This window comes from Kineosporia mesophila, from assembly GCF_021129235.1.
Lineage (GTDB): Bacteria > Actinomycetota > Actinomycetes > Actinomycetales > Kineosporiaceae > Kineosporia > Kineosporia mesophila.
Genome location: NZ_JAJOMA010000026.1, coordinates 1 through 56,744, shown reverse-complemented (window position 1 = coordinate 56,744; position 56,744 = coordinate 1). Strand labels below are relative to the sequence as shown.

The following is a 56,744-nucleotide window of genomic DNA, read 5'->3' as shown; positions in this document are numbered from 1 at the left end:
CGTACCCCCGGCAGGACCACGGCGTTGCTGCCGATCCAGACCTTGTCCTCGAGCACGATCGGCTCGGAGAAGCGCCGGAAATCGACGCGCAGGTCGGGGTGAACGGGATGGCCGGTGGTGGTCAGCGTGACGCCGGGGGCGATCATCACCCCGTTGCCGATCCGGATCTCCACGTCATCCACGAAGGTCAGGTTGACGTTGCCGAAGAAGTCGTCGCCGATGTGCACGTTGCTGCCGAACCCGGCGTGGAAGGGTGACAGCAGCACCGTGCGGGCGCCGACCGAGCCCAGGATCTGCTCGAGCAGGGTGCGACGCCGATCCGTGTCGCTCGGCCGGGTCTGGTTGTAGTCGAAGATGAGGTCGGCCCGGCGCTGCGGTGCGAGGAACGCGGCCTCCGACTCGGTGTAGAGGGATCCCTGCCGGATGCGCGCGAGCACCGCCGCATCGTGCTCACTCATCGCTGGGTTCACATGACCAGCCTAGACCGAGGTGATGTCAAGGAAGCCGGGGTCCGGTGGCCGCGTCGTGAAAACTGCATCCTGGAAATCGCACTCGGCGAAGGGCCACCCAGGATCGATGGTTCCGGGATGCTCCGGCGCCCCACTTCTTCCGCTGAACGGAATTCCTCACAGGACATCACCAGGTGGCTGGGGCAAGCTGGGCCCGGCACTGACGCCACCATCGGGAGGACAGCGATGACCCTGGAGTTCACCCAGCGAGCGACCGGCGGGGACTCGCCGTTCGCCCTGCCCGGCAGCCCGGTTCCGTACTTCCTCGAGGCCGGTGAGGGCGAGCGCGCCCACCTCTTCGACCAGTTGTTCACGGTGCTGCTGTCGGGTGACGAGACCGAGGGCCAGTTCGGGGTGTTCACCATGGAGGCGCCCCGGGGTGAGGCCATTCCCGTGCACTCCCACGCGGATGTCCACGAGATCTTCTACGTGCTCGACGGAAAGGTCCGCGTCATCATCGAGGATCTGGACGGCACGCGGCACGACAAGGTTCTGGCCACCGGTGATTTCGGGTACGTGCCGGCCGGGCGCAAGCATTCCTTCCGGGTCGAGTCGCACCGGGCCCGCACCCTCGGGGTGAACACGGGCGGTTTCGAGCGGTTCTTCGCGGCCGCCGGCGAGCGCACCGAAGCGCGCATGCCCCCGGTGGTTCCGTTGATCCCGTCCCGGGAGCAGCTAGGAGCCGCGGCGCAGGAGTTCCGGAACGAGTTCCACCACGGTGTCCACCTCCATGACTGAGGCGACCCCGGTGGGGCGAGGTGATCGTCCCTCATTGATGCGCCCTCACCGCCATGGTGACGTGCGGTTCTGGCGGGCCGTGGAGTACGCGACGGTGCCGGGGTTCCGGCCGCTGCTGCTGGACGTTTACCGCCCCGACACCCGTGCGGCCGTGCCCGCGGTGATCTTCGTGCACGGTGGCGGCTGGCACGTGGGCAGCCGGTCGTCGGTCGGCCCGACCTTCGCCGACTGGCTGCCGTCACCGCTGGAACAATTGGCGGGCAAGGGTTTTGCGGTGGTCTCGGTCGACTACCGGCTGACCGGGGAGGCGCGTTTCCCGGCGCAGCTCGACGATGTCACGACTGCTCTGGCCTGGTTGCGCGATCGTACGGACGAACTGGGCATCGATCCGCAGCGGATTGCGGTGTGGGGTGAGTCGGCGGGCGGGCACCTGGCCGCACTGCTGGGGCTCACCGCCGAGGGAGTTGCCGCGGTGGTCAGCTGGTACGGCCCCTCCGACCTGTCGGAGTTTCCCTCCGACGCGGCCGAACTGGGAATCTCCGTCGCCGATCCGTCGGCCCCGGACTCCCGCGAGGCCCTCCTGCTGGGCGGCAGGGCCACCGAGGTGCCCGAGCTGGCGGCTCAGGCATCCCCGGTGGCACGGGTGCATGAGAATGCCCCGCCGTTCCTGCTGATCCACGGCACCGCAGACCGTTTCGTGCCGCACCGGCAGTCACAGCGACTGGCCGAGGCGTTAGAGGCCAAGCGTGTGGACGTCCGTCTGCGTCTGCTCGCGGGCGCGGATCACCTGTGGCTGGGTTCACCGGAAACTGCGCGCACCGCTTTTGATCTCACCGTCGAGTTCCTGCGTGAGCGGCTTGCCTGACCCGCCTGGTCCAGTTCAGCCGTTGCGCTGGTGGGGCGGCAGGAGCGCGCTCACCCCGGTGTAGAAGTGCCCGATCTGGTCGACCACAGCTTCCAGTGCGTCCAGGTCCATCGGCTTGGTGACGTACGCGTTGGCGTGCCGTTGGTAACTGGCCAGCACGTCGCTCTCGGCATCGGAGGTCGTGAACACCACAACCGGGATCGCCCGGAACCTCTCGTCACCCTTGATCGCGGCCAGAGCCTCACGTCCGTCGAGGCGGGGCATGTTCAGGTCGAGCAGGATGAGATCGGGACGGTCGGCATCCGGGCCGCCGCGGTGCAGGAAGTCCAGAGCCTCCTGACCGTCACCGACGACATGGAGCACCGGCGGACGCTGACTGCGTTCCAGTGCTTCGGTGACCATCAGAACGTCACCGGGATCATCCTCGACCAGCAACACGACCGGGAGCCTTGGATTCATCGTCAACACACGCCCTTACTACGGGACTGCATCGATAGCTCTCTGCAGGTCATCATCGTCGTCATCGACGCTCGCGAATCTCTGCACGAACGTCGGGAAATCATCACACACCACAACACCACCGCGCGCCTACTCCGCCCGGCGACGGCGATATGTCCGCGTCTTGTGCCGATTGCCGCACACCTCCATCGAGCACCAGCGGCCGCCGCCACTGCGTGAGGTGTCGTAGAAGGCCCAGCGACAGTCGGACGAGGCGCACAGTTTCAGACGGCTCCAGCCTCCCGAGGCCACGGCCACCGCGACGGCCTCGATCATCACGTCGAGACCAGCGACGCCACTGTTCGCGACGAGGCGCAACCCTCCGCTCGCATCGGGGGCCATCCGCACCGGAAAATCGTTCAGGGCCGTCGAGATGTCACCGGTGAGCGCCTCCCGCAGGCCGGCCCGCAACGCGAGGGCCGTGGTCAGACCGGGCTCACCCAGTTCCAAGGCCGGGAGGTCGTGAGCCTCCAGCCAGACCGCGAGCGCCTCGACCGAGGTGAGTTCGTCGGTGGCGACGTGGTTCTCCCCGTGCCGGCTGAAGGTTCTCTCGTCCAGCGTGTTGACGAACTGCTCGACCACTACCAGATTCACGACACCAGCTTAAGGCCACAGAGGTGTTGATTGTCTGCAACACCAGCTTTACGGTTAAGCGGTGTCGATGACGAAGAAGACCCCGACCGACGTCCGTCCTGTGCTCGAGGTGAGTTCCGCGGATCTCGACGACCTGCGAGCGCGCCTGCGCAAGACCCGGTGGGCCGAACCCCTCCCGGTGGCTGCCTGGGAGGCGGGCACCGACGTCGACGAGGTGCGGCGCCTGGTGGAGTACTGGGCCGACGGTTACGACTGGCGCCGGCACGAGGCCGCCATCAACGAGCTGCCGCACCGGTTCGCCGACATCGACGGCACCCCCGTGCACTACCTGCGGTTCGACGCCGAGCGGGAGGGCACGCTGCCGCTCGTGCTCACCAACGGCTGGCCGAGCTCGTTCTTCGAGATGGTCGAGCTGGCCCAACGCCTTTCGTCGCCCTCCCGGTTCGGCGGCCAGGGCCAGGACGCCTTCACGGTGATCGTGCCGTCGCTACCCGGCTTCATCTTCTCGCCTCAGCGCCTGGGCGACAGCCTGCCCACACACGAGCTGTGGCACCGGCTCATGCATGACGAGCTGGGTTTCGAGCGGTACGGCGCGCACGGCGGTGACCTCGGCGCGGGGGTCACCGGCCGGCTCGGTCAGGCCCATCCCGAGGCCGTGGTCGGCATTCACCTGCTGAGCGTCGACTCCACTCCCCGCGACAACCTCACCCCCGAAGAGCAGGCCTACCTGGAGGCGATCGCGACCTGGCACGCGCAGGAGGGCGCCTACAACCACCAGCAGAGCACCCGCCCGCTCACCCTGGCCCAGGGGCTGGGCGACTCCCCCTCCGGCCTGCTCGCCTGGATCCTGGAGAAGTACCGGGCCTGGAGTGACTGCGGGGGTGACGTCTCCAGCCGGTTCAGCGACGACTTCCTCCTCACCCAGGCGTCGCTGTACTGGTTCACCGACACGATCTCGACCTCGTTCCGGCCCTACTACGAGAGCGGTCAGGCTTCCGGTTCCTCTCCCCTGCGCGTCGAGGTTCCCACTGCGGTGGCGGTTTTCCCGGGCGATCTCGGTGCCCCGCCGCCGCGCAGCTGGGTGGAGCGCACCTACCACCTGACCCGTTACACGGTCATGCCGCGCGGCGGTCACTTCGCTCCCTACGAAGAGCCGGCCCTGCTTGCGGACGACCTGACTGACTTTTTCGGGTCGGTGAAAGAATGATGGTGGAGCGCCTTGGGAATCTTGGGGGTAGGGCCTCCCTCGACGACCTGCACGACCGTCTCCGCCGCTACCACCGCGTCCCCCCGGTGGCCTCCGAAGGCGAGTTCGGCGTCCCCTCGTCGTTGCTGGATGCCCTGATCGCTCACTGGCGCGACGACTTCGACTGGGCCGCGCAGGCTCGACGGATCGCGGCCTACCCGTGGGAGCAGACCGAGCACGCGTCCGTGCCCGTTCGGGCCATCATCTCCCGGGCCGACGCCTCCCAGACCGACGCCGACGCCGACGCCGGTGTCGTCCTGCTCCTGCACGGCTGGCCGGACTCGGTCCTGCGGTTCGAGCGACTCTTCCCGCACCTGGACGACGTCACCTACGTGGCCCCGGCGCTGCCCGGCTTCCCGTTCGCGGCCCCAGCGGCGCCGGACGGGGTGCCGGGCGGACTGTCAGCGGTCGCGATGGCTGACGCAATGGCCGTGGCCATGCGGGAATTCGGGTTCGAGCGCTACGTGATCTCGGCCGGCGACGTGGGCTGCGACGTGGCCGAGGCCCTGGCGGCGTGCCATCCCGAAGTCGTCACCGCCCTCCACCTCACCGACGTCTCGCAGTTCCATTTCCTGGTCGATCCACCCGCAGACCTTGACGAGGAGGAGCGTGCCTACGTCGCCCGCGGTCATCGATGGCAGGCGGCCGAGGGTGGCTACATGCACGAGCAGTCGACCCGGCCGAACACGCTCGCGGTGGGGCTCGGTGACTCCCCCGCCGGGCTGGCCGCGTGGATCGTAGAGAAGCTGGACCGCTGGAGCGACGGCCCGTTCACCGACGTCTTCAGCTACGACGAGGCGCTGACCTGGGTGAGTGCCTACTGGCTGACCGACTCCATCGGCACGTCGTTCACGCCGTATGCCACCGGCGGCACCATGGACTGGCCCCGCATCGAGATCCCCACGGTCTTCACGGTCTTCGCCCACGACCTGGTCAACGCCCCGCGACAGTTCGCCGAGCGCTACTTCGACGTGGCCGCGTGGCGGGAGTACGACCACGGCGGCCACTTCGCCGCCTGGGAGCGCCCGGACGAGTACTTGTGGGGACTACGCACCGCCCTGGAAGCACAGCGCCCCACCTAATTCGGCCAAGTACCCGTGGAGACAACGCACCACCTTCAATCCACATCGCCCCACCTGATTCGACCGAGCACCCCGTGAAGACAACGCACCACCTTCAATCCACATCGCCCCACCTGATTCGACCGAGCACCCCGTGAAGACAACGCACCTCCTTCAATCCACATCGCCCCACACGATCCGGCCGAGGTCTACGGAATTCCGGCGGGCTCAGTAGTCGGGCCCCAGGAAGGCCTCCTCCACCTGCTGCAGCTCGTTCTCGCCGAGGTGCGGCTGGACCCAGTTGCGTAGTTCCAGGTGCAGGATGAACGTCGCCGGCACCGCCGCGTCGTACTTCTCGACGTAATAAGCCAAGTCACGGGGCCAGACCCAGGCGCCGTCGGTGACCAGTTCCAGCGGGGCGACGGCCCGGGCGGTGTGGTCGAGCACGTCGTCGACCAGGGCCGCCGTCGCCGCGAGGACGACGTTCCCCTCCAGGTACCGTAGGAGCTTCGCGGTGTCCTGATCCGTGTCGCGCTCCACGGCCTCGCGCAGGCTCTCGCCGTTCGGGTCGCCGTGCGGAAGTTCCCGGAAGAACCCGGCTCTGCTGATGTTCATCGTGATGCTCCCGGCCGGAAGGGGATCCATCGTCCGGACGTCGCCAGCGGCGAAGGCCCGACCACCAGCCGACCCGAACGGAAGGCGAAGACCGTGCCGGAGGGTGCCAGCACCTCGACACCGAGCTTGTCAGCCAGGTTCTGCGCCGTGGCCGCCCCCACCCCGCCGACCGCACCCGAGACCAGCCGGACCGGACCGCCGCCGTAGTTCGCGTCGTTGAGGATCAGCCGGGCCAACGCGCGGTGACTGAACCCGAGCCCCGTGGACATGCCCTGGATGATCACGTCGTGGTAGCCGTGTTCGGGCACGGCCCGGGCCGCGAGCTCGGAGAAGTCCTCGGCCTTGGCCAGGAAGTCCGAGACCCCGCCCAGGTCGAAGGCGTGAAGATAGTCCTCGGCCGTCAGGCGCACCGCCCGGTTCTGCACGGCGCCACCAAAGTTCACCGGGACGAACGTCAGCGTGAGTTCGGCGCCGTCGGTGAGCAGCGCCCCCGGCGTCACCCGGGACAGATACGCCCGCACCGCCGACCGCGGGTCACGCACGAAGGTGGCAGCACCGCGCCCGTGCGAGGCCAGGTACGGTGCGGCCCCGGACACCCCGAACGCCTGCCCGAGCGACCCGGCCGACAGACCGGCCAGCGCGATCAGCCCACCGACCACCATCAGCTGCCGCCACACCGTCAGCCCGGACCACCAGACCCCAGGATTCGGCGGCCCTTCGCCGACCGGACCGGACGGCCACCCTCCGGCCAGCCACGCCCCGGCCAGAAGAATCATCAGCACCGCCGCAGCACTCACCCGCCAGCCGGGAACGGCCCGTGACCCACCGGGACCGGCCTGGGTGGTGAACGCCTCCCGCCGCGCGTGACGCACCATCTCCGCCGCGGCCCGGCCCCGCACCAGCCGGGTCAGCCGGGACTCCCCCGTCGCACCGGCGTGCGCGGCCAGGATCACCACCCGATCCCGCGACGCATAGGCCACCAGCGCACAGGTGGCGACCACGAGCGTGCGCCAGGCCTCCGCAACCGCCCGGCCCGACGCCCCCAGAACCTCGCCCCCCGAACTCCGCGCTGCGCCACCCTTCCGGGAAGCAGCCCGGGACGCCCGACGCCCTCCGCTGTGCGCCTTGGCGTCATCGCGCTCGGCGGCATTGTCTTGAGCACCGCTCCGCCGGGGATCGGCGTCATCCTCCGCGGTGTCTTCACCTACGGGGTCCGGCGGCCCCTCAATGACCAGGCGGGACGACCACGCGTGGGTCCACCAGACGGCCAGCCAGGGCACCGGCAGGATGGTCAGGTCGCCGCGCCGGGCATCGACGGCCAGCAGGTGCCGGGCGTCGACCAGTAGCGCGAGCACCAGCACCGCGGCCAGCAGCGCCACCGACGGAACCCTCTCGTGCAGAGGCAGGGCCTCGACCACCTGCCGACCCCACCGCAGCGGGAGCGGAACCGACGCCGTCGCGCCGGACGGATCGTCCACCGTGCGACCGGACACCGCCAGCCACCCCACCAGAACCGGCGCGGCGAGCGCGAAACCGCGCAGCACCACCGCACCCGCACCGGAGCTGACCGCGGCCCGGCGCCATACCACGATCGCCAGCCCGACCGTGGCCGTGATGATCGCGGTGGACACGAACTGCGTTCCCGGGCTGTCCGACCCGGACACCTCGTGCGCCATCTCCCGCACCGCCTGGAACGCCAGCCCGGCGGTGAAACCCAGGAGCAGCCAGTCGGTCACCGAGAACTGCCGCGCCCGCCGGGGAACCACGAACGCCAGCGCGGCCACGGGCGCCAGCTTCAGTGATTCCTCCGCCAGACCGATCGTCGAGGGAGCCGGGCCGTCCGGGAACAGCACGAGCAGCGCCACCACGGCCACCAGCGACCAGAGCAGGGCGAGCGCGTACATCCGCGCGGCCGTGGTCCACCGCATCGTGCGGGTGACAGCGATCAGGAACCCGACGATGAACAACCCGTAGACCTTCGCAAAACCCTGCACCGGCGAACGCATCTCCGGCCACAGCAACGCCACCAGCACAACCCCCGCCAGAGCCGTCCAGAGTGCCGCAGCCCGCGAGATCCGCAGCCGTCGGACCAGTTCCGGGCGCTCGGCGATGCCGGCCGGCATCCATCCTGAAGGACGCCACCCCCGGCCACCGCCCTCCGTCTCTCCCTGATCAACAGACCGGTCGGGAACTTCCCCCGACGTGGTCCGATCGTCCTGTGCCGTTTGTGTTGCCATCGCCCGTGTCGCCGTTGCCTCTGTCGCCGATAGCCGTGCTGCCGATGCCCTGGCCAGCGCCGCCTCTGTCTCTGCCGGGGTCATCGCTGCGAGCGCCCAACCACCTGGGCCATCCCCGCCCGCACCACCGTTGCCCGGGCCACCTTCACCAGCGCCGCCCGGGCCGCGTCCGTCGCAGACGGCGCTGTCCTTATTCGAATCATCGCCGCCGGTGCCACTGCAGCCAGTGCTACCGCCTGCGTCGTCGCTGCTCGTGTCGCCATCCTGGTCCCTGTCCTGCTCATGCCCCCGGCGCCCGCCCGGGTATGCCAGGGTATGCCGGATTCGGCCCGCCCAGTCCTCGGTGCTGGCGATGCCGATCCGTGGCTCTGCCGGACGCGGCGTTCTTTTCCCTGATGACGCGCACCTTTCGCGATGTGGTCGACGCCGCCCGAATCCGGTGGGCCGGACAGCGATGCTTGACCGAACCGCGTTATGGGCGTGCTGCCGGAGCGACATATCCCCGTTAACAGCGCGTAGTCGCCGCTCCCCGAGCCCTCGTCCAGCAGTGCCACGACCCATCGCCCCCTCCCCGAATCGGCGATACGCGAGAACTATATCAACGAACCGCCACCGTGCTACGGTTCACGTATCAACGAATCCCCACGAAGCTATCGCGGATACGCCAGGTGTGGTGCGCAGCTTCCCACGCCTCCGCAGATCTCAGGAGGACCCACCATGAGCAGCACGATCCTCATCACCGGCGCGGGTTCCGGTTTCGGCGCGCTGACCGCCCGAGCCCTGGCCGACGCCGGCCACACCGTCTACGCAGCCATGCGGAACACCACCACGCGCAACGCCGAGCGGGTCGCCGATGCCCGGGCCTACGCCATCGAGCACAACGCCGATCTCCGCACGGTCGAGCTCGACGTCCTCTCGCAGGAATCGGCAGACGCCGCGATCGCCACCGTCCTGTCCGAGACCGGGCGGCTCGACGTGATCATTCACAACGCCGGCCACATGGTCACCGGCCCCACCGAGGCGTTCACCCCCGACGAGATGATCGCGGTCTACGACACCAACGTGCTGGGCACCCAGCGCGTCAACCGGGCCGCATTGCCCCACCTGCGTTCCCAGCGAAAGGGCCTGGTGCTGTGGGTGGGTTCGACCTCCACCCGGGGCGGAACGCCCCCCTACCTGGCCCCGTACTTCGCGGCCAAGGCCGCGATGGATGCCCTGGCCGTCTCCTACGCCGCCGAACTGGCCCGCTTCAACATCGAGACGTCGATCGTCGTCCCGGGTGCCTTCACCAGAGGCACCAACCATTTCGCCACGGGTGGCCAACCCGCCGACCAGAGCGTCATCCCCGCCTACGAAGAGCATTACTCCGGCCTGATGGACCAGGTCGCCCTGCGCCTGGCCGACCTGGCCCCGGCCGACGCCGACGTCTCCCAGGTCGCCGCCGCCATCGTCGAGGTGGTCGCGACCGACCACGGCGAGCGCCCGTTCCGCGTCCACGTCGACCCCTCGAACGACGGCTCCGAGACCGTCAGCGTTCTTGCCGACCACATCCGCGCGCAGTTCCTCACCCGCATCGGCCTCGAGGATCTGCTCCACCCCACCACCTGATCCCCCTCGCCCCGCCGAAAGCACCGGTGCGATGAGAGCCCCAGGCCCTCAGCCCGCACCGGAGCTGCCCGGCCGGTCAGCAACCCCGGCCGGGCATCTCCGCTCAGATCATCCAGGCCTCAGATCAGTTCGCCCGGGATTTATCTCGGTTCATCCTGACCTCGACCTCGCCCAAGCACTCCCAGGCTCAGTTCCCACGAACCCGGGTTCAGCTCGCCTGGACCTCGGCGCAGCTCGTCCAGACCGGGGCACGGCACGCCCAAGCCTCGGTCCAGGCCGCCCCGCCCTTCGGCTCAGTTCGTCCAGACCTCGGCGCGGTCGATACTGATCGTCGTCCCGGCGGAGGCGGCGTTCTTGTCCCCGGTCACGCGCACCTTGACGGTGTGGGTGCCGCTGCCCAGCTTCGGTGAGAGGTAGTTCATCCACTCGCCGACCCGGATCCGGTTGGACGGGTAGAAGTCGACACGCTTCTCGGCCTGACCGTCGATGCTGATGGCGGCGATGCCGTTGCCGACGTCCCGTACCGACAGCAGGGCCAGCTGGGTACCGGTGAAGGTGAACGTCGCGGTGGCCCCGGCGGCGCCGCTCCAGTGGTCGTCGCCCCAGAAACACTGGGCGGCGCAAGCCGTTCCGGTACTCCAGGTACCGCTGTAGGTGAGTGATCCGACGCCGCTGGATCGTCCGTCGTCGTTGATCCACCCGGTCGACGGGCCCGGGTCACCGGCGGGCAGCTCCTGGGAGGCGCCGATGGCCAGTGGTTCACCGAGGTTCGGGCTGCCGTCGCTGTTCCAGCCGATCCGCTGGATCCGGCTGGTGCGGTCGGAGTAGGTGTTCACGCTGGTGGTCTTGGCCAGGTAGACGATCCAGTCCTGGGTGCCGTCGGGGCTGGTGAAGAAGCTGTGGTGCCCCGGGCTGAACACGCCGCGGGCGTCCGAGCGGGAGAACACGGCACCGTCGTGCTGCTGCCAGTTGGACGTCACCAGCGGGTCGGCGGTGGCGGCGATGCTCGTCATCCACAGCTTGTAGTCCGGCTTTCCGGTGTCGCAGACCGAGTACGTCATCCAGGTGCGACCGTTGCGGTAGAGGAAGGCCGGGCCCTCCCGCACCTCGGCGCAGTCACCGCCGGCGTTGATGGCGACGGCGTTGCCCGAGACCGTCCACGGGTTCGACAGCGGGGCGATGTTGATGCCGTTGTGCTGGTACTGGTTCGTGCCGCTCCAGGACAGGTACAGCTTGCCGTTGTGCTTCATCAGCGACGGGTCGATGGCGAACACGTCCCGGTTCGGCGGCGTCAGCTTCGCCTTGAAGTGGTAAGAGCCCGCCGGGTCGTTGGCGTCGGACTCCAGCACGTACAGCCGGTGGTTCTCGTCCACCCCGTCGTCGGCCGTGTAGTAGAGGTACCAGCGGTCGCCCACCTGGTGGAACTCCGGCGCCCAGACATCCTTGTTGCGGGAGGTGTTGCTGTCCCGCCACACCTCGATCGGCGTGGCCCGCAGCAGCCCGGCCGCACTCGGGGCCCGGCGGATCTTGATCGAGTCGCCCTCGGTCATGGCCAGGTAGTAGTTGCCGCTGAAATACGTCATGAACGGGTCGGGCCCGGTACCCACCGGGTTCCGGAACGTGCCCCCGGCCGCGCGGGCCGGCGAGGTCGAGGTCAGCGAGGTGAACACGACGAAGGACAACAGCAGACCGAGAACGGCGGTGGCCCCGAGGAGCAACCTCCGCCGGGGCCGGGACGTGAACAGGAGCACAGGGATCTCCATCGAAAGGGCGCAGAGGCCGGACAGCGAATCAGGGCGATGCTCGACCCGGTCGTGTTATGGCCGCGCTGCCGCAGCGACATGGCACCGTTAACAGCGGTCAGAGGCCCTTTTCCTCGACGACAAGGAGATGCCGTGGGCAATAAGTCCCATTGACCGTGCCTGAGCGCGGCGACCAGACTCGGCCGGCGGGCCGAGGTCCGGCTTCTCGACCCGAGATGTTCCCTGACATCGAAGGAGATGCCCATGATCCGCCCGTCCAAGATCCAGAATCGTCGGCGCAGAGGCCTTCTCGTGGTGGGTACCGCCGCGGCCGTCCTGGCCGGCGCCGGGGTGGTGCAGGCCCAGGCGGCGGAAGAAGCGGATGTGCTGCTGTCGTACCGGAAACCCGCGACCGCCTCCACGTTCCAGGACGACGGCGCCTGCTCGTCCTGCACCGCCGACAAGGTCACCGACCAGGACGTGACCACGCGCTGGGCGACGAGTTCCACCGAGGGCTGGGTGGATCCGGGCTGGGTCACCATCGACCTGGGTGCGAGCGCCACGGTCCATCGCGTCGTGCTCCAGTGGGACGCCGCGTACGCCACCGATTATCAGCTCCAGATCTCGGACGACGCGCAGAACTGGAACCCGATCTACTCGGCCACCTCCGGCCCGGGACACCGGGAAGACCTGACCGGCCTGGACGGTACGGGCCGTTACCTGCGGATGTACGGCACCGCCCGGTCCAACGGGTACGGCTACTCCCTGTGGGACTTCCAGGTCTACGGAACCGGCGGCGACCCCGTGACCCCACCACAACCCGTTGCCGACATCGACCTTCCGGCCACCGACCTGGTGTTCTCCGACGAGTTCGACGGCCCGGCCGGAACCACTCCCGATCCCGCCAGGTGGAGGGCCGACCCGGGCACCGGGCAGAACGGCGAGCAGCAGTACTACACGGACAACAAGAACGCGACCACGGACGGCGCCGGCAACCTGGCCATCGAGGCCCGGGAGGAGACCCCGCCCGAATGCGCCGGTTGCCGGTACACCTCGGGCCGGATCAACACCCTGAACACGTTCACCTTCACCTACGGCCGGGCCGAGGCCCGGATCAAGGTGTCCGGGACGCAGGGACTGTGGCCGGCGTTCTGGATGCTGGGGGCGAACTTCCCGGAGGTCGGCTGGCCCCGCTCGGGTGAGATCGACGTGATGGAACACGTCGGCAAGGTGCCGGACGCGACCTACTCCACGTTGCACGCGCCGGCCTACTACGGAGGCGGCGGGTACGGGCAGCCGTACACCCTGGCCGGCAGCGACTTCGCCGACGACTTCCACGTGTACGCGGTCGACTGGGACGCCACGAAGATGACCTTCTCCGTCGACGGTCACGAATTCTTCACCGCGGACAAGGAAACCGTCGAGAAGACGCGCGGCCCCTGGGTCTACGACCACCCGTTCTACCTGATCCTGAACAACGCCGTGGGCGGCGACTGGCCCGGCGCTCCCGACAGCACCACCCGTCTCCCGCAGCGGATGCTCGTCGATTACGTCCGGGTGTACCAGTAAATCGAGTGTCCGTCGGCGAACCCGTCAGCAGCAGGGGACGACCGGGTCAGATCGGTCGGCACGGTGCCCGGACCGGAGTGGTTGCGTTGTGTACACCTGGTACATCCGGTACCGGATGTACCAGGTGTACACACTCGAGGCGAGGCGCCGGCGGTCTCACCCGGCCGGTCTCCTCAGTCCCTGACAACCGCCGGGCGGGCGGACTCGTCGACGTGGAGGGAGAAGACGTCGGGCCGGGCGTAGTGGCCGATGCTGTCGAAATCAAAGCGGGAACGGGCAATGTCGTCCAGGTCCAGCGCGGCGGTGAGGATGCCCTCGCCGTCGCGCAGGGGCCCGGCCAGGACCTCGCCGAGTGGGGAGACGATCACCGAGCCCCCACCGATCAGGACGGTGGCCGGTGCCTCGCCCGGGATCGGGTGGAGATCGGCCGGCAGGTCGTCGCGGCGCCGGTACTGGGCGGCGCTGAGCACGAAGCAGCGGCCCTCCAGCGCCACGTGCCGCATCGTGGCCTGCCAGACCTCACGGTCGTCGACGGTCGGTGCACACCACAGGTCGACGCCCTTGGCGTACATCGCCGTGCGGAAGAGCGGCATGTAGTTCTCCCAGCAGATGGCCGCCCCCAGACGAGCCGTGCCGGTGTCCACGACCGGCATGGTGGACCCGTCGCCCTGGCCCCACAGATAGCGCTCGGCCGCGGTGGGCATGAGTTTCCGGTGCAGGCCCAGATATCCGCCGGGGCCGAGGAACAGCGCGACGCAGTACAGCGTGCCGCCCCGGCGCTCGACCGCACCGACCACGGCGTGGCATCCGAGGTCGCGGGTGAGGTCCGCGAGCGCCTCGACCTCCGGGCCGGGAACCTCGATGGCGGACGCGTGGTAGCGGCGGAACAGGTCGCGGCCGGCCGGGGTCCGGCTGCCGACCGTGATGCCGAAGTCCAGCCCCTTGAGATAGCCACCGAGGAACGCTTCCGGAAGCACGACCACGTCGGCACCGCGGCCGGTCACGGCCTCGCGGATGAGGTCCTGGGCCCGGGCCAGCGCGCCCGGGGTGTCGAAGAGGGGTGCGGACGCCTGAACCACGGCGGCGGTCACGAAAGGGCGGTCTGCTGCGGGAAGAGAAGCCATCCGGTGAAGGGTAGAACGGCTCAGCCGAGACGCCCCTGGCCCCAGGCCTGCTAGCTAGTTCGTGGATCTCGCCGCGCTCCATGGCCCCAGCAGCGCCGATTTCACCGCCGGGACATCGGTTCCGGGAACGGTGCGCAGGTCGACGGTCAGCCGGGCCGCGTCCGGCACCAGGTCGGTCTGCTGTCCTCCGGGGATCGTGCCCGGATTGGTCGTGGGTTCGCCCAGCCGGGGATGGCCAGGCCCCAGCGGGTCCTCGCCCAGCGCGACTGCCGCCCGCACCAGGTCGCCGATCGCGTTGACCCCAAGGTCGGGCCGGGAGCCGCTCGGAGGCGGATCTACCCGATGACGCCGTCGACGTCGTGTGGGGTCCTGATGATGTGGTGGCGGCCTGGAGACCGGGAATCCCCCGAACTCAGGACCGATACTCAACGGCTGAGCCGGTGGGTGACAAAGGTCTGTCTCCCACCGGCTCAGTGCTGTGTCCCACCAAGGCGACGTTCTGTCGCCCAGGCATTAGACGGGCTGGATGTTCTCGGCCTGCGGGCCCTTCTGGCCCTGCGTGACGTCGAAGCTGACCTTCTGCCCTTCCTGGAGCTCACGGAAGCCCTGGGCAGCGATGTTGGAGTAGTGCGCGAAAACGTCCGCGCCCCCACCGTCCTGCTCGATGAAGCCGAAGCCCTTCTCGGCGTTGAACCATTTGACGGTTCCGGTTGCCATACGTCCTCCAAGGGACTCAGTGCCGTCCGCCGCGCGGTGCGGCGGGCGTCCAGAAGCCCAGCCGGAGCTCTCAGACTCGGGCCTCCGGCGGAGTAAGAGTAGAGGAACAGATGTCCTCTCCGCCCCAGCGGTCGGGCGAACGCCGGGATCGGCCTCGTTAACTACTCGCGAGGATCGTATGTTCTGTCGACAAAGCGGGCAGGTCGAGACGTTGTCCGGGCTAAAGTTCGTGACCACGGCGCCGAAAACCGCGGACTCGCTCAGATCGCCGGGCCGGGCGAATATTCGCCGGATCCGCTCGCCCACCCCCGCCGACCACCCCGATTCCCCGCAGGACCTCCTGGGCTGGGCCAATCCGCCCGATGACCTCGCAATTCTTCCCCAAGAACATATTTCGGCGCCTCGCCGGACCACGCCACCCCGGAGGCGCACGCCTCCGGAGGGGCCGCCCCGACCGTTCGGCGCCGGCGCCGCGACACGGGCGCGGACCTGTCCGCAACGAGCTGAATGCCGGACTGCACCCCACCGGCACTGCACCCGCATCGTCCTCTGCCGGAGTGTGTCCAGAGCCTCACACCGTTCGGGACGGCGAATCCCGGAGAAACTGCCTAAATATTGAATAACGCCCGTAAAGTCACGCCCGCAACTCAATCCTTCGAGCCAATCTGACGTCTAAATTTGATTCACTCAAATCTGGAGACTATGTTCATGACACGCCGCCGGCCGCCTCGCGCGAAGCCTGCGGGCAGAGACCGACTCGGGAAGAAGGGTGCCCCGATGGACGACCACGACCTCATCGACACCAGCGAGATGTATCTCAAAGCCGTCCTCGAGCTCGAGGAGGAGGGCGTTGTGCCGTTGCGCGCCCGGCTGGTGGAGCGCTTCGCCCAGTCCGGCCCCACGGTCAGCCAGACCGTCGACCGCCTGCGCCGTGACCAGCTGCTCGACCTGGGCAGCGACCGGCAGATCGTCCTGACCGACGCCGGGCGTACGTCGGCGAGCAGCATCATGCGCAAGCACCGGCTCACCGAGGTCTTCCTGCACCAGGTGGTCGGGCTGGAGTGGCCGCTGCTGCACGTCGAGGCCTGCCGCTGGGAACACGTCGTGAGCGACCACACCGAAGACCTCATCGACCGCCTCCTCGGCCATCCTCGCCACTCGCCCTACGGCAACCCCATCACGCGGGAGAACAGCCCGGCCCCGGACATCACGGTCGAGAACCTCACCCGCCGGGCCACGCGGCCGGACGACGGGACGCCCGCCTGGATCGCCTGGATCGGCGAGCCCCTCCAGGCCGACCCGGCTGCTCTCGGCGAGCTGCTCGAGCAGGGCCTGATCCCCGGCACCGCCGTCACCGTGATCGGGCAGCGCCCCTCGGCCGTCACCCTGGTGAACGGCGGCACCCACGACGTCGGGCTCTCCGACCACCTGGCCAAGCACGTCTTCGTCTCGACCACCGCCCCGGACCTGGACGGCACCCCGCCGGCCCGCATCCCCGGCGGCCAGGAGGCACTGGCAGCCCTGGCCCGGTGACCCGACCCCCGTAGCTACAGGTAGCTCAGTCCCCTTCCGCGGTCCGCCGGCCGCGGAAGGCGATCATGTTCGTCCGGTTCCCGCACCGCACGCTGCAGAAGCGCTTGGAGCCGTTGCGCGACAGGTCCAGCAGCAGACCCGTGCAGTCGGTTGCCGCGCAGACCCGCAGCCGGCCCGTCTCGTCCGTGCGGATCACGTCCACGAACGCCAGCGCCGCCTCCACCCGCATGCGCTGAGGCAGCGGGGTGCCGGACGTGGTGCCGTGCAGGTGCCAGTCCGACGCCCCGTGCCGGGCCAGCTGCGGCAGCACCTCGGCCTCCCGCAGCATCCGGTTCACCTCGACCACGGCGGCGTCCCGGTCCAGGCTCCAGACCCGCCGCAGCAGGTCCCGGGTCTGCCGGACACCGCGCAGTTCTTCCTCGTCGTGGTCGATCCGCCCGGTGTAGGGGTAGCGGGCCAGGAGAGCTGCGAGAGCCTCGACGGTGGCGATCTCGTCGTCGCCACTGCGCGACGCGCCGGGATCGGTGTTGCCCAGGTCGACGATGAACTCGAGCGACTCCTGCGTGTCAGGGGCAAAATGCAAGTTGACTCCTTACAAGTGAACGACCTACCGTCATGGGCATAGAGCTATTAGATCCTGACAGTAGAGCGGTCGCTCCAGCCAAGGAGAAACATGCAGCTCTCGTCGACGTCCACCGGCCTGTCCGCCGCCCTGATCGCGGCCGCCTCCTTCGGGACCTCCGGCACCCTGGTGAAACCGCTACTGACAGAAGGCTGGTCGCCGACCGCCGCGGTGGCGGCCCGGGCTCTGGTCGGCGGGGCGCTGCTCCTGCCGATCGCCCTGACGATGCTGCGCGGCCGGTGGCACATCCTCTGGCCGGCCCGATGGCGGGTACTGACCATGGGAGTGGCCGGTGTGGCCTGCACCCAGCTCGCCTACTTCGCGGCGATCCAGACCATCCCGGTCTCGACCGCGCTCCTCATCGAGTTCCTGGCGCCCCTGCTGCTAGTCGGTCTCGCCTGGGCCCGCACCCGCCGGACGCCCCGCCCGACCGTGCTGCTCGGCTCGGCGCTGGCCCTGGCGGGCCTGACCCTCGTGATCGGCCCCGGCGCCCTCCAGCCCGTCGATCCGGTGGGTCTGGCCTTCGCTCTCGCCGCCGCCATCGGGTGCGCCGTCTACTTCCTCGTCGCCGCCCGCAGCGGTGACGGGCTGCCCCCGGTGGCGCTGGCGGCGTCCGGTCTCCTGACCGGAGGCCTGGTGCTCGCCCTGGTGGGCGCCGGCGGTCTGCTCCCGTTCACGGCCACGTTCGGGAGCCTGCCGATGTTCGGCACCCAGGCCCCCTGGTGGGTTCCGCTCGTCCTGCTCGCCCTTCTCAGCACGGCCGTCGCCTACGCGGCGGGCATCACGGCCTCCGAGGCGCTCGGGTCCCGGCTCGCATCGTTCGTCGGCCTGCTGGAGGTGGCCTTCGCCGCACTCTTCGCCTGGATCCTGCTCGGAGAGGCGCTCACCGGAGTCCAGATGGCCGGTGGCGCCTTGATTCTCGCCGGTATTGCCGCGGTCCGGGCCGAGCCTTCCGCAGAACCGGCCGAGGAGCCCGTGCCCTACCGCGTCCCTTGAGACGTCTCCCGAGATCAGCGGCGGGGGCCGGCCCGCCGCACCGCGTCGGTGACGATGCGCTCGGCGACATCACTCAGTTTCAGGTGCTCGGCCTGGCTGATCCGGCGCAACCGGGCGAAGGCCTCCTGCGCCGTGCCGCCGCTACGGCCCCGGATCAGGCCGATGGCCTGGTCGATGATCGCCCTGCTGGTCAGCGCCCTCTGCAACTGGGCGGCCAGACGCTGCGCCGCCGCCAGGACCTGTGCGTTGTGGACGGAAACGGCCGCCGGCGAGGCGAACTCCTCCCCGAGATCGCTGGCGTGCTGGCCGAAGACGTGTTTCTCCCGGGCGTACACATTGATCGCCCCGACCAGCCGGTCCGGCAGAAGCAGGGGGATGGACAAGGCGCTGTGCACGCCCAGCCGGCCGACCCGGGGGCCGAACCGGGGCCACATCTTCTCCCCGCCCAGCGACCCGGATCGCACCGCTCGCCGCTCCCGGGCCGCGGTGATGCACGGCCCCTCGTCGAGGGTCCCGTACTGGATCTCATCGATCTGCGCCACGAAGGGGGCGCTACTGGCCAGCGCCTGCACCCGGTGCCGATCCGGCGTCATCTCGAGCAGCGCCACCCCGGCGCCGTCGGCGCCCGGGACGGCCCGGACGGCAAAGGTCGCAACCCGGCCGAGAAGTTCGTCCAGGCCGAGAATCCCCGTCACCAGCCCCGCCAGATCGTGCAGGCTGCTCTGGAGATCGGCCTGGTCGGAAGCCTCCTGCTCGGCGCTGGGCCCGGTGCCTGTGGAGGTTTCCGATGCCGTCCCGGATCTGCTCATGTTCGTGGTCCTTCGTCGAGAGGTCTCGCTCGGGCCGAACCAGATACCGGTCTGGGAACCGGCTGCCGCAGGGAGACGTACCCACCCCGTCTCCCGACCATATCCTCCGACAACCGCGACCGGGCGGGTAACGAGGCAAGGGCTCCGAATACCGGCCAGGAGGAATTTTTCGGACGCCGATTCGGGTTCATTTCGGGCACCGCCTTGCGTGCGACGCGGTCCGCCCCCGCGACGGACCTGCAAGATCTTTTCCTGATGCGGAGTCGGAGATCCACCGTTACGGTCGGGACATCCGCAGAACGGCGGACCTCCCTCCAGCGAAAGGCCCCAACATCATGACGTTCATCTGGGCCATCATTGCCGGCCTCATCGTCGGTGTGATCGCGCGAATCGTTCTGCCGGGCCGGCAGAGCATTCCCATCTGGCTGACCATCCTGCTCGGCATCGTCGGCGCCATCGTCGGTAACGTTGCCGCCACCGCCCTGGGCGTGGACGACACCAACGGCATCGACTGGATTCGCCACGTCCTGCAGGTCGCTGTCGCGGCCGTGCTGATCGCCGCCGTCACGCCGTACTACTCGCGTCGTTCCGTCCGACGGTAACGGTCGGAAGCGAACCAGCGAAAAGCGAGCCGAAAAGGGCCGGACGACGTCGTCCGGCCCTTTTCCTTGCCCGGTGGCTGTTCTCAGCGCAGTTCCAGGGTGCAGCACTTGGCGCTGCCCCCGCTCTTGATCAGCTCGGACATGTCGACGCCGATCGGGTTGAACCCGCGGGCCCCGTACTGCTTCATGAGATCCGTGGCCCGGGAGGACATCACCACGTTCAGCCCGTCGGACATCGCGTTCAGGCCGAAGGCGACCGCGTCGTCCTCACTCGCCCGGATCGCACCGGCGAACAACTGCTCGATGATCCCCGCGCTGGCCTGCGTGAAGGCGCCCGGGTAGTAGGCCACCGTGCGCTCGTCGAGCACCGCGAGCGCGGTGTCCAGGTGGTAGAAGCGCGGGTCGGCCAGCTCCAGCGGGATGACCGGTAGCCCGAAGAACGCCCGCAGCTCGTCGTGGGCGGCCAGCGATGTGCGAGAACCCACGGCCGCCAGCATGTACCGGCCGACGGTGAGCACGTCTCCCTCCCCCTCGTTCTGCTCCGTGGCGATCGCGGCGGGCGAGTATCCGGCGTCCTGGAACCACCGCAGGTACTCCGCGCTCTCCGGCTGGCGCTGGGGATGGGTGAAACGGGCGACCAGGGCCCGGCCGTCGTGCACGACCGCGGCGTTCGCCGTGAAGACCAGGTCGGGCAACCCAGGCGTCCCCGGCATGATCTCGACCTGGTGACCCAGGCCCTCGTAGACCTCCCGGAGTTGTTCCCACTGCCGCTGGGCCAGCGCGTGGTCGACGGGAACGGTCAGGTCCATCCAGGGATTGATCGAGTACTCGACGGTGAAGTGCTCGGGCGAGCACATCAGCAGGTGACGGGTGCGGGCGACCCGTTCGGTCAGACCGGTTCCGGCAACAGTCGACGTCATGTTGTTTCTCGTACCTTCCGTGGCGGGGTATTTCCCCAGCAAGGGGAACCCCGCCTCCCGCCCCGATCAATGGCCAACCCCGCGGATGGCACGCCCTCGTGCTGTCGATCTGGGCCAGGACAGGTGGGGCGAGGGCGTGGAAGTCGTCCACCAGCCGGTTGCGGTCGCCGGCGCGCGACACGACGGGCCACCTGCGCCGGATCGACTCCTTCGATCGGCACGGTGATCAGGTCCGGCCGGATCCCGGCGGCGTGGCGTCCGGCCGAGACGATCGCGGCCCGGCCCGACGCCACGCGTTCGAGCGTGCCGGCGAGGTTCCGGGCCGGCGGGCCTTCTTGAGGACGATGTTCACCAGGTCGCGATTCCAGGCGCCACCGGGCGGCGCGGGGCCTTTCCACGGCGGGGGTCGGCACGGTGAACTAAGGGTGATCACACCAGGTCACACGAAGGAGTGCCGGCCGTGCCCACCGCCGAGGAATTTCGCCGCCACCTGCTCGACCACCGCATCCCGGTGCAGTACGTGGCCTCGCTGGACAACGGCCGGTTCCAGGTCTATCTCCAGGCCGGTATCGAACCGCACCAGTTCCAGGCCCTGCTGAACAACATCCGGGCGCTGCCCGGGGTGCACGAGGCCGTCCGGCCCCCGATGCCACGCAGTGCCGACGTCCTGCACATCACGCCCCAGGGTGACTGACGGCCGGGCCCCTGATCGTCGTCCGCCGTGAGGCTCGATGGTCGAGACGACCCCTTTACAACGTTTCATTATGTTCTTTTGCACGCCCCAGACCGATCTGCGGGACTTCTTTCCCGACGCTGATGACGAAACCCCACTCGCGGCAACACAATGCCCGAACGCCGAGGCGTGAAACGGTGGTCGTTCCCCAGACCGGACCGCGGCGACACCGCCGCACCTCCTCGGCCGACCGGCCCACCCCCTCCGGCGAACCGGCGCAACCCCGCCGAACGAACAGCGCGTTCCTCACGGACCGCCTCGCGCCCCTCCCCTGCTCACCGGTCGGCGGCTGGAACTCACCAAACCGTTGCCAGGGCCATCAGACCCTGGTTAAGCTGCCTCAAGGCAAGATGAATCGTTTCACTGACTAGGACTCAAGAGAGAGTCTCATGCACTCAGCCGACCCCCCGCGGGCCGAGCGCCTCGACCGCACCCGGTCAGTGGGACAACACGGAACCGACCGAACACCGGTCCACTTCCTGACGCGAACCCCGGCCGACCACCTCAGCGGTCCCACCCCCCTCCGGCGAGCCGACCACCGTCGCCGTCCGGTTCGTCCTCTGCCGGCATCCACCCAGGCAACCCGGGCCTCACTCCCCCACCACGGGAACGACGCGGTCGACCACCGCCGCGCACCCGGGCGCCCACACCCCCACGGATAACAGCCGCACCGGTTCCGAAAGCTCCCGGAAAGCTGATGCCCCTCATCATATTCGGCGCCTGCCGAAGGCAGCCGATCAGTGATGCCGACAACCGCTCCTCACCAAAACCCGCCCACCCAGCGGCTCCTGGCGAGAAACGGGTACCCGGAGCGACAGGAAGCGCTACAGTTCCGCCCCCTCGGAACCAGCCCGTCCGACGGACTTCCCCCCGTCCGCCGAACGATACAAACCGTTGCTTGACACCGGTAATCAGCAACTCTACGTTCTGCATTTGAATCCTTTCAACGAGGCAAGGTGCTCATGGACAGCCCACCCCAGGCCGCCCTGCAGTTAGCGGGCGTGTCGAAGAACTTCGGCCCCGTCGCCGCCCTGCGCTCGGGCAGCCTGACCGTCCAGCCCGGCTCGATCCACGCGCTGGTCGGCGAAAATGGCGCCGGTAAGTCAACTCTCGTCAAGATCGTGGCCGGCGTGCACCGCCGCGACGGCGGTGACTTCTTCCTCGACGGTCAGGCCGTCGACTTCGGTTCCACCGCGGAGTCCAAGGCCGCCGGCATCGCCGTGATCTACCAGGAACCGACACTGTTCCCCGACCTGTCGGTCACCGAGAACATCTTCATGGGCCGCCAGATCCTCGGTCGCATGCGGCGGATCGACAAGGCCACGATGTACCGCGAGGCCGGGAAGCTCTTCCAGGGCCTCGGCGTGCACATCGACCCGCGCCGCCCAGCCCTGGGCCTGTCGATCGCCGACCAGCAGATCATCGAGATCGCCAAGGCCATCTCGCTGGACGCCAAGGTGCTCATCATGGACGAGCCGACCGCGGCCCTGTCCGGTGTCGAGGTCGAGCGGCTGTTCACGGTCGCCCGCCGGCTGCGCGACGAGGGCCGGGCGCTGGTCTTCATCTCCCACCGCTTCGACGAGGTGTTCGACCTGTGCGACGCCGTCACCGTGATGCGCGACGGCTCGTACATCGGCACCCGGCCGATCGCGGAGACCACCGTCACGGAGATGGTGAACCTGATGGTCGGCCGCGAGGTCGCCGACCTCTTCCCCAAGCAGGACACCGACATCGGTGACGTGGTGCTGAAGGTCGAGGGGCTGCAGTCGGCCGGCGTCTTCCACGACGTCTCCTTCACCGTGCGCCGCGGCGAGATCGTCGGCCTGGCTGGGCTGGTCGGGGCCGGGCGCAGCGAGATCGCCCGCGCCGTGTTCGGTGTCGACCGCTACGACAGCGGCACGGTGAGCATGAGCGGCACCGCGGTACCCGCCCGGAACCCGCGCGCGGCCATCCGTTCGGGCATGGCCTTCATCCCCGAAGACCGGCGCAAGCAGGGTCTGGTCACCGACGCCTCGGTCGCCGAGAACATCGCCGGGGTGATCCGGCGCGGCCTGGCCAAGGGCGGTCTGCTCACCAAGGCGCAGGAGAACCGGGCCGTGGCCCCCTGGGCCGCCCGCCTGGAGGTCAAGACCAGCTCGCTCGACGCCCCGGCGAAGACCATGAGCGGTGGTAACCAGCAGAAGGTGGTCATCGCCAAGTGGCTGGCCACGAAACCTGACCTGCTGATCATCGACGAGCCCACCCGCGGCATCGACGTCGGCACCAAGTCCGAGGTGCACCGGCTGCTCTCGGAACTGGCGGGGCAGGGTCTGGCGATCCTGATGATCTCCTCGGAACTGCCCGAGGTGCTGGGCATGGCCGACCGGGTGCTGGTCGTCAGCGAGGGCCGGCTCACCGCCGACCTCACCCGCGAGCAGGCCACCCCGGAGACCGTCATGCACGCCGCCACCGCCAGCTCAGGCAGCCAGGAGATGGCCCGATGACTCACACCACCACCGATGAGGGCACGGCCCTGCTGCTCGAGCCCAGCGCCCTGCCCGCCCGCACCCGGCTGCTGAAAACCCTTCTGCGCTCCCGGGAACTGTCCGTCGCGATCGTGCTGCTGATCGTCGTGGCGGCCGCGGCGATCAAGAGCCCGGACTTCGTGGTCAGCTCCGACGGCTGGCGCGACCTGCTGCTGACCCCCACGATCCTGCTGCTCCTGGCCGCCGGCCAGACGGTCGTGATCATCACCCGTAACGTCGACCTGTCGGTCGGCTCCATCCTCGGTCTGAGTGCCTGGCTGACCGGTGAGCTGTTCATGGCGCACCCGGGCCTGCCGCCGGTGCTGGCCTTCGTGATCGGCAGCGCCGCCGGTGCCGGGCTGGGCCTGATTAACGGCGTGGTGGTGGCCTACGGCAAGGTGCCCGCCCTGGTGATCACCCTGGGCACGCAGTACATCTTCCGCGGCATCGTGCTCACCTGGGCCGGTTCCAGCCTGATCAGCGCCTCGCAGATGCCCGACCGTTTCCTCAAGCTCGGCACCGCCCAGATTTTCACCATCCCGGTACTTTTCATCATTGCCATGGTGATCGTGGTAGCCGTCGGCTACTACCTGCAGACCGCCCGCTCGGGCCGTGAGCTCTACGCGGTGGGCTCCGACCCGGAGGCCGCCGTGCTCTACGGCCTGCCGGTGAACCGCCGCGTGGTGGGCGCTTTCATCCTCAGCGGCGCCCTGGCCGGTCTGGCCGGGGTGGTGTTCGCCGCCCGCTACGGCACGGTGAACTCCAGCGCCGGAACGGGTATCGAGTTCCAGGCGGTGGCGGCCGCGGTGGTCGGAGGGGTCGCGATCTTCGGTGGCTCCGGCACCGCCTGGGGCGCCGCCATCGGCGCGGGACTGCTGATGACGATCAACAGCGCGCTGCCCATGGTCGGGATCTCCGACTTCTGGCAGCAGGCCCTGGTGGGCGCACTGATCATCGCCGCCATCGTGCTCGACCGGGTGCTCGCCGCCCGCCAGGCGCGCAAACTGATCGAAGCGAGGGACGAGTCATGAGCGAACGCACCTACCCCTCGTACACCCATCCCCTGTGGCGGCGACTGCTCATCGGCCGGGAGGCCGGCGTCATCGCCCTGCTGGTCATCATCTGGCTGTACGGCTACAGCAACATCCCGTACTTCGGTGACACCCTGACCCTGACCTACATCCTCGTCGACATGACGACGGTCCTGCTCATCGCCCTGCCGATGACCCTCGTGATCGTGACCGGCGAGATCGACCTGTCCGTCGCGTCCGTCGTCGGTCTCTCCAGTGCCGTTCTGGGACTGCTCGTGCAGCACGGCGTGGGCATGCCGCTGGCCTGCCTCACCGCGCTGGTGACGGGCGTGATCTGCGGCGTGGTCAACGGTTTCCTGGTGGCCTACGTGGGGCTACCCTCGCTCGCGGTGACCATCGGCACGCTCGCCCTCTACCGCGGGATCGCGGTCGGGCTGCTCGGCACCACGGCGGTCACCGACTTCCCCGCGAACTGGACGGAACTGACGTCCAGAGTTCTGGGTTCGAGCGGTATTCCGACATTCATGATGGTTTTCGTCGTCCTTGCCGCGATCTTCATCGCGCTGCTGCACTTCTCGCCCTTCGGCCGCGGCATCTACGACATCGGGCTGAGCCCCGAGGCGGCCGAGTTCACCGGCGTCAACGTGCAGCGCACCAAGATGATCCTGTTCGTCCTGACCGGCACGCTCTCCGCGCTGGCCGGCATCTTCTACACCCTGCGGTTCGGCAGTGCCCGTGGCGACAACGCCACCGGTCTCGAGCTCCAGGTGATCGCAGCCGTCCTGCTCGGCGGCGTGTCGATCTTCGGTGGCCGGGGCAAGCTGCCCGGCGTCATCGCCGGTGTGCTCCTCATCGGTGCCCTCTCCAGCGCCCTGCGGCTGGAGGGCGTCACCGTGAACGTCATCAACATCATCATCGGACTGCTGCTCGTGCTGTCCGTGCTCTCCACCAGTCTCCTGGCGTGGGTCTCCGACATCCGCGGGTCACGAGCCAGGCGACACCGCGTCCAGCGGCCCACACCGACGCCCTCGAGCGTCAGTTCACAGTGAAGTGAAAGGACAATCTGTCATGCGGACCCTCACCCGGCTGCTCGATCGGCGCACCGCCCTCCTCGGAGTGGCAACTCTGTCCCTCGCCCTGACCATGACCGCCTGCGGCAAGGCCGACACCGGTACTTCCAGCGACGGCGAGTCCGGCGGTTCCGGCGACAAGCCGCTGAGCATCGTCTTCCTGCCCAAGAACCTGGGCAACCCCTACTTCGACGCCAGCGACGCGGGCGGCAAGAAGGCCGTCGAGGCGCTCGGCGGCACCTTCTCCGAGGTCGGTCCGCAGACGGCCAGCCCGGACGCGCAGGTGCAGTACATCAACACCGCCGCCCAGCAGCACGCCAGCGCCATCGTGCTCTCGGCCAACGACCCCAAGGCCGTCGGCTCGGCCCTGACCCAGGCCAAGTCGTCGGGCACGAAGATCGTCACGTTCGACTCCGACACCGAGGCCCAGTACCGCGACCTCTTCGTGAACCAGGCCTCCCCCGAGGGCATAGCGAAGGCCCAGGTCGACGGCCTCGCCGAGCAGATCGGTGACTCCGGCGAGATCGCGATCCTCTCGGCCTCGGCCAACGCGACGAACCAGAACGCCTGGATCGACCTGATGAAGAAGGACCTCCAGGCCGACCACCCGGACATCAAGCTCGTCGACACGGTCTACGGCAACGACGACGACCAGACGTCGTTCGACAAGACCGCCGCCCTGCTGAAGAACCACCCGAACCTGAAGGGCATCATCAGCCCGACCACGGTGGGTATCGCCGCCGCGGCCCGTTACCTGTCCACCTCCAAGTCCAAGGGCAAGGTCGCGCTGACCGGTCTCGGCACCCCGAACCAGATGCGCAAGTTCGTCGAGGACGGCACGGTCACCGAGTTCTACCTGTGGAACCCCACCGACCTCGGCACCCTCGCCGCCTACGCCGCGGCCGCCCTGGCCAACGGCGAGATCACCGGCAAGGAGGGTGACAAGTTCACCGCCGGCGACCTCGGCGACTACACCGTCGGCGCCGACAACACGGTGCTGCTCGGCGACCCGACCGGGTTCAACAAGGACAACATCGGCGACTTCGACTTCTGATCGTCCCCGCCTGCGGCCCGCCTCCCTCCGGGGGCGGGCCGTTTTCCTGCTTGAGGACGTCGTGGTCAGGTCGTGCGGCTTCCCTCAGGAATGCGCCGGTCCGGTCGAGGGGCGGGGGATGGACGACGTCGACGGATCCCGGTCCGAGGTGGCGGCGGGTGCGCTGATCGCGGCGGCGGCCCTCGCGCTCGTGGTCGGCAGCATCGGGTGGCTGGGTCAGCACGCTGCCCGGACCTGGTGGGAGGGGCAAGGTCTCCCGGGTGAGGTGGAACTGGAGTCACTTTCCCAGCACACGGCCGCCATGACGGGCACCGGTCTGATCGCGATCGCCGGGGCCGGTCTCCTGGTCGCCCGCGGACGCGTCGTCCTGGCCGGGGCAGCGCTGGTCGGAGCCGTGGCCGGCCCGATGACCCTGGTCGCCGCGCCGCTCTCCGAGTCGCTTCTGCGCGACGACGATTCGTACGACACCACCTACACCTGGCATCTGATCGTCGGTGCCGCCCTCCTCGGCATTCTCGCGACCGGCACATGGTGGACGTCCCGGCACCTCCGTCGCGCCGGTGTCCGGAACGATCACGAGGCTTCCGGAGGTCCGCCGCCTCTGCTGTCGGACTCGTCCCTGTTCGTGATCGTGGCCGGCGTATGCCTGACGGCCCAGGTCCCCATGATGGGCAACCCGGAGCGGCCTCAGCTGATCGTCGCGACCGGCTGGGCCCTCCTGGTCGCCGGATGCACGGTCGCCGGCAGCTCGCTGAACGGGTGGCAGACCGGCCTCGCCACCCTGAGCTGTGCCGCCGTTCTCCTGCTGATGGCGCTGGCCTACCTCCGCCCCGGCGGCTGGCCCGGCGTCGCCGGCTGGGAACTCCTGGGACAGCCGCCGGTGATCCTGACCTCGGTCACCGCCGTCAGCTTCGCGGCCGGCCCCCTCCTAGGCTTCCTGACCACCGTCCCCCGGCGCCGCGCCGCCTACCTGAGCACCCGGCCCGCCTGAAGCTCCTTTACCGAGAAGCTCGTTCACGGCGGCCACCTGATCGTCGGGCACCGTCAGGAGTCGCGGGGTGCGCCCCGACGTCAGCCGAACCCTCACCCAGTCGTGACCCTTGTCGCCGCGGAAGACCTCGTCGATCTCCTCGACCGGATAGTGCCTGGCCACGAAAAATATTCGCACGTGGATGCCTTCGGCCGTGACGACGACGCTCTGCCAGCGGCCCAGGACGTGGACCGCCACGACGGCCATCAGCACCAGACCGGCAGCCGCCGCCAGCAGATCGGGCAGCGACCGCGCACCCGACACGACCAGGAGCCCGAACAGCACCGGAGCGCGGATCACCCAGTCCCACAGGCTCGGCCGAAAAGTCAGCACCTCGAAACTCCTCTCCGCAGGGGCTCCTATTTCACCAGATTCCGGACCGACGGTCGGGTCGTCCTCCGGCTCAGTGTCTGGGTCCCGGCCCCGGCCGAGACGAAGACACCCCCGAGCAACAGCCAGCCGGGCAGCCCGTGGGCGATCGCGGTGGAGGTGATCACCACCGGCGCCAGCGCCGCGCCCACCGCCGCGCCGGTCGCGCTCAGGCCCTGGTAGGCGCCGGGCCGCGCCGGGTCGGCGAGCTCGAAAGCCAGCTCCCAGCCGCCCGCCTCGGACAGCACCTCACCCAGGGAGTGCACCGCCACCGCGGTGACCAGGACGGCCGTGGCGGTCACGGTGCCGAAGACGGCGGCGGTCGGGTAGAGCACGCAGGCCAGGGCCAGCAGCACGGTGGCGGCGAACACGGTGCGCCCGGCCCTGCGCACATCACTGACCAGCCGGGTGGCCGGGATCTGCAACGCCGTCACCACGCCGGTATTGAGCACGATCAGCACCCCGATCAGCGCCTCCGGGGCCTGGGTCCGGCTCGCCACCCAGAGCGGCATGCCCAGGGTCAGCACCTCGAACTGGACGTGGATGACGCCGTTCAGGGCCGCGAGCGCCAGGTATCGGCGATCGCCCAGCGGCGCGGATCCCGCCGGGGCCCGTGCGGGTACCGCGCGCGGCGGGTTCAGCCGAGCCAACGGCAGGGCCGAACCGAGCACCAAAACCGCCGCCGCGACCAGGGCCGCCCGGTAGGCGGGCGCCGTGCCGACGGCCAGGGTGACCGCGCCCAGGCCGGAACCCACCGCGACGAAGATGTTCGTGATCACCCGGATCCGGGCGCGCATCGAGTTCCGCTCCGAGCCGGCGAAGGCCTGCGCGACCAGCGTGACCTTGGCCGTGCCCTGAATGCCCTGAGCTCCCAGCAGCACGCACGCCAGCAGTACGAAGGCCACGACCTGCCCGTCGATCAGGCAGTACCCGGCCAGCGCGACGGCCTGGGTCACGGCCCCGGCGGCCATGACCTCCCGCGCCCCGTACCGGTCGCTGAGGTTCCCGGCCAGGAACGTCGTGGCGATGGCGAGGACCCCGGCGACGGTCAGGCCGATTCCGACCGCGTGGGCGCCGATCCCGGCCACCCGGGTCAGGTACAGCGCGGTGAGGCTGAAGGTCAGGCCGAGGGACGTGGCGCTCGCGGCCGAGGAGAGCAACAGCGCCTGAAGGACCGGGTCACGCCGGTCGCTCGCGGTAGACATGGGGCTCAGTGCAGACCGGTCCCGCCTCGGGCGCGATCCCTGTAGCGTTGTGCTTCATGGTGGTGCGTTACGAATTGACCGGCTCCGCCCTGGCCGGTGTGCGCTTCGCCATCTCACCGCTCAACGAACTGGTGCTGTCGCTGCGCAGCTGGCGCGATCCGGGTCGGTACCCCCTCCACCTGCCGTGGGTACGTCGCACCCGTCCTCTCCACGAACGCCTCGACACCGAGGTTCTGGAGGCGCTGGTCTCGCCGCGCAACTGGCTACCCGACTTCCTCACCCCGCAACCGTCCTCACCCCTGACCCGCTTCGAGGACGAACTGGCCCGGCTGTCCTCCACCCCGGCCGCCACCGTCACGCAAGGTCTGCTCGCGACCTACGAGACCGACGCGCAGATCCCTGCGGTCCTGCGCGGGGACCGCGCGCTCCAGCGGGTCGTCAGCGCCCTGAACGACTACTGGGAGCTGTGTTTCGCCCCCGACTGGCCGCGGATGCGAGCGGTGCTGGAGGCGGACGTCACCTACCGGGGCCGTCAGATCGCGCAGCACGGCCTGGCCGCGATGTTCGCCGACCTGACCGACCGGGTGCGGATGGACGGCGACGGCGTCGAGGTGCGCACGGGGTCCGGGACCGTCTGGGCCGGGCGGGCCGACCAGGGCCTCACCCTGGTCCCGACCTTGTGGACCAGCGCGGTCTGTGTCGCGGTCTCCCCGGACGACCTCTCCACGATCATCTACCTGGCCCGGGGCAGCGCCACGGTCTGGGAGAGCGCCCCGCCCCCGGCCGCAGGAGCCCTGGCCGGTGTGCTCGGTTCCCACCGGGCCGCCCTGCTGCAACGCCTGGAGGCGCCCGCGTCCTCCACCGAACTGGCGCTCAATCTCGGGGTCACCCCGACCGCGGTCAACCAGCATCTGCGGGCGCTGCGGGCGGCCGGGCTGCTGGTCGCGGTCCGCGACGGTCGCTCGGTGCTCTACCGGCGCTCGGACCTGGCCGACCAGATGCTGACCTCGATCACCTCCGGCTGACGGTTCACGAACGCACGGCCAGCGCCCGGCGGCCCGCGTACCCGGCCGACGACCCGAGTTCCTCCTCGATCCGGATCAGCTGGTTGTACTTCGCCGTGCGGTCGGACCGGGACAGCGATCCGGTCTTGATCTGACCGCACCCGGTTCCGACCGCCAGGTCGGCGATGGTGGTGTCTTCGGTCTCGCCCGAACGGTGCGACATCACCGCCGTGTACCCGGCCCGGTGAGCCGTGTCGACGGTGGTCAGGGTCTCGGTCAGGGTGCCGATCTGGTTCACCTTGATGAGGATCGAGTTGGCGTAGTGCCCCCGCACGCCCTCGTTCAGCCGGGCGACGTCGGTGCAGAACACGTCGTCCCCGACCAGCTGGGCGCGATCGCCGGCCAGCTGGGTCAGGAGCTTCCAGCCGTCGATGTCGAACTCGGCCATCGGGTCTTCGATCGAGGCGATCGGGTACCGCGTGATCAGGTCGGCCAGGTAGTCGATGTGTTCCTGAACCGAGCGCTTTACACCTTCGCCGGCGTAGTCGTAGACGCCGTCCCGGAAGAACTCGGAGGTCGCCGGATCGAGCGCGATCGAAATATCCTCGCCCGGAACGTATCCGGTCTGCTCGACGGCCCGCACGACGAAGCCCAGGGCCTCTTCCGCCGTGCGCAGGTTCGGCGCGAAGCCGCCCTCGTCACCGACATTGGTGTTGTGGCCCGCGCCGTGCAGCATCTTCTTCAGGGTGTGGAAGACCTCCGAACCCATCCGGACGGCCTCGGCGAAGTCCTCGGCACCGATCGGCGCGATCATGAATTCCTGGAAGTCGAGCAGGTTGTCGGCGTGCGCACCACCGTTGATGATGTTCATCATCGGCACCGGCAGCAGGCGAGCACCGGGACCACCGATGTACCGGTACAGCGGCAGCCGGTGGGCGGCCGCGGCCGCCTTCGCGGTGGCCAGGGACACCCCCAGCACCGCGTTGGCCCCGATCCGGCCCTTGTTCGGCGTGCCGTCGACGTCGATCAGGATCGTGTCGACCCGGGCCTGGTCCTCGGCCTCGACACCGGTCAAAGCTTCGGCCAGGGAACCGTTCACGGCATCGACGGCCCGACGGACGCCCTTGCCGTGGTAGCGCGCCGGGTCGCCGTCGCGCAGTTCCACGGCCTCGTTCGCGCCGGTCGAGGCGCCCGAAGGCACCGCCGCCCGGCCGAGAGACCCGTCGTCGAGCACCACGTCGACCTCGACGGTCGGATTGCCCCGGCTGTCGAGGATCTGACGGCCGGTGATCTGCCGGATGTTCGTCACGCGACCATCAGCTCCAGTGTGTCGACCACCCGGTGCGAGAAGCCCCACTCGTTGTCGTACCAGGCCACGACCTTGATGTGCCGTCCGTCCACACGGGTCAGGGCGGCATCGAAAATGGAGGACGCGGGTTGCCCGGTGATGTCGCTCGACACCAGTGGCTCGTCGGCGTAGTCGAGAATGCCGTGGAGCTTGCCCTCGGCCGCCGTGCGGTAGGCCAGCAGCACCTCCTCGCGCGAGACCTCTCGCTCGACGTAGGTGTTCAGCTCGACGAGGGAACCGACCGGCACCGGCACGCGGATCGAGTCACCGGCCAGCTTGCCGTCCAGATTGGGCAGCACCTTGCCGATGGCCTTGGCCGCACCCGTGGTGGTGGGCACGATGTTGACACCCGCGGCCCGGGCGCGGCGCAGGTCGCGGTGCGGACCGTCCTGAAGGTTCTGCTCCTGTGTGTAGGCGTGCACCGTGGTCATGAAGCCGTGCTCGATGTGCGCCAGGTCATCGAGCACGGCAGCCAGGGGGGCCAGCGCGTTGGTCGTGCACGAGGCATTCGAGACGATCACGTGCTGCGCCGGGTCGTAGGCCTCGGTGTTGACGCCGTAGGCGAGCGTGACGTCCGCGCCCTCGGAAGGTGCGCTGACCAGAACTCTTTTCGCACCCGCCGAGATGTGGGCGCGCGCGGCCTCGGCCTGGGTGAAGCGGCCGGTCGACTCCAGCACGACGTCCACCCCCAGATCGGCCCAGGGCAGGTCCGCCGGATCGCGCTCGGCGAGCACCTTGATCCGCCGCTCACCCACCACGAGATCGCCGCCGTCGAGCGACACCGGTTCGTTCAGGCGTCCCGAAGCACTGTCGTACTTGAGCAGGTGAGCCAGGGCCGGCGGCGCGGTCAGGTCGTTGATGGCGACCACGTCGAGCTTGCTGTCACGTTCCAGGATGGCGCGCAGGGTGTTTCGGCCGATCCGACCGAACCCGTTGATGGCGATGCGAGTCATGCGAAGTGTCCCCTCTCGTTCCTGATCTCATCTTGGGGAATCTCCCCGAGACACAACAGTGGCTTGAACGCCAGTATGCGCAAGGATATGGCCAGTAGTTTTGCCATTTAGCGCAAGGATCACGCCAGAAATGGCCGTCGACCAGGGCCGAAGCCCGCAGGATCCGGAGCCGGAGGGCCCTGGCCCGTGTTCTCAGGGCCGCATCGCAACCGGCTACAGTCCGGCAGCATGACTGACATCAAGCAATACCTGCGCAGCCTCAAGGTTTTCGAGGGCGACCTACCGACCTTCGATGCCGGGGCGGCTCCCGATCGGCCGGATCAGCTGTTCGTCCAGTGGCTGAAGCAGGCCGTGGCGGCCGGGATCCGCGAGCCGCACGCGATGACCCTCTCGACCCTCGGTGTGGACGGAAACCCCGCGGCCCGGGTGCTGATCCTGAAGAACGTGGACGGGAATGGCTGGCAGTTCGCCGTTCACGCGGGTAGCCCCAAGGGCCGGGAGCTCCTCGTCCACCCGGCCGCGGCTCTCACGTTCCACTGGCGCGAGCAGGCCCGGCAGGTCCGGGTCCGGGGCCGTGTGTCGGCTGCCCCGGCACAGCAGAGCGCGGCCGACTTCCTGGCCCGCCCAACGGGTTCCCGGGCAGAATCACTCATCGGCCGGCAGAGTCAGCCGCTCACCGGCCCCGAAGACCTGGACCGCGCGAGCCAGGAGTCCCGCGAGCGGGTCGACCAGCAGCCCGATCTCGTGGAGCCGGCCTGGACGCTGTACACACTGAAGGCCGAGAGCGTCGAGTTCTGGCAAGGCGACCAGGAGCGCAAGCACGTGCGCCTGAACTTCGTTCGTACCGAAAATGGCTGGGAAAAGGGACTTCTCTGGCCCTGACCGGCTCAGGCCGAGAAGGTGTGCCGGTACTCGCTGGGCGAGGTGCCGAGAATCCGCTGGAAGTGCAGGCGCAGGTTCGATCCGGTGCCCAGGCCGACGCGCACGGCGATCTCCTCGACCCCGAAATCGGAACGTTCGAGAAGTTCCCGGGCGGCGTCGATCCGGGCCCGCAGCACCCACCGCATCGGCGTGTGACCGGTGGTCTCGGCGAACCGCCGGGAGAACGTGCGTACCGAAACGCCCGCGTGGCGCGCCATGTCTTCGAGGGTGAGGTGCTCGGCCAGGCGTTCCAGCGCCCACTGCCGGGTCTCGGCGAACAGCTGCCCCGCTGTCTCGGGCACCACGCGGGGCACGTACTGCGCCTGCCCACCACTGCGGAAGGGCGCGGCCACCACGCGGCGCGCGACCTCGTTCGACAGGGCCACCCCGTGGTCGAGACGCACCAGGTGCAGGCACAGGTCGATGCCCGAGGCGGCCCCGGCCGAGGTGAGCACCTGCCCCTCGTCGACGAACAGCACGTTCTCGTCGACCTGGATCAGCGGATGCCGCTGCGCCAGGGCCTTCGTGTAGTGCCAGTGCGTCGTGGCCCGCCGCCCGTCGAGCAGCCCGGTCGCCGCCAGGGCGAACGCCCCGGTCGAGATCGCGGCCAGCCGCGCACCCCGCTCCCGCGCCTCCAGCAGAGCACCGACCACCGACGCCGGCGGCGCCGTGTTCACCGGGTCGCGGTACCCCGGGATGAAGACGGTGTCGGCCTGCTCCAGCGCCGCAAGCCCCTCGGCCACGTGGTACGACAGCCCGTTCCCCCCGGTCACCAGCCCCGGCGCCGCCCCGCACACCCGCACCTCGTAGGGCATGGTCGGGCGGTTCGCGAACACCTGCGCCGGAATGCCGACATCGAGCGGCTTGGCCCCCTCGAGCACGAGCACGGCGATGCGGTGGTTGGTCATCGGGCCTCCTTCACCCGATCACCCTTTCACGTCCCGGTACGGCCGGGCTCAGGAAGGACCGCATCGGCCTGTTCAGCGGATCACGGAAGGAAAGAATGAATCTCCGCCCATACCCCTGTGGTTGCTGCGAGCCTCAGGCGGTGAAGAACCGGCTGAGGCCCAGGCTCCGCAGGGCCCGGCGGTAGGCCACGGACGAGCGGTCGGCCGGGATGTTGACCTCGAGTTTTGGATCCAGCGGGAGGCTTTCGGGTTTCTGAGCCTCGACCATGGCCCGGTCCTCCTCGAAGATCTGGAGGTTGAAGTCGTAGACGTCCTGCAGCGGCTGGTCGGTGTCGAAATCGCGCACGCGGGCGTCGAACAGGCGGGTCCTGCGGGCCGAGACCGGGGAGGCCGCGTTGAGGATGGACAGGTGACCGCCGTCCGGGAAATACACCACGAGGGAGGCTGCGAACGGGACGTGCAGCCGGAAGTGCCGCAGCCACAGGTAGTCCGGGTCGGCCTTCAGACCGGTGCTGTGCGGGTAGTTGCCCATCGTCGACAGGTAGCGGGCCTCGAAGCCGTCGGTTGTGGGCTCGGGCCGATAGTCCGGAACCGTGGGGTTGCCCGGGTCGCTGAACGAGGCCTCGTGGGCGAACGCGAAATGGGCGACGTCGAGAAACCCCTCGACCTGACGACCGGCGAAGGCCGCGATGTCGATGGGCGGGCAGTTGATCTGCTGGAAGCCGGTGTCGTCCCAGTGCGGCACCGGCGGGATCGACGCGTCCTGCGGTAGGTCGGAAGGCAGGCTCGCCAGGCAGGTCCAGACCAGGCCGTATCGCTCGATCACCCCGTAGGAGCGCAGGTGCATCCGCTCCGGAATCTTGTTGCCCGGGTGGGCCGGGATCGCAGAGCACCGGCCTTGGGCCTCGAAACGCAGCCCGTGGTAAGCACAACGGATACCCAGGCCGTCGTCCGTGGCCTTGCCGAGAGACAGCAGCAGGCCCCGGTGCGGGCACAGGTTGTCCGCGACCACGATCTCACCGCCCGATCGGTAGACCACCAGCGACTGGTCCAGCAGGGTGACACCCAGAGGCTGCCCGCTGACCTCGGCACTGGTGGCGACCGGGTACCAGTACCGGGCGATGACCTGCCAGTCGTCGGGATCGAACGTGCAGGTGCGGGGAAGGGGCAGAACGCGGTCCGCGTACGGGAGCGGGCGCGTGGCAGTGGCAACGGACATGAGGAGACTCCTGAGAACGAATCGAACGGTGCGACGGGCCAGGAAAAAAACCTGACCGGTCAGCAGCCGTGCGCGATCCGCCCCGGTGTCCAGGCCGTCCGGTGACAGACGGCGCGCAGATCGGCGTTCGTCGCCGCTGCCTTCACCACGCCGTCCCGGGTCATGGTCGCCATCATCCAGACCACAGATGTCAGCGACGTAACAACCAGGTGAGAGCGTTATCGTCGCCCGCATGAACCAGACCGAACATCAGGCGCACCGGGGTGAGGCCCTGCGCGAGGCCGAGACGAAGGCATCACACCTGTTCACCGAGGTCATCGAGCGGGGCCTGATCGTGCCCGGCAAGAACGAGCGCCAGCTGTCCGACGAGATCCGCGACCTGGCCGGCGACCTGTTCGGCATCCGCAAGTTCTGGCACAAACGCATCGTCCGGGCCGGCGTGAACACCCTCGAGCCGTACCGCTCCAACCCTCCGAACCGGCAGCTGAGCGACGACGAGATCCTCTTCTTCGACTTCGGCCCGGTCTTCGAGGAGTGGGAGGCCGACTTCGGCCGCACCTACGTGCTGGGTGACGACCCGGACAAACACCATCTCACCGCCGAACTGCCCCGCCTCTGGCACGAGGCCCGCCGGCACTTCGAGGCAACCCCGGACATCACCGGCGAGCAGTTCTTCGCCCACATCCTGGGCCTGATCGAGGCCGGTGGCTGGGGCCACGGCGCCGCCCACGCCGGTCACCTGGTCGGCGAGTTCCCGCACGAACGCATTAACGGCGACGACATCGACTGCTACATCACCACCGGCAACGACCAGCCCATGCGCCGCCCGGACGCCGCCGGCCAGGACTGCCACTGGATCCTCGAGATTCACCTCGTCAACCGTGAACGTGGCTTCGGCGGCTTCTTCGAGCAACTGCTCGATCTCTGATCATCACCAAGCCGCACCCGTCGACGGCTCCGAATCCCTGATGTCGCCGGTCCCCGGCGGTCTCAGGGACGGAGAATTTCATGATCACGCTGATCTCCATCGGCCTGGTCGGTGGGCTGATCACGGGAGTCTCCCCGTGCATCCTGCCGATGCTGCCGATCCTGTTCTTCGCCGGCGGGGCCGGTACCGCCGACGACGAGGCGAAGAAGCCGAAGCAGCGCCCGCTGAAGATCATCCTGGGCCTGATCGCCAGCTTCACCGTATTCACGCTGGCCGGGTCGGTCATCCTGTCGGCCCTCGGCCTGCCGCAGACGTTCCTGCGCTGGGCCGGGGTGATCGTGCTAGCCGCGGTCGGGATCGGGCTGCTGTTCCCCAAGGTCGAGGAATTGCTGCAGCGCCCCTTCAACCGGATGCCGAAGATCCAGGGCAAGATGCACGGCAATCCGTTCATCTTCGGCCTCACCCTGGGCACCCTGTACGTGCCGTGCGCGGGCCCGGTCCTGGCCGCGATCACCGTGGCCGGCGCCACCGGCTCGGTCGGAGCCGAAACCGTCGCGCTGACACTGGCGTTCGCCACCGGCGCGGCAATCCCGCTGCTGGTGTTCGCGACCGCCGGTGACCGCATCCGCGACCGGCTGGCCGCCTACCGCAGCCGGGCCGCCACGTTCCGGATCGTCGGGGGCACCTCCATGGTCGTCCTGGCCGTGGCCCTGGCCCTGGGGGCGACGGACGCGCTCCAGCGGGCGGTACCGGACTACACCGGCAATCTCCAGAACACGATCGCCGAGAGCGACGCCGTGAAGGGGGTACTCAGCGGCCTCTCCGACGCGGGCAACTCCGAGTTGAGTCAGTGCACGCCCGGGGCGACCCAGCTGGAGAGCTGCGGTACCGCCCCGGACATCACCGGGATCACGAAATGGCTGAACACCCCGGCCGGATCGGGCGTGAAACTCGAATCCCTGCGCGGGCATCCGGTGCTGATCGACTTCTGGGCCTACTCCTGCATCAACTGCCAGCGTTCCCTGCCGCACGTGGTCGCCTGGGACAAGGCGTACCGGGAGGCCGGGCTGCGGGTGATCGGGATCCACGCCCCCGAGTTCGCCTTCGAGAAGAGCGCGGGCAACGTCGCGGGAGCGGCGAAGAAGATGGGCATCACCTACCCGGTGGCCCTGGACAATTCGCTCTCCACCTGGACCAACTACCGCAACCGGTACTGGCCGGCCGAGTACCTGATCGACGCCTCCGGCACCGTGCGGAACATCAAGTTCGGTGAGGGCGACTACGGCGCCACCGAGACCATGATCCGCCAATTGCTGACCGCCGCGAACCCCGGCGTGAGTCTGCCGGCGGCCTCGAACCTGCCGGACACCCGCCCCACCACGGCCGACATCACCCCCGAGACCTACTTCGCCTACTCCCGGTCCACGAACTACCAGGGTGAGAAGTCCCTGACCCCGGTCACGGCGGCGCCGTTCACCCTGCCGGCCACCCAGAACCAGGACACCTACTCCCTCGGCGGGACCTGGACCATCAGCACCCAGTACGTCGAGGCGGTCCGGGACAGCCGGTTGCGGTTGGCGTACCGCGCGAAGAATGTCTACATGGTCCTGGGTGGCACCGGAACGCTGCGGATCGACGTACCGGGGCAGGCGACGCGCACCGTCGAGGTGACGGGCGCACCCACTCTCTACCCGATCCTGGCGAACGCCCAGCAGCAGGCCGGACAGGTCACGGTCACGGCCGGTGAAGGGGTACGGCTGTACACCGCCACCTTCGGCTGAGGCAGAGGTTGGCACCGGGACTGGTTCCCACTCGTCACACCGGCGGAGCCGCCGCCTCGGCAACCGGCTCCGCGGTCGGGATGGGTGGGAACCAGGAGGTGTAGCCGAGGGAGAAGCGACCGTAGAGCAGGACCGCGAGGCAGAGGGTCAGGGACAGGGCGCTCGACACCAGGATGATGTCGAGCAGGGGCAGATGGCCGGCCAGCACCGAGACCAAGCCGCCGGCGACCGGGATGGACAGCAGGTTCACCGCGCCGATGATGCCCATGATCTTGGCCAGGTGTTCCTTCGGCAGCACGGTGCTTCGCATGGTGCGCACATAGACGTTGAAACCGCCGTCGAACGCGATGAGCAGGCAGTAGGCGGCCGCGTAGACCAGGAAGAACGGGGCGAGGCCGAGGGCGAAGCCGCTGGCGATCATCAGGATCAGGGAGAGCCGCCCGACGAATGCGACGCCGGCCCGGCGGACCAGGGCGGGGATCGCGGCGAACACGATGAGCGCCACCACCGCAGCGGCCGACTGCATCCCGCCGAAACTGGCGGAGCCACGCTCGAAGTGCTTGACCACGACGGCCGCGCTGATCGCCAGGGCGGTGCCGTAGACCAGGTTCACCACCCAGGTCAGACCGCTCAGGTAGACCACCTCACGGCGCTGGAGCAGCACCCCGACGGCGACCCGGGTGGTCGAGACGATCCGCCCGATCGACGCCGAGTTCTCCGCCGAGGAGTCGCTGATCGCCAGCAGGCTGGTGTTGACGGCCGAGACGGCGAAGAGCGCGGCACACGCCAGCAGCACGAGCCGGATGTCGCCGAGGCCGTAGATCACCGCGGCCAGGGCCGGGCCCACCACCTGCGATGCCTGCTCGACCCCCTGCACCACCGAGTGGGCCCGGGGAAAATCTTCCGGCGCCAGGTTGTTCGGGATCGTCGCCTCGATGGCGAGGAAGTTGACCACGTAGCTCAGCGACATGCAGGCCATCAGCGTCGACAGGGTGCCGAACACGCCGAACGTGCCCAGCGCGGCCGCCGCGACGACCAGCAGCGCCACCCGCACCAGATCCAGCCGCAGGAACACCCGTTTCAGCGAGAGGCCGTCGACCACCGCTCCGGCCAGCGGGAATCCGATGACCCGGGGCAGCCACTCGATCACGAACGCCAGCGCCGCGAACCGCGCGGAACCGGTGGCGTGCAGTACCGCCAGAGGCACGGCGAACAGCAGGAACTGGTCACACAGCGAGCCCAGCGACCGGGTGACCATGAACAGTTTGAAGTTGAACGGCCGATCACTCATCAGGGCTGGTCGACCTCGAAGATCTGGGCCGAGATCTCCCGTGCCCGCTCCAGGTTCTCGGTGACCGGCGAGGAACTGTCCCGTCCGGGCCAGAGGAAGCGCACAAAACCTTCCCGTTCACGCCATGAGGTCAGGGGCTTCACCGCATCGCCCGGTACGACCGTCACCGAGAAGAACTTGATGTCCGTCGCCTTCAGGGCCGGCGCCGACCGGTCGACGCGCCGGACCGTACCGGTCGGTGCCTTGAGGAAGGCCATCGCGGCCACCCCGCGTGGGGTCAGTTCCGCCAGTTCGGGGCTGCCACCCGTGTAGGACGCCACGTGCAGCTCGTACGGATTCACCCCGTACACGTCTTCGACCAGGTCCATGATGGCATCGCCGCCGGTCCGGGCGGCGACCTCGATCACCCGGACGTCGCCGGCGGTGCTGACCCGGGCCTCGAAATGCGCCACCCCGTATTCGATCCCGAGAACCTCGCAGGCCTGGAGAGCGGTCTTGAGCAGGGCGTCGTTCGACGAGTGCACCGAGGGCACGACGTGGCCCAGCTCGACGAAGTGTGGCTCCGGTCCGAGCTGCTTGTCGGTCACGGCCAGCACCACCCGCTCGCCGTTCAGGTGGGCGACCTCGACGCTCACCTCGTACGGGTAGTCGATGTACTCCTCGAGCTGGAACACGTCTTCCGCCGAGTTCGCCTGCCCGCCCAGCGAGATCACGTCGTCGACGGACTGCTGGTAAGCCCCGGCCAGGTCTTGCGGCCGGTCGACCTTGATCACCCCGAGGCTGCCGGCCATCAGCCGCGGCTTGATCACCACCGGGAAACTGAAGTCACCGGCCAGCTCGGCCAGCTGGTCGTAGCTGGTGAAGCCGGCGAAGCGGGGCACCGGCACGCCCGCCTTGGCGAACTCCTGCTTCATCAGCAGCTTGTCGCGGCTGAGCTCGACGGTGCGCAGCGGGTTGTGGGCCACCCCGAAGTGCTCGGCCACCAGGGCGGACGAGGTGACCGTGAAGTCGTTCGTCGGGACGACGGCGAACGGACGCGCGCCACTCACCTGCGCGTACTCCTCGGCAGCAGCGATGATCGCCTCGTGATCGGCGATCCCCGCGTTCAGGCTGCCGTCGAAGTACCGCAGCCCCGGCGCCTCCTTGTTCGTGGACACGGTGAACACCGGCCGGCCACCGGCGGCCCGCAGGGCGCCCGCGAGCGAACGCTCGCGCAACGCCACCTCGGCACCGACGACGAGCAGGTAATCTTCGGGCACGACGAACTCCTTCAACGGTTATCTGCTTACAAAACTTTCGCGGCACTCCAGCCACCGTCGACGAAGACCGTCGAACCGGTGATGAAGGAACCCGCCGGGTCGGCCAGGAACAGTACCGCCCGCTCGACGTCACCCACAGCCCCGACGCGCTTCAGCAGCTGCCCCTGCAGGATCCGGTCGACCTGCTCCTCGTCGCCGAAATACGATTCGGTGAGCGGGGTTCGGATGACCCCCGGGGCAACCGCGTTCGCCCGGATCCCGAACTCGGCGTAGTCCACGGCGAACTGCTTGGTCAGCCCGATGGTGGCGTGCTTCGAGGTGACGTAGGCGGTGCGACGGGGCTCGCCCAGGAAGCCCGCGACAGACGCGATGTTCACGATGCTGCCGAGAACCGAGGCTGAGATGAGGCGTTCGCAGAACGCTTGACCGGCGACGAACACGGCCGTGGTGTTGACCTCCAGAATTTGCCGGAATTGCCCGGGTTCCAGCTCCCGAGTATGGCAGATCTCCCGCTGCCCGGCGGAGGTCACCAGCACGCTGGATTCCTCCCCCGGCACGAACTGCTCCCCGATCACGTCGGCGAGCTGCCCGGAGTCGGTCACGTCGAGTTTCACGTGCTGGTAACGCAAATGCCCACCCGCGGCACCCGGGTCACTGCGGTCGATCCCCAGCACCCGGTAGCCGGCGTCGAGCAGGGCCACGGAGACCGCCGAGCCGATGCCGCTCGCGGCCCCCGTGACCACCGCCGACTTCCCGCTCACCCCGGATCCCTCACCTGGAAGGTCACCAGCAGGATGTCCCGTCGGGCCGGGGCCACCGGGTTCCGGCTGGTCGTGCCGATCGGCGTCACCGCGTGCAGCTTGTCCTGGTTGACGACCAGGGTGTCGAAGGGATCGGTCAGCCGCAGCACGTTCTCGAACCGCTTCGCGTTCGGCGCGATCAGGTTGTCGCCCCCGACCACGTTGCCCGACAGCCCGACCAGATGGATGAAGACCACCGTCTCGTCGTCCTTGTGCAGCCAGTTCGGCGAGCTGTAGGCGGGCTCACCGGCGTAGGCCAGGTAACGGAACAGGTGCAGGCCCACACTGAGCTGTGACGGGTCGGCATCGACCCGGGGGTAGGCCCGCAGGAACTCGACGTCCGACCGCAACAGCCGCCGCAGCAGCCGGTTCTCCTGGAGCTCCGGGCTGATCAGCGGGTACTCCCGGACGACGCCCCCGGTATCGGGGTTGTACGCCTTGGTCTGCCGGTACTGCTCGAACAACCCGTACTCGAAGTCGGCCGAGCCGGGATCGACCCGCAGCTGGGCGTAGCTGCGGTACCGGCTGCCCGGCGAGTAGGGGTCGAGCTGCCCGCGGCCGAACTCCGACTCCAGGGCCAGGTAGTCGGCCCGCAGTCCCTCCAGTGAGTGCTCCCGGAACACCGTGTCGTAGTAGTGGTCGGCGGGGATGTGGGCGTACCCCTGGGTGGCGAGGGTGTCGACGTAGGGGGCGGCCGTGGTCGTTTCCGTCGTGGTGGTCATCGCCTCACGTCCAGTACACGACGAGGTCGTCGGCGACCTGGCCGATGAACCGGCCGGCCGAGAGCCGCTGGCCCTTGCGCACGCTGGCCACCCCGTGGATGAAGCTGGCGTTGAGGAAGTAGACGTCGCGCGGGCCGAGCTCCACGGTGAACGACTCCAGGCCGGTCAGGGTCCCGATCGGGTAGGGATAGCCGGTACCGGTCAGGCCCAGGCCCGCGCGGCAGTCGTCGTCCGGGTTGAGGTTCCAGACCACGAGCTCACCGCCCTCCTCGGCGACCTGGACGGCCGCGTTGAACGACACCACATGCCGCGAGGTGGCGATCTCGTAGTCGTCCTTGACGGCCGCGAGCAGCTGGGCGGTGTCGTCGTGCGGGTGCAGGGCCATCTCGCCGTTGTCCAGCCACCGCCGCAGGGTGGCGAAGCCGCCGGAAATGTTCTTGTAACGACTGCCCCGGAACACCACGCCCTGCTCGGCGAACGTCTTCTCCAGCAACTTCGTGAGGAAGACCCGCTCCAGCTCCTCCTGGCTGACGTTGTCGAAGAGTTCCAGGCTCTCCGAAGAACTCTTGATCACCTCGCGGACGTATTCCTCGCCGGAATAGGAGAACTGGGTCGCGCCGATCTGGTGGGTCTTGACATAACTGTCGTCCTGGCGATTCCCACCACCCGTGCGCTGGGTCAGGCGATCAAAGTTCTCGACGATACTGGTAGCCGCTTCCGGACTGAAGGCATCACGTACGACATAAACGACCGCGCCCTCGTGATGGCCATTCGTGACAATATTGCGAATGGCTTCGACATCAACTTCGCCGGCGGGGGTCTCGTAGTACGAGAAACTCTTTTCGATCTGCGATCCCGACAGTTCCGGAACCAGGGTGCCACTCGACATGTAGTTCTCCCGTTTCAGATGAACAGCGGGGCGTACAACATTCCACCGTCGCCCCTGAGGCCATTTGCCCTGCGTTCTTGCTGGAGTGCCGATCGGGCACCCAGATGGCGATCGAACACGTCGGCGTAACTACCGACCTGCTCGATGATCCGTGTGGTGAATTCCGGTACCAGGCCCAGGTGACGCACCGAATCGGCGTCGGGAGCCAGGAACCGGCCCAGGTACCGGGAGGGCGAGCGTGACGCCTCCGCCAGGTTGCCCTGGGTCAGCCCCAGGTTGTCGGACTCGATCAGGGCGAAGAGCACCCAGCGCACGGCCTTGACCAGTTGCCAGTCACGAGTGCGCGCCACCGGCGACATCGCCTCAAGCGACACCTGGTCGGCCAGGAAGACGTGGCGGTCGATCTCTCCCGCGCCGGACAGTTCACCGGCCAGAAGGTAGGAATCCAGACAATAAACGTCCGTTTTGCCGGATAAATAACCGTTCAGCGCTTCCTGTGGGGTACGGAAGAGCACCGCTGTGTAGTCGATCCCGGCGCGGCCGCAGTAGCGCTCGACATTGTCGGCCGTGGTCGAGCCGGCCAGCATGCCGATCCGCGTGGCGATGACGTCGCGCACCGACGCACCGTCGGCAGTGCCCCGGAGGTTCTCCGGGCGGGTGGCGAACACTTCGCCGTCGAAGAGGATGGGATGGACGAAGGTCGCGTCGTGCCGGGACTCCCGGGAGTACGTGATGCTGGCGTTGTAGGAACCGACATCGATGTCACCGGCCTCCAGCGCGTCGAACCGCTCGGCGGAGGAGAGCGGCACGAATTCGACCCGATCGGCATCACCGAACAACGCCACCGAAATGGCGCGGGCTATGTCCACGTCAAATCCGGTCCACCGGCCATGAATGTCGGGGGCCGATAATCCGTGGAATCCGAGACTCACACCGACCCGGATCCGGTTTCGCTGTCTGGCCTGTTTCAGGGCATGGTCGATCACCGTGGCGCCGTCGGGCAAGATTCCCCCTGATGAAGCACTTCTGCGCTCTTCGGGCAGCCGGCGCCGTTGCCGGGGATCCGGTCCACGGGGCGTTCTCCCCCGAGGTCCAGGAAACTTCGACGTAAATATAGATGCGGCCACAGCCACATGCAATGGCCCGTTGACGAGATCGTCATCAATCATTGTTACAGCACCGGGCTTTTCCGAGAACGCGTTAACAATTCGGCCCGGCCGCTTCGCGCGAAAATCCCCGGTCATCCCGGCGGACCTGGGAAATCATCCGAAGACCTCAGTACGGGCGCACCCGGACCGCTCCCGGAACCGCACCGGGAAGGGTCTCCCCGGAGGGGATCCGGGGCCCGCCGGACCTCGGCGACCACGCGCGTCCATTAATCTGCCCTTCCAGACAACCCGGGAGGGGAGGTACCCAGTGGCCGCACGCCGCCGACCCACGGTTCATGACGTCGCCAAGCTGGCCGGCGTCTCCATCGCGACCGTGTCGTTCTCGTTCCGGCGCCCCGACCAGGTGCGCCCGGAGACCCGGCAGACAGTGCTGGCGGCCGCCAAGGAGATCGGGTACATCCCCAGCGCCTCGGCGCGGGGGCTGGTGCGCGGAAAGACCGGCGCGCTGGGCCTGCACTCGTACGAGTTCCTGCTGGAACGGCCGCTGCACGAGGTGGCGGCCGGTGGGGCGTCACCGGCGCGACCGCTGGACCTGGACCGGGCTGTGATCCCCTGGTCCGACATCGCGGACGGCCGGCGGGCCGACATCCGCGCCTATCCGCTCTACGTCGACGAGGTACAGCGGGGCTTCGAGCTGGAGGCCCGCCGGCACGGCCGGCCGGTCCTGGTCGGGCGGGGCGATCCCTCCACGGGGGCCCTCACCGAGACCGCCGGGCGGGTGGACGGGCTGGCCATCTTCCCCGGTCTCTCCGCCGCGGCGTCGCTGCAGGAGGTCACGCTGAACATGCCGGTGGTGCTGTTCAGCCTTCCTCCCACCGACGACCAGTACCACCACGTGCTCGTCGACAACCAGGGCGGGATGGGCGATCTCGTCACCCATCTGGTGCGCGACCACGGGGTGCAGGACCTGGAGTTCGTCGGGGGGACGATCGCCCACGACTATCTGCAGCGGTTCCTGGGTTTTCAGAGCACCCTGCGCCGACTCGGCGTCCGGGCACCGCAGAATGTCTGCGACGACGCCGATCTCGGCCGCGGTCCGACTTTCACCGGCGTACTGGAGCGTCTGCGGGCGGGAACACTCCCCCAGGCGCTGGTGTGCGCCAGCGACCAGCTCGCCGTGGAGCTGCTCGACCTGCTGCGGCGCGAGGGGGTGTCGGTGCCGGGCGACGTGATCGTCACCGGTTTCGACGGCATCCTGGCCGGGCTGCTCTCGCACCCGCCGCTGACCACCGTGCGCCAGCCGATGGAGGCGATGGGCCGGGTGGCCGCCCAGCTGCTCATGCTCGAAGCAGAGGACGACGTGGTCACCGGACGCACGGTTCAGTTGGGTACCAACCTGGAGACCAGAGCCAGCTGCGGCTGCTGATCTGTCCGGATTGATCCACCTTCGCCCTATCCGTCAAGGGTTTTCGCGCCACTGAGACCAATCCGCGACCGTGCGCCCCTTTGCGCGGCAGCGGCCTGCGTGCCAGCATGGGGCCGTCGATCTAAACGTATAGATTGACGAAGCGGGGACGCGCTGCATGTTCGAGGAGGAACTTGTGAGAAGGACGACCGCGATGAGTGCCCTGGCACTCGCGCTCACCGCCACCCTGGGTCTGACCGCCTGTGGACGCGCCGAGGACGCCGGGACCGGCACCTCCGCCGCCGCGTCCACCATCGGTTCCGACCCCGCGACCGGTGACATCACCATCTGGGCCATGGGCACCGAGGGCGAGCTGCTGCCGGACTTCGTCAAGGAGTTCGAGAAGGCCAACCCCGACGTCAACATCGAGGTCACGGCGATCCCCTGGGACGCCGCGCACAACAAGATCCAGACGGCCGTCGCCGGTGGCAACACGCCCGACCTGGCCATGATGGGCACGACCTGGATGGCCGACTTCGCCGACGCCTTCTCCACGGTGCCCACCGACCTGGACACCAGCGACTACTTCGAGGGCGCCCTGAACACCACCGAGAGCGGCGACCGCAAGGTCGGCGTTCCCTGGTACGTGGACACCCGCGTCCTCTATTACCGCACCGACCTGGCCGAGAAGGCCGGCTGGGACAAGGCGCCCACCACCTGGGAAGAGCTCCAGCAGATGGCCAAGGACATGCAGTCCAAGGCCGGCGCCGACTACGGCATCCGCCTCCCCGCGGGCAACGACTCGTTCCAGGGCACCCTGTGGATGCCGTGGAGCAACGGCGCGGAACTCACCAGCGGCGACAAGTGGACGCTCGACACCCCCGAGATGGTCGAGGCCTACGAGTACTACCAGAGCTTCTACACCGGCAAGATCGCCGATGCCAACGCCGACGTGTCCTCGGGCGCCCAGGAGGCCGAATTCGTCGACGGCTCCACCCCGATGCTGATCGACGGGCCGTTCATGCGCAGCTCGCTGGCCACGCTGGGCGGTAAGGACTTCGACAAGAAGTACTCGGTGGCCACGCTTCCCACCAAGAAGAGCTCCGTCTCGTTCAGCGGTGGCGCCAACCTGGTGGTGTTCAACGACAGCGACAACCAGTCCGCGGCGTGGAAGCTCGCGCAGTGGCTGGGGCAGCCCGACGTGCAGGCCGCCTGGTTCAAGGCCTCCGGTGACCTCCCCTCGGCCCAGTCCGCCTGGAAGGAGGACGAACTCGCCTCCGACGAAGACCTCCAGGTGTTCGGCAAGCAGCTCGAGACCGCCAAGTCCCAGCCGGTGAGTACCTCCTGGGTGAAGGTCGGGGCCGCGGCGGACCAGGTGCTGGAGCAGATGCGGCGGGGTGGGACCCCGGCCGCGGACGCCCTGAAAGACCTCCAGTCCAAGGCTGACTCGATCGGTCTGGACTGATCCGTCGTGACGTCTCCCCGGACGCCCACCGTCGTCAACTCGACGGTGGGCTCCCGCCTCCGCCGCAAGCAGGCCTACATCGCCTGGGGTTTCTGCCTGCCCTTCGTGCTGGTGTTCGGCATCTTCATGCTCGTCCCGCTGCTCGGGTCGTTCGGGATGTCGTTCACCGACTTCACCGCCCGGGACATCCGCTCGCCGTTCGCCGTGAACTTCGTCGGGATCGACCAGTACACGGCCCTGTTCGGCGATCCGCGATTCCGTCAGGCAATGCTCGTGACCGGCCTGTTCGTGGTGGTCGGCATCCCGCTGACCATGACGGTGGCCCTGGCCCTCGCCTTGGCCCTGAACTCCGGCTCCGGCCGCATCGTCTCGCTGTTCCGGGTCGGTTTCTACGCCCCGGTGGTGACGAGCATCGTGGCCGTCTCGGTGGTCTGGCGGTACATCCTGCAGCCGGAGGGCCTGGCCAACCAGGCGCTCTCGCTGATCGGCATCCAGGGCCCGGACTGGCTCAACGACTCCACCTGGGCCCTGCCGTCGCTGATCCTGATGGCGGTCTGGCGGAACGTCGGCACGCTGATGATCATCTTCCTGGCCGGTCTCCAGGCGGTGCCGCAGGACGTGCACGAGGCCGCGATGATGGACGGCGCCGGCGGTTTCCGCCGCCTGATCTCCGTCACGCTGCCCCTGCTGCGCCCGACGCTGCTGCTCGGTGCCGTGCTGATCTCCGTGGGCTACCTCCAGTTCTTCGAGGAGGCCTTCGTCATGACCAAGGGCGGGCCGCTCGACGCCACCCTGTCGGTTGCCTATTACACCTACCAGCAGTTCGGTTTCGGTGAGTACGGACTCGCCTCGGCCGCCAGCTACGTGCTGTTCCTGGTCATCGCGCTGGTCAGCCTGGTGCAGTTCCGGCTGCTGCGGTCACAGGACTGAGGGGGCATCATGTCTTTCCGTATCAAGGGCCGCACGGTCACCTACACCGTGCTGACCGCAGGCCTGCTGGCCTGGCTGCTGCCCTTCGCCTGGATGGCGCTGGGCTCGGTCAAGAACCAGGGCGAGATCCTGCGCCGGCCGCCCACCTGGTGGCCGGAGAACCCCACCGGCGAGAACTACAGCCAGTGGTTCGGGCACCTGCACTTCAGCACGTTCTTCATGAACAGCCTGATCGTGGCCGTGCTCACCGTGCTGGGCAACCTGGTGTTCTGCTCGATGGTCGGCTACGCCCTGGCCAAGATGGAGTTCCCCGGCAAGAAGCTGCTGTTCGCCACCGTCATGGTCACCCTGATGGTGCCCGGCGTGGTCACCTTCGTGCCGCTGTTCGTCATGGTCTCGAAGATGGGCCTGCTGAACTCGTACGCCGCGCTGGTGCTGCCGTTCCTCACGGCACCGATCGGGGTGTTCCTGATGCGGCAGTTCATGCTCGGCATCCCCGAGGCCCTGCTCGAGGCCGCCCGCATCGACGGCGCCGGGGAACTGCGCATCTTCGCCCGGATCGTGATGCCGCTGTGCGGGCCGCCCCTGGCCACGCTCGGCATCCTGACGTTCCTCTCGTCGTGGAACAACTTCCTCTGGCCCCTCGTGGCGGCGCAGAGCGAGGACCGGTACACCCTGCCGGTCGCCCTGTCGCTCTACTCCACCGGCCAGAACGCCACGAACTACGGCCTGCTGCTGGCCGGTTCGGTACTGATCATCGTGCCGATCCTGCTGCTGTTCGTCGCCCTGCAGCGCTACTTCATCCAGGGCGTCGCGACCACGGGCCTGAAGTAACTACTTTCGAGGACATTGCATGCCTATTCCCACATCCACGACCCCCGACGGCTTCGAGTTCCGTGACCTCAACGGCAACGGTGTCCTCGATCCCTACGAGGACACCCGGCTGAGCCCGCAGGAACGCACCGAAGACCTGCTGGGCCGGTTGAGTCTCGCCGAGAAGGCCGGGCTGATGTTCCAGACCGTGATCGAGGTCGGCGCGGACGGTGAACTGGTCGAGGCCCCGGGCCGGATCAGCAAGTCCGCCACCTCGGACGTGGTGGTGGGCAAGTACCTGAACCACTTCAACGTGCACGAGATCCGCACGGCTCGCCAGGCCGCCTCCTGGAGCAACCGATTGCAGGCACTGGCCGAGACCACGCCGCACGGCATCCCGGTCACCATCAGCACCGACCCGCGCCACGCGTTCGTGGAGAACGCCGGGGTCGGCTTCTCGGCCGGCCCGTTCTCCCAGTGGCCCGAGGGTCTGGGCCTGGCCGCGCTCGACGACCTCGACGCGGTGCGCCGTTTCGCCGACGTCGCCCGCCAGGAGTACGTGGCCGTGGGCATCCGGGCGGCGCTGCACCCGCAGGTCGACCTGGCCACCGAACCCCGCTGGGGACGCCAGGCGCAGACCCTCGGGCACGATGCCGACCGGGTCGCCGAGTTCACCGCGGCCTATCTGGAGGGGTTCCAGACCTCACAGCTCGGCCCGCAGAGCGTCGCCTGCACCACCAAGCACTTTCCCGGTGGCGGCCCGCAGAAAGACGGCGAGGACGCACATTTCCCGTACGGGCGCGAGCAGGTCTACCCGGGCGGGATGTTCGACTACCACCTGAAGCCGTTCCGGGAGGCCATCCGCCGGGGCACGGCCGCGATGATGCCCTACTACGGCATGCCGATCGGCCTGGAGGTGAACGGCGCCGCGATCGAGGAGGTCGGTTTCGGTTACAACCGGCAGATCGTGACCGGCCTGCTGCGTGAGGAACTCGGCTACGACGGGGTCGTGGTCACCGACTGGGAACTGGTCAACGACAACCACGTGGGCGACCAGGTGCTGCCCGCGCGGGCCTGGGGCGTCGAGTCGCTCTCCCCGTCGGAGCGGATGGCGAAAATTGTGGACGCCGGCTGCGACCAGTTCGGTGGGGAGGAATGCATCGACCTGCTCGTCGATCTGGTGAACCGCGGCGTGGTCACCGAAGCCCGCATCGACGAGTCGGTGCGCCGGCTGCTGCTGGTGAAGTTCCGCCTCGGTCTCTTCGACAGCCCCTTCGTGGACGAGGAGGCTGCCGAGCAGATCGTCGGGCGGGCCGACTTCCGGGAGCAGGGCTTTGCGGCCCAGGCCGCCTCCACCACGGTGCTGGTCAACTCCGGCCGCCTCCCGCTGACCCCCGGCCTCAGGGTGTACAGCGAGAACATCCGGCTGACCGACGACTTCGAGGCCGTCGCCATCCCCGAGCAGGCCGACGTCGCCCTGGTGCGCCTGATGGCCCCCTTCGAACCGCGCAACGACCTGTTCCTGGAGGCCTGGTTCCACCAGGGCTCGCTCGACTTCCCGCCCGGCCTGATCCACCGCCTGGCCCGGATCTCCGACCACTGCCCCCTGGTGGTCGTCGTGACCCTCGACCGGCCGGCCGTACTCACCCCGCTCGTGCCGTTCGTGTCCGCGCTGGTGGCCGACTTCGGCAGCTCCGACGCCGCCGTGCTGGCCGCCCTGACCGGGAAGATCCCCCCGCGCGGGAAACTCCCGATCGAGATCCCGCGGTCCATGGACGCCGTGCGCGCCTCCCGGGAGGACGTGCCCAGCGAAACCGAGAACCCGGTCTTCCCGCTGCACTTCGGCCTGTCTCTCTAGGAGAACCCGTGCTCGCGCTCGCCGACCGCTGGGTCTGGGACTTCTGGCTCGCCCACGACGGCGAGCGCCATCACCTGTTCTTCCTGTACGCACCCAAATCACTGGGCCCCGAGCATCGCCGGCACCGGCACGCCCGGGTGGGTCACGCGTCCTCTGCCGATCTGGTGAGCTGGACCGTTCACGAGGAGGCCCTCGGGCCGAGAGGCCCGGGGTTCTTCGACGAAAGTGCCACCTGGACCGGCTGTGTGGTGCGCGATGCCGGGCAGTGGGTGATGTTCTACACGGGCTCGCGGTTCCTGCACGACGAGCCGGACCATGCGAATGTCGAGACGGTGGGACGGGCGGTGTCGCCCGACCTGTTCACCTGGACGGCCGATCCACAGGTGCTGCTGGAGGCGGATCCGCGCTGGTACGAGAAGCTCGGCGACTCCTCCTGGCCGGAGGAGGCCTGGCGTGACCCGTGGGTCTATCCGGTCTCCGACGGCTGGAACATGCTGATCACGGCGCGCTCCCGGCCCGGCGAGGGTTTCGGGGACGACGACGCGGGGGTTCTCGGGCGGGCCTGGTCACCGGATCTGGTTCGCTGGGAGATTCGTGAGCCGTTCACCCGGCCGGGCTCGGGTTTCGTGCATCTGGAGGTTCCGCAGATCGCGTCCGTGCAGGGCCGGGAGTTCCTGCTGTTCTCCTGCCCGACCTCGGGGCTCTCCGGCGAGCGGCAGGCCGCGGGGGTTCGGGGTGGGGTGTGGTCGGTGCCCGCCGGGCATCCGGTGGAAGACGCCTCCCTCCTCCTCGAGGAGCGCTGGTACAGCGCGCGGGTGGTCGAACACGAGGGCGGCGCTGTGCTGCTGGCGTTCGAGAACCGCGGCGCGGACGGCGCATTCCCCGGGGTGCTGGCCGATCCGTTCGGCCTGGAGATCGGCGCGGACGGTCACCTGCGGGTCGCGAGCACCTGAGGTTCCTCCTCGACGACCGGCTCCTCGCGCCGGGGTGCCCAGGGGAACCGGGCGAAGATCGGCATCAGTGGGTGCACCATCGGCCCGATGGCCAGGGTGTTGACCACGGTCCCGATGCCCAGGTCGCCGCCGAGCAGTGCCCCGGCGAGCACGACGGTGACTTCGACGAGGGTGCGGGCCTTCCAGATCGGCATCCCGAAGCGTTCGTGCAGGCCCACCATCAGCCCGTCGCGGGGGCCGGTGCCGTACTGCGGGCCGATGTAGCAGGCTGTGGCCACCGCGAGGAGCACCAGGCCCACGGTGAAGAGGAGCACCTGGCCGGGCAGCGTGCGGGGCTCGTGGACGACCGCGAGCGTGAGGTCGGCGAACGGGCCGATGGTGAGCACGTTGAGCACGGTCCCGAGTCCCGGCTTCTGCCGCAGCGGGAACCAGAGCAGCAGCACCACGAAGCTGATGAGGATCGTCAGCATGCCGAACGAGAGCGGCACCAGGTTCTCCAGCCCCTGTGTCAGCACCGACCACGACGTCACGCCCACGGACGCCCGCACGATCAGGGCCGTGGCGATGCCGTAGAGGAACACCCCGATCAGCAGCTGGATCAGGCGGTAGACGTGGGCACGAGAAGAGGACACTCCGCCATACTGACGGGCAATTGGCCTGGCCATCGACAGCCAATCTGAACCGAGTGGCTACCGATTGGCCATACAACGTAGCCTCAGCCTCGACACTTCGCTTTCGTTCATGAAAGTTTCATCAGCGAAACTCTCATTGACAACAGTTTCGCGACCGAGCCATCCTGAGAGCGACGAAGGCGAAGCATCGGAGGCACCATCACCATGACAACCTTTGTGGGACGCGCCCGGGAACTCAAACTCCTGGCCGACCTGGTCACTACTGTGTCCTCGGAGAGCCGCACGGGGCGCCCCGGCCGGGCGTTGCTCCTACGCGGCCGAAGGCGCGTCGGAAAGTCACGACTGGTCGACGAATTCGTTGAACGGGCAGACACGCCGTACGTGTACTTCACCGCCATCGGCGGCTCGCGCACCCAAGACCTGGCCGGCTTCACCGAAGCCGTTATCGGGTCGTCGCTACCCCGGGCGCAGATCCTGAGGGACCTCACGGCCCCTCAGACCTGGGATGCCGCCCTCACCCTGCTGGGGCAGATCCTCCCGACGGATTCCCCCAGCGTGGTGGTGATGGACGAAATGCCTTACCTGGTTCGCGAAGACCCGACCTTCGAAGGAGCGCTGCAGAAGGCCTTCGACCGCACTCTCTCCCGCCTGCCCGTACTCCTGATCCTGATCGGCTCGGACATGGGCATGATGGAGGCGCTCAACACCTACGGACGCCCCTTCTACCAGCGGGGCACCGATCTCGTCGTTCCGCCGTTGAACCCCGCCGAGGTCGGCGCCATGCTCGACCTGTCCCCCACCGATGCTTTCGACGCTTTCCTCGTCACCGGTGGCCTTCCCCTCGTCCTCCAGGAGTGGCCGCAGGGCGCCGGGCTGTGGGAGTACCTCGCCCAAGTACTCGAGCGCCCTACGTCCCCGCTCCTGGTCAGCGGCGAAAGAGTAGTCGCGGCGGAGTTTCCGACCGAGGCCCTGGCGCAGCAGGTGCTCGCGGCCATCGGCAACGGCGAGCGCACCTTCTCCCTGATCGCCAGGGACGCGGGAGGGATGTCGTCAGCGACCCTGACCCGGGCGCTGACCATGCTGGTCTCGCGCCAGATGGTCGCCGCCGAACTCCCGCTGTCCACACAGCCCAGCAAACTGACCCGCTACCGGATCAGCGACCCTTACCTGAGATTCTGGCTGGCCTTCGTCCGCACGGGCATACCGGCGATCGAGCGTGGGCGCGGCGACCTCGTGCTGGAGAACATCCGGTCCCGCTGGACGGACTGGCGAGGGCGTGCCGTCGAACCCGTGGTGCGGGAGAGTCTCTGGCGTCTGGCCGACGACCGTCTCCCGTCCGACAGCAACGTGGTCGGCAGCTACTGGACCCGCACCAACGATCCGGAGATCGACATCGTTGCCGCCGACCGCGGCCCGATCGCCGGTCGCGTCACCGCGGTCGGTTCCATCAAGTGGCACGACGAGGCGCCCTTCGATGTCCGGGATCTGGCCCGGTTGGCCCATCACCGCGACCGGCTGCCCGGAACCGATCCCGACACCCCGCTCATCGCCATCAGCCGGACCGGAACCAGCCTGCCAGATCTGGCCACTCTCACGCCGAGCGATCTGATCACCGCCTGGCCCCTCTGAACCGTCAGGGCCTCAGGTGTCGAGGGCGTCGACCCGGGCGGTGAAGTCGTTGACGAAGCGCTCGAGGAGGCGGCCGAAGGTGGCGCGGTCCTGCGCCGTCCAGTCGTCGAGAGAGCCGGCCAGCCAGCCCAGGATCGTCTCCATGTAGCGGGCGGTGGCGGCGGAGCCCTCGGGAGTGAGCTCGATCAGGCGGGCCCGCTGGTCATCCGGGTCGGGCACGCGCCGGGCCAGGTCGCGCCGTTCCAGTTCGTTCAGCTGCCGGGTGATGTGCGGGCCGACGACCTGCATGCGGTGCGCGATCTCCCCCACCCGCAGCGGTTCACCGGCCATGTGCAGCGTGAGCAGCACGCCCATCGCCGGGCGGTCGACCGTGATGCCCGATGCGGCCATGGCCCGCTCGATCAGCCGGCCGCGGTTCAGCACGCCGCTGACCTGCGCCAATCGTGGCAGCAGGGCCATCAGATCAAGTCCACCGTCGTCCGAGGTCACGCCGCCACTCCTTAGATACCTAACTTAGGTATATGTTTGACCCAGGTACCCCTCGGGGCCACGGATTCACCGATCCCGAGAAATGGATACCTAAGGTAGCTATTCACTATGGAGGCGCACATGAGCACCACGCCGAACCGCAGAATACTGGTGTCCGGGGCGAGCATCGCGGGACCGGCCCTGGCCTACTGGCTGCACCGCTACGGCTTCGAGGTGACGGTGGTCGAGAAGGCCGCGGGCGTGCGGGCCGGCGGCTACCCCATCGACATCCGCGGCACGGCGGTGGAGGTCGTGCGCCGGATGGGTGTGCTCCCCGCCCTCCAGGCCGCCCACGTCGACACCCGCCGGATCACCTTCCTGCACCAGGACGGCAGCCCCATCACCTCTCTGCGCCCGACGGCCACGAGCGGCGGCGGCACGGCCGGCGACCTCGAGGTGCGGCGCGGCGACCTGACCGAGGTGCTCTACGGCACCGTGCGCGACGACGTCGAGTTCCGGTTCAACGACAGCATCAGCACCCTGGAGCAGCACCCCGGCCACGTGGACGTGACGTTCCGGAACGGGGACCAGCGCACGTTCGACCTGGTCGTCGGGGCGGACGGCCTGCACTCCCACACCCGTGCGCTGGCCTTCGGCCCGGAGGAGCAGTTCCACCACTACCTGGGCCACTGCTTCGCCGGCTTCACCCTGCCGAACGACCTGGGTCTGTCCCATGAGGCCGTACTGTGGAACGCCCCCGGCCGCACCGCCGCCCTCTACGCCATCGGCGCCCAGGAGACGGTGCACGGCTTCCTGTCCTTCCACCGGCCCGACCCGCCGTTCGAGGCCTTCCGCGATCCGCGGGCGCAGCGCGACCTGGTGACCTCGCTGTTCCCGCACCAGGACTGGCAGGTCCCGGCGATGGTCGCCGCCCTGCAGAAGGCGGACGATCTGTTCTTCGACGTCGTCAGCCAGATCCGGATGCCCCACTGGTCGTCGGGACGCGTGGCCCTGGTCGGCGACGCCGCCTCCGCCCCCTCGTTCCTCACCGGGCAGGGCACGAGCCTGTCCCTGGTCGGCGCCTACATGCTCGCCGGGGAACTGGCCACGAACCCCGATCCCCAGCAGGCGCTGAAGGCCTACGAGCAGAACACCCGGGGCTACGTCGACGCCAACCAGGCCCTGGTCACCGCCGGTGAGTCGACCATGCATCCCCGCACCGAGGAGACCCTGGCCCGGCGCAACCAGATGCTCACGAGCCTGGCCGAACTCCCCGAGGAGGCCGGCAACCCGGCCCATTCAGCGCTCGTACTGCCGAATTTCGACCTGCGCTGAAAAGGTCCGGCCGGGTGCGACACCCGGCCGGACCTGTCTCGTCGCAGAGATCAGGAGCTGTAGGCCTCCAGTTCCGAGAGCTGGCCGGCCGGCCAGGCGGTGTTGGCGGTGAACGTCAGCCGCAGGTAGCGGGTCTGGGTGGCGGTGACGGGGACGGTCACGGTGTTGCCGCTGGACGGGTTGAACGTGTAGCCGGTGGCGGCCTTGATACTGGAGAACGAGGTGCCGTTGGTGCTCCCGGCCACGGCGATCGTCTGGGTGCGGGTGCCCCAGGCGGTGGCCGGGGGCAGTTTCAGCACCAGCCGGGAGACCTGACTGGTCGCGCCCAGGTCGACGGTCAGGGTCTGCGGCCAGGCGTTGTTGGCGCTCTCCCAGTAGGTGGACGCGTTGCCGTCGACCGCGTTCGGGGCCGGGTAGACATCCGTGTAACTACTGGCGGTGATGCTCTTCCCGGCCGCCAGGCGCATGCGGCGGGGGGGGGGGGGGGGGCGCGGCGCGCCCTGGGGGGGGGGGGGGGGGGGCG

At 68.7% G+C, this 56,744-nt stretch carries 53 protein-coding genes and 1 pseudogene (1 of these 54 running past the window's edge); 27 read left to right on the top strand and 27 right to left on the bottom strand.

Annotated features, from left to right (window positions below):
* A protein-coding gene (locus LR393_RS28405) for a sugar O-acetyltransferase (RefSeq protein WP_231487971.1) crosses the window boundary here: on the bottom strand, positions 1-458 show its 5' portion. The gene continues 133 nt to the left of window position 1, outside the view; 458 of the gene's 591 nt are visible here — the first part of the coding sequence; the start codon lies at positions 456-458; its stop codon lies off the left edge, out of view.
* 237 nt (positions 459-695) lie between these two features.
* Here LR393_RS28405 and LR393_RS28400 point away from each other — a divergent pair, with 237 nt between their 5' ends.
* Both LR393_RS28400 and LR393_RS28395 read left to right on the top strand, forming a co-directional pair.
* Positions 696-1,247 carry a quercetin 2,3-dioxygenase gene (locus LR393_RS28400; RefSeq protein WP_231487970.1) on the top strand — a complete coding sequence of 184 codons (552 nt, stop codon included), beginning with the start codon at positions 696-698 and terminating at the stop codon, positions 1,245-1,247.
* Positions 1,248-1,284: 37 nt separating this feature from the next.
* Positions 1,285-2,112 carry an alpha/beta hydrolase gene (locus LR393_RS28395; RefSeq protein WP_231487969.1) on the top strand — a complete coding sequence of 276 codons (828 nt, stop codon included), beginning with the start codon at positions 1,285-1,287 and terminating at the stop codon, positions 2,110-2,112.
* A gap of 15 nt (positions 2,113-2,127) precedes the next feature.
* Here the strand turns inward: LR393_RS28395 and LR393_RS28390 are convergent, their stop codons facing one another.
* Positions 2,128-2,571 carry a response regulator gene (locus tag LR393_RS28390; RefSeq protein ID WP_345718869.1) on the bottom strand — a complete coding sequence of 148 codons (444 nt, stop codon included), beginning with the start codon at positions 2,569-2,571 and terminating at the stop codon, positions 2,128-2,130.
* A gap of 129 nt (positions 2,572-2,700) precedes the next feature.
* Positions 2,701-3,204, bottom strand: coding sequence for a CGNR zinc finger domain-containing protein (locus tag LR393_RS28385; RefSeq protein ID WP_231487967.1), 504 nt, complete (start codon positions 3,202-3,204; stop codon positions 2,701-2,703).
* Positions 3,205-3,271: 67 nt separating this feature from the next.
* Between LR393_RS28385 and LR393_RS28380 the strand changes: the two genes are divergently transcribed.
* Positions 3,272-4,411, top strand: coding sequence for an epoxide hydrolase family protein (locus LR393_RS28380; protein WP_231488060.1), 1,140 nt, complete (start codon positions 3,272-3,274; stop codon positions 4,409-4,411).
* Entirely contained in the window at positions 4,411-5,532 is a 1,122-nt protein-coding gene (locus tag LR393_RS28375) for an epoxide hydrolase (RefSeq protein WP_269328036.1), read from the top strand. The genes LR393_RS28380 and LR393_RS28375 overlap by 1 nt, the downstream gene beginning before the upstream one ends.
* A 207-nt stretch (positions 5,533-5,739) precedes the next feature.
* Here the strand turns inward: LR393_RS28375 and LR393_RS28370 are convergent, their stop codons facing one another.
* Positions 5,740-6,126, bottom strand: coding sequence for a hypothetical protein (locus LR393_RS28370; protein WP_231487965.1), 387 nt, complete (start codon positions 6,124-6,126; stop codon positions 5,740-5,742).
* Entirely contained in the window at positions 6,123-8,249 is a 2,127-nt protein-coding gene (locus LR393_RS28365) for a hypothetical protein (RefSeq protein ID WP_231487964.1), read from the bottom strand. Before LR393_RS28365 ends, LR393_RS28370 begins: the two co-directional genes overlap by 4 nt.
* Before the next feature lie 831 nt (positions 8,250-9,080).
* Here LR393_RS28365 and LR393_RS28360 point away from each other — a divergent pair.
* The gene (locus tag LR393_RS28360; protein WP_231487963.1) at positions 9,081-9,971 is read left to right on the top strand and encodes an SDR family NAD(P)-dependent oxidoreductase; all 891 of its coding nucleotides are present in this window, start codon (positions 9,081-9,083) and stop codon (positions 9,969-9,971) included.
* A gap of 293 nt (positions 9,972-10,264) precedes the next feature.
* On the opposite strand, the gene LR393_RS28355 is transcribed toward LR393_RS28360, so the two are convergent.
* Complete coding sequence (locus LR393_RS28355) at positions 10,265-11,722, bottom strand: glycoside hydrolase family 43 protein (protein ID WP_231487962.1); 1,458 nt, start codon at positions 11,720-11,722, stop codon at positions 10,265-10,267.
* A gap of 372 nt (positions 11,723-12,094) precedes the next feature.
* Between LR393_RS28355 and LR393_RS28350 the strand changes: the two are divergent.
* Positions 12,095-13,282 (top strand): annotated as a pseudogene (locus LR393_RS28350) (family 16 glycosylhydrolase); the annotation flags it as partial.
* Positions 13,283-13,455: 173 nt separating this feature from the next.
* Here the strand turns inward: LR393_RS28350 and LR393_RS28345 are convergent.
* The 3 genes from LR393_RS28345 to LR393_RS28335 all read right to left on the bottom strand — a co-directional run bounded on the left by LR393_RS28345 (position 13,456) and on the right by LR393_RS28335 (position 15,123).
* On the bottom strand, positions 13,456-14,406 hold the full coding sequence (locus LR393_RS28345; protein WP_231487960.1) for a nitrilase-related carbon-nitrogen hydrolase: 951 nt from the start codon (positions 14,404-14,406) through the stop codon (positions 13,456-13,458).
* A gap of 54 nt (positions 14,407-14,460) precedes the next feature.
* On the bottom strand, positions 14,461-14,835 hold the full coding sequence (locus LR393_RS35830; RefSeq protein ID WP_269328026.1) for a peptidase dimerization domain-containing protein: 375 nt from the start codon (positions 14,833-14,835) through the stop codon (positions 14,461-14,463).
* Between the two features lie 84 nt (positions 14,836-14,919).
* Entirely contained in the window at positions 14,920-15,123 is a 204-nt protein-coding gene (locus LR393_RS28335; protein ID WP_231487958.1) for a cold-shock protein, read from the bottom strand.
* A 777-nt stretch (positions 15,124-15,900) separates the two neighbouring features.
* Here LR393_RS28335 and LR393_RS28330 point away from each other — a divergent pair.
* Positions 15,901-16,656, top strand: coding sequence for a metal-dependent transcriptional regulator (locus tag LR393_RS28330; protein WP_231487957.1), 756 nt, complete (start codon positions 15,901-15,903; stop codon positions 16,654-16,656).
* A gap of 25 nt (positions 16,657-16,681) precedes the next feature.
* On the opposite strand, the gene LR393_RS28325 is transcribed toward LR393_RS28330, so the two are convergent.
* Entirely contained in the window at positions 16,682-17,239 is a 558-nt protein-coding gene (locus LR393_RS28325) for a CGNR zinc finger domain-containing protein (RefSeq protein ID WP_231487956.1), read from the bottom strand.
* A 90-nt stretch (positions 17,240-17,329) separates the two neighbouring features.
* On the opposite strand from LR393_RS28325, the gene LR393_RS28320 reads away from it, so the two are divergent.
* On the top strand, positions 17,330-18,274 hold the full coding sequence (locus LR393_RS28320; RefSeq protein ID WP_231487955.1) for an EamA family transporter: 945 nt from the start codon (positions 17,330-17,332) through the stop codon (positions 18,272-18,274).
* A 14-nt stretch (positions 18,275-18,288) separates the two neighbouring features.
* On the opposite strand, the gene LR393_RS28315 is transcribed toward LR393_RS28320, so the two are convergent.
* Positions 18,289-19,083 carry a GAF and ANTAR domain-containing protein gene (locus tag LR393_RS28315; RefSeq protein WP_231487954.1) on the bottom strand — a complete coding sequence of 265 codons (795 nt, stop codon included), beginning with the start codon at positions 19,081-19,083 and terminating at the stop codon, positions 18,289-18,291.
* 335 nt (positions 19,084-19,418) lie between these two features.
* On the opposite strand from LR393_RS28315, the gene LR393_RS28310 reads away from it, so the two are divergent.
* Positions 19,419-19,685: a GlsB/YeaQ/YmgE family stress response membrane protein gene (locus tag LR393_RS28310; RefSeq protein ID WP_231487953.1), complete on the top strand. Its 267-nt coding sequence runs from the start codon at positions 19,419-19,421 to the stop codon at positions 19,683-19,685.
* A gap of 83 nt (positions 19,686-19,768) precedes the next feature.
* Here LR393_RS28310 and ddaH read toward each other — a convergent pair whose 3' ends face one another.
* Positions 19,769-20,605 carry a dimethylargininase gene (gene ddaH / locus LR393_RS28305; protein ID WP_231487952.1) on the bottom strand — a complete coding sequence of 279 codons (837 nt, stop codon included), beginning with the start codon at positions 20,603-20,605 and terminating at the stop codon, positions 19,769-19,771.
* A gap of 460 nt (positions 20,606-21,065) precedes the next feature.
* Here ddaH and LR393_RS28300 point away from each other — a divergent pair, with 460 nt between their 5' ends.
* The 6 genes from LR393_RS28300 (at position 21,066) to LR393_RS28275 (ending at position 27,988) form a co-directional block, all read left to right on the top strand.
* A complete protein-coding gene (locus tag LR393_RS28300; protein ID WP_231487951.1) occupies positions 21,066-21,299 on the top strand; it encodes a hypothetical protein in 234 nt (77 codons plus the stop codon).
* A 1,001-nt stretch (positions 21,300-22,300) separates the two neighbouring features.
* Entirely contained in the window at positions 22,301-23,821 is a 1,521-nt protein-coding gene (locus LR393_RS28295) for a sugar ABC transporter ATP-binding protein (protein WP_231487950.1), read from the top strand.
* Positions 23,818-24,873: an ABC transporter permease gene (locus LR393_RS28290; RefSeq protein WP_231487949.1), complete on the top strand. Its 1,056-nt coding sequence runs from the start codon at positions 23,818-23,820 to the stop codon at positions 24,871-24,873. Before LR393_RS28295 ends, LR393_RS28290 begins: the two co-directional genes overlap by 4 nt.
* Positions 24,870-25,922, top strand: coding sequence for an ABC transporter permease (locus tag LR393_RS28285; protein ID WP_231487948.1), 1,053 nt, complete (start codon positions 24,870-24,872; stop codon positions 25,920-25,922). The genes LR393_RS28290 and LR393_RS28285 overlap by 4 nt, the downstream gene beginning before the upstream one ends.
* Positions 25,923-25,941: 19 nt before the next feature.
* Complete coding sequence (gene rhaS, locus LR393_RS28280) at positions 25,942-26,997, top strand: rhamnose ABC transporter substrate-binding protein (protein WP_231487947.1); 1,056 nt, start codon at positions 25,942-25,944, stop codon at positions 26,995-26,997.
* A gap of 118 nt (positions 26,998-27,115) precedes the next feature.
* Entirely contained in the window at positions 27,116-27,988 is an 873-nt protein-coding gene (locus LR393_RS28275) for a hypothetical protein (RefSeq protein WP_231487946.1), read from the top strand.
* Here LR393_RS28275 and LR393_RS28270 read toward each other — a convergent pair.
* Positions 27,926-28,360, bottom strand: a complete 435-nt coding sequence (locus LR393_RS28270; RefSeq protein WP_231487945.1) for a hypothetical protein — start codon at positions 28,358-28,360, stop codon at positions 27,926-27,928. The two genes, LR393_RS28275 and LR393_RS28270, sit on opposite strands and share 63 nt — an antisense overlap.
* A 26-nt stretch (positions 28,361-28,386) precedes the next feature.
* A complete protein-coding gene (locus LR393_RS28265; RefSeq protein WP_231487944.1) occupies positions 28,387-29,601 on the bottom strand; it encodes an MFS transporter in 1,215 nt (404 codons plus the stop codon).
* Positions 29,602-29,657: 56 nt separating this feature from the next.
* On the opposite strand from LR393_RS28265, the gene LR393_RS28260 reads away from it, so the two are divergent.
* Positions 29,658-30,626 carry an ArsR/SmtB family transcription factor gene (locus tag LR393_RS28260; RefSeq protein WP_231487943.1) on the top strand — a complete coding sequence of 323 codons (969 nt, stop codon included), beginning with the start codon at positions 29,658-29,660 and terminating at the stop codon, positions 30,624-30,626.
* Positions 30,627-30,630: 4 nt separating this feature from the next.
* Here the strand turns inward: LR393_RS28260 and eno are convergent, their stop codons facing one another.
* Positions 30,631-31,914 (bottom strand): phosphopyruvate hydratase, encoded by a 1,284-nt coding sequence (gene eno / locus LR393_RS28255; RefSeq protein WP_231487942.1) that lies wholly within the window; start codon positions 31,912-31,914, stop codon positions 30,631-30,633.
* A complete protein-coding gene (gap, locus tag LR393_RS28250) occupies positions 31,911-32,906 on the bottom strand; it encodes a type I glyceraldehyde-3-phosphate dehydrogenase (RefSeq protein WP_231487941.1) in 996 nt (331 codons plus the stop codon). Before gap ends, eno begins: the two co-directional genes overlap by 4 nt.
* Positions 32,907-33,134: 228 nt before the next feature.
* Between gap and LR393_RS28245 the strand changes: the two genes are divergently transcribed.
* Positions 33,135-33,788: a pyridoxine/pyridoxamine 5'-phosphate oxidase gene (locus LR393_RS28245; RefSeq protein WP_231487940.1), complete on the top strand. Its 654-nt coding sequence runs from the start codon at positions 33,135-33,137 to the stop codon at positions 33,786-33,788.
* Between the two features lie 5 nt (positions 33,789-33,793).
* Here LR393_RS28245 and LR393_RS28240 read toward each other — a convergent pair whose 3' ends face one another.
* Together LR393_RS28240 and LR393_RS28235 are read right to left on the bottom strand one after the other, a co-directional pair.
* Positions 33,794-34,735, bottom strand: coding sequence for a GlxA family transcriptional regulator (locus tag LR393_RS28240; protein WP_231487939.1), 942 nt, complete (start codon positions 34,733-34,735; stop codon positions 33,794-33,796).
* A 133-nt stretch (positions 34,736-34,868) separates the two neighbouring features.
* Positions 34,869-35,954: an aromatic ring-hydroxylating oxygenase subunit alpha gene (locus LR393_RS28235; RefSeq protein WP_231487938.1), complete on the bottom strand. Its 1,086-nt coding sequence runs from the start codon at positions 35,952-35,954 to the stop codon at positions 34,869-34,871.
* A 232-nt stretch (positions 35,955-36,186) separates the two neighbouring features.
* Here LR393_RS28235 and LR393_RS28230 point away from each other — a divergent pair, with 232 nt between their 5' ends.
* On the top strand, positions 36,187-36,882 hold the full coding sequence (locus LR393_RS28230) for a M24 family metallopeptidase (protein WP_231487937.1): 696 nt from the start codon (positions 36,187-36,189) through the stop codon (positions 36,880-36,882).
* 80 nt (positions 36,883-36,962) lie between these two features.
* Entirely contained in the window at positions 36,963-38,663 is a 1,701-nt protein-coding gene (locus tag LR393_RS28225; RefSeq protein ID WP_231487936.1) for a MarC family protein, read from the top strand.
* 34 nt (positions 38,664-38,697) lie between these two features.
* Here LR393_RS28225 and LR393_RS28220 read toward each other — a convergent pair whose 3' ends face one another.
* Genes LR393_RS28220 through LR393_RS28195 form a run of 6 tightly spaced genes read right to left on the bottom strand, consistent with a single transcriptional unit; the run spans position 38,698 to position 44,868 of the window.
* Positions 38,698-39,954: an MFS transporter gene (locus LR393_RS28220; protein WP_231487935.1), complete on the bottom strand. Its 1,257-nt coding sequence runs from the start codon at positions 39,952-39,954 to the stop codon at positions 38,698-38,700.
* Positions 39,954-41,213: an ATP-grasp domain-containing protein gene (locus LR393_RS28215; RefSeq protein WP_231487934.1), complete on the bottom strand. Its 1,260-nt coding sequence runs from the start codon at positions 41,211-41,213 to the stop codon at positions 39,954-39,956. Before LR393_RS28215 ends, LR393_RS28220 begins: the two co-directional genes overlap by 1 nt.
* Before the next feature lie 26 nt (positions 41,214-41,239).
* Positions 41,240-41,974: an SDR family NAD(P)-dependent oxidoreductase gene (locus tag LR393_RS28210; RefSeq protein WP_231487933.1), complete on the bottom strand. Its 735-nt coding sequence runs from the start codon at positions 41,972-41,974 to the stop codon at positions 41,240-41,242.
* A complete protein-coding gene (locus LR393_RS28205; RefSeq protein ID WP_231487932.1) occupies positions 41,971-42,735 on the bottom strand; it encodes a 2OG-Fe dioxygenase family protein in 765 nt (254 codons plus the stop codon). The genes LR393_RS28210 and LR393_RS28205 overlap by 4 nt, the downstream gene beginning before the upstream one ends.
* Positions 42,736-42,739: 4 nt before the next feature.
* Positions 42,740-43,624, bottom strand: a complete 885-nt coding sequence (locus tag LR393_RS28200; RefSeq protein WP_231487931.1) for a 2OG-Fe(II)-dependent halogenase WelO5 family protein — start codon at positions 43,622-43,624, stop codon at positions 42,740-42,742.
* A 14-nt stretch (positions 43,625-43,638) separates the two neighbouring features.
* Entirely contained in the window at positions 43,639-44,868 is a 1,230-nt protein-coding gene (locus LR393_RS28195) for a transporter substrate-binding domain-containing protein (protein WP_231487930.1), read from the bottom strand.
* 172 nt (positions 44,869-45,040) lie between these two features.
* Here LR393_RS28195 and LR393_RS28190 point away from each other — a divergent pair, with 172 nt between their 5' ends.
* The 6 genes from LR393_RS28190 to LR393_RS28165 all read left to right on the top strand — a co-directional run bounded on the left by LR393_RS28190 (position 45,041) and on the right by LR393_RS28165 (position 52,157).
* Complete coding sequence (locus tag LR393_RS28190) at positions 45,041-46,159, top strand: LacI family DNA-binding transcriptional regulator (RefSeq protein WP_231487929.1); 1,119 nt, start codon at positions 45,041-45,043, stop codon at positions 46,157-46,159.
* Positions 46,160-46,352: 193 nt separating this feature from the next.
* Positions 46,353-47,603, top strand: coding sequence for an extracellular solute-binding protein (locus LR393_RS28185; RefSeq protein ID WP_231487928.1), 1,251 nt, complete (start codon positions 46,353-46,355; stop codon positions 47,601-47,603).
* A gap of 6 nt (positions 47,604-47,609) precedes the next feature.
* Positions 47,610-48,533: a carbohydrate ABC transporter permease gene (locus LR393_RS28180; RefSeq protein ID WP_231487927.1), complete on the top strand. Its 924-nt coding sequence runs from the start codon at positions 47,610-47,612 to the stop codon at positions 48,531-48,533.
* 9 nt (positions 48,534-48,542) lie between these two features.
* Positions 48,543-49,367, top strand: coding sequence for a carbohydrate ABC transporter permease (locus tag LR393_RS28175; protein WP_231487926.1), 825 nt, complete (start codon positions 48,543-48,545; stop codon positions 49,365-49,367).
* Positions 49,368-49,386: 19 nt separating this feature from the next.
* A complete protein-coding gene (locus LR393_RS28170; RefSeq protein ID WP_231487925.1) occupies positions 49,387-51,204 on the top strand; it encodes a glycoside hydrolase family 3 protein in 1,818 nt (605 codons plus the stop codon).
* An 8-nt stretch (positions 51,205-51,212) separates the two neighbouring features.
* The gene (locus LR393_RS28165; protein ID WP_231487924.1) at positions 51,213-52,157 is read left to right on the top strand and encodes a glycoside hydrolase family protein; all 945 of its coding nucleotides are present in this window, start codon (positions 51,213-51,215) and stop codon (positions 52,155-52,157) included.
* On the opposite strand, the gene yczE is transcribed toward LR393_RS28165, so the two are convergent.
* A complete protein-coding gene (yczE, locus tag LR393_RS28160; protein WP_231487923.1) occupies positions 52,133-52,789 on the bottom strand; it encodes a membrane protein YczE in 657 nt (218 codons plus the stop codon). The two genes, LR393_RS28165 and yczE, sit on opposite strands and share 25 nt — an antisense overlap.
* Before the next feature lie 204 nt (positions 52,790-52,993).
* Between yczE and LR393_RS28155 the strand changes: the two genes are divergently transcribed.
* Entirely contained in the window at positions 52,994-54,418 is a 1,425-nt protein-coding gene (locus LR393_RS28155; protein ID WP_231487922.1) for an ATP-binding protein, read from the top strand.
* 12 nt (positions 54,419-54,430) lie between these two features.
* Here the strand turns inward: LR393_RS28155 and LR393_RS28150 are convergent, their stop codons facing one another.
* Positions 54,431-54,877: a MarR family winged helix-turn-helix transcriptional regulator gene (locus LR393_RS28150; protein WP_345718913.1), complete on the bottom strand. Its 447-nt coding sequence runs from the start codon at positions 54,875-54,877 to the stop codon at positions 54,431-54,433.
* Between the two features lie 150 nt (positions 54,878-55,027).
* Here LR393_RS28150 and LR393_RS28145 point away from each other — a divergent pair, with 150 nt between their 5' ends.
* On the top strand, positions 55,028-56,221 hold the full coding sequence (locus LR393_RS28145; protein ID WP_231487920.1) for an FAD-dependent monooxygenase: 1,194 nt from the start codon (positions 55,028-55,030) through the stop codon (positions 56,219-56,221).
* A 50-nt stretch (positions 56,222-56,271) separates the two neighbouring features.
* Here the strand turns inward: LR393_RS28145 and LR393_RS28140 are convergent.
* The coding region (locus tag LR393_RS28140; protein WP_407937369.1) for a discoidin domain-containing protein at positions 56,272-56,744 on the bottom strand (473 nt) is incomplete at its 5' end.

What these genes read in the sequence shown, in the direction of transcription:
- LR393_RS28400 (WP_231487970.1), top strand. Translation starts at nt 696, where the DNA reads ATGACCCTGGAGTTCACCCAGCGAGCGACCGGCGGGGACTCGCCGTTC.
- LR393_RS28395 (WP_231487969.1), top strand. Translation starts at nt 1,285, where the DNA reads ATGCGCCCTCACCGCCATGGTGACGTGCGGTTCTGGCGGGCCGTGGAG.
- LR393_RS28390 (WP_345718869.1), bottom strand. Translation starts at nt 2,571, where the DNA reads ATGAATCCAAGGCTCCCGGTCGTGTTGCTGGTCGAGGATGATCCCGGT.
- LR393_RS28380 (WP_231488060.1), top strand. Translation starts at nt 3,272, where the DNA reads ATGACGAAGAAGACCCCGACCGACGTCCGTCCTGTGCTCGAGGTGAGT.
- LR393_RS28375 (WP_269328036.1), top strand. Translation starts at nt 4,411, where the DNA reads ATGGTGGAGCGCCTTGGGAATCTTGGGGGTAGGGCCTCCCTCGACGAC.
- LR393_RS28370 (WP_231487965.1), bottom strand. Translation starts at nt 6,126, where the DNA reads ATGAACATCAGCAGAGCCGGGTTCTTCCGGGAACTTCCGCACGGCGAC.
- LR393_RS28365 (WP_231487964.1), bottom strand. Translation starts at nt 8,249, where the DNA reads ATGCCGGCCGGCATCGCCGAGCGCCCGGAACTGGTCCGACGGCTGCGG.
- LR393_RS28360 (WP_231487963.1), top strand. Translation starts at nt 9,081, where the DNA reads ATGAGCAGCACGATCCTCATCACCGGCGCGGGTTCCGGTTTCGGCGCG.
- LR393_RS28345 (WP_231487960.1), bottom strand. Translation starts at nt 14,406, where the DNA reads ATGGCTTCTCTTCCCGCAGCAGACCGCCCTTTCGTGACCGCCGCCGTG.
- LR393_RS28335 (WP_231487958.1), bottom strand. Translation starts at nt 15,123, where the DNA reads ATGGCAACCGGAACCGTCAAATGGTTCAACGCCGAGAAGGGCTTCGGC.
- LR393_RS28330 (WP_231487957.1), top strand. Translation starts at nt 15,901, where the DNA reads ATGGACGACCACGACCTCATCGACACCAGCGAGATGTATCTCAAAGCC.
- LR393_RS28320 (WP_231487955.1), top strand. Translation starts at nt 17,330, where the DNA reads ATGCAGCTCTCGTCGACGTCCACCGGCCTGTCCGCCGCCCTGATCGCG.
- LR393_RS28315 (WP_231487954.1), bottom strand. Translation starts at nt 19,083, where the DNA reads ATGAGCAGATCCGGGACGGCATCGGAAACCTCCACAGGCACCGGGCCC.
- LR393_RS28310 (WP_231487953.1), top strand. Translation starts at nt 19,419, where the DNA reads ATGACGTTCATCTGGGCCATCATTGCCGGCCTCATCGTCGGTGTGATC.
- ddaH (WP_231487952.1), bottom strand. Translation starts at nt 20,605, where the DNA reads ATGACGTCGACTGTTGCCGGAACCGGTCTGACCGAACGGGTCGCCCGC.
- LR393_RS28295 (WP_231487950.1), top strand. Translation starts at nt 22,301, where the DNA reads ATGGACAGCCCACCCCAGGCCGCCCTGCAGTTAGCGGGCGTGTCGAAG.
- LR393_RS28290 (WP_231487949.1), top strand. Translation starts at nt 23,818, where the DNA reads ATGACTCACACCACCACCGATGAGGGCACGGCCCTGCTGCTCGAGCCC.
- LR393_RS28285 (WP_231487948.1), top strand. Translation starts at nt 24,870, where the DNA reads ATGAGCGAACGCACCTACCCCTCGTACACCCATCCCCTGTGGCGGCGA.
- rhaS (WP_231487947.1), top strand. Translation starts at nt 25,942, where the DNA reads ATGCGGACCCTCACCCGGCTGCTCGATCGGCGCACCGCCCTCCTCGGA.
- LR393_RS28275 (WP_231487946.1), top strand. Translation starts at nt 27,116, where the DNA reads ATGGACGACGTCGACGGATCCCGGTCCGAGGTGGCGGCGGGTGCGCTG.
- LR393_RS28265 (WP_231487944.1), bottom strand. Translation starts at nt 29,601, where the DNA reads ATGTCTACCGCGAGCGACCGGCGTGACCCGGTCCTTCAGGCGCTGTTG.
- LR393_RS28260 (WP_231487943.1), top strand. Translation starts at nt 29,658, where the DNA reads ATGGTGGTGCGTTACGAATTGACCGGCTCCGCCCTGGCCGGTGTGCGC.
- gap (WP_231487941.1), bottom strand. Translation starts at nt 32,906, where the DNA reads ATGACTCGCATCGCCATCAACGGGTTCGGTCGGATCGGCCGAAACACC.
- LR393_RS28245 (WP_231487940.1), top strand. Translation starts at nt 33,135, where the DNA reads ATGACTGACATCAAGCAATACCTGCGCAGCCTCAAGGTTTTCGAGGGC.
- LR393_RS28240 (WP_231487939.1), bottom strand. Translation starts at nt 34,735, where the DNA reads ATGACCAACCACCGCATCGCCGTGCTCGTGCTCGAGGGGGCCAAGCCG.
- LR393_RS28235 (WP_231487938.1), bottom strand. Translation starts at nt 35,954, where the DNA reads ATGTCCGTTGCCACTGCCACGCGCCCGCTCCCGTACGCGGACCGCGTT.
- LR393_RS28230 (WP_231487937.1), top strand. Translation starts at nt 36,187, where the DNA reads ATGAACCAGACCGAACATCAGGCGCACCGGGGTGAGGCCCTGCGCGAG.
- LR393_RS28225 (WP_231487936.1), top strand. Translation starts at nt 36,963, where the DNA reads ATGATCACGCTGATCTCCATCGGCCTGGTCGGTGGGCTGATCACGGGA.
- LR393_RS28220 (WP_231487935.1), bottom strand. Translation starts at nt 39,954, where the DNA reads ATGAGTGATCGGCCGTTCAACTTCAAACTGTTCATGGTCACCCGGTCG.
- LR393_RS28205 (WP_231487932.1), bottom strand. Translation starts at nt 42,735, where the DNA reads ATGACCACCACGACGGAAACGACCACGGCCGCCCCCTACGTCGACACC.
- LR393_RS28200 (WP_231487931.1), bottom strand. Translation starts at nt 43,624, where the DNA reads ATGTCGAGTGGCACCCTGGTTCCGGAACTGTCGGGATCGCAGATCGAA.
- LR393_RS28195 (WP_231487930.1), bottom strand. Translation starts at nt 44,868, where the DNA reads ATGACCGGGGATTTTCGCGCGAAGCGGCCGGGCCGAATTGTTAACGCG.
- LR393_RS28185 (WP_231487928.1), top strand. Translation starts at nt 46,353, where the DNA reads ATGAGTGCCCTGGCACTCGCGCTCACCGCCACCCTGGGTCTGACCGCC.
- LR393_RS28175 (WP_231487926.1), top strand. Translation starts at nt 48,543, where the DNA reads ATGTCTTTCCGTATCAAGGGCCGCACGGTCACCTACACCGTGCTGACC.
- LR393_RS28170 (WP_231487925.1), top strand. Translation starts at nt 49,387, where the DNA reads ATGCCTATTCCCACATCCACGACCCCCGACGGCTTCGAGTTCCGTGAC.
- LR393_RS28155 (WP_231487922.1), top strand. Translation starts at nt 52,994, where the DNA reads ATGACAACCTTTGTGGGACGCGCCCGGGAACTCAAACTCCTGGCCGAC.
- LR393_RS28150 (WP_345718913.1), bottom strand. Translation starts at nt 54,877, where the DNA reads ATGGCCCTGCTGCCACGATTGGCGCAGGTCAGCGGCGTGCTGAACCGC.
- LR393_RS28145 (WP_231487920.1), top strand. Translation starts at nt 55,028, where the DNA reads ATGAGCACCACGCCGAACCGCAGAATACTGGTGTCCGGGGCGAGCATC.